Source organism: Leptospira mtsangambouensis (genome assembly GCF_004770475.1).
Taxonomy (GTDB): Bacteria; Spirochaetota; Leptospiria; order Leptospirales; family Leptospiraceae; genus Leptospira_A; species Leptospira_A mtsangambouensis.
Window position 1 is genome coordinate 115,344 of record NZ_RQHK01000006.1, and the last position, 53,402, is coordinate 168,745.

The 53,402-nt window shown below is 38.1% G+C and carries 52 protein-coding genes and 1 riboswitch (1 of these 53 only partly in view); of the genes, 26 read left to right on the plus strand and 26 right to left on the minus strand.

All coding sequences use genetic code 11. From position 1 onward, the window contains the following. Both EHR01_RS09865 and EHR01_RS09870 read left to right on the plus strand, forming a co-directional pair. Window positions 1–11, plus strand: partial view of an ArsR/SmtB family transcription factor gene (locus EHR01_RS09865; protein ID WP_135694669.1) — the 3' portion only. It extends 334 nt beyond the left edge of the window; the window shows 11 of its 345 coding nt (coding positions 335–345); the start codon falls outside the window, past its left edge; the stop codon is at window positions 9–11. Beyond that, on the plus strand, window positions 8–523 hold the full coding sequence (locus tag EHR01_RS09870) for an SRPBCC family protein (protein WP_135694625.1): 516 nt from the start codon (window positions 8–10) through the stop codon (window positions 521–523). The genes EHR01_RS09865 and EHR01_RS09870 overlap by 4 nt, the downstream gene beginning before the upstream one ends. A gap of 187 nt (window positions 524–710) precedes the next feature. Here the strand turns inward: EHR01_RS09870 and EHR01_RS09875 are convergent, their stop codons facing one another. From EHR01_RS09875 to EHR01_RS09885, 3 genes are all read right to left on the minus strand, one after another. After that, window positions 711–1,325, minus strand: a complete 615-nt coding sequence (locus EHR01_RS09875; RefSeq protein ID WP_135694670.1) for a YiiX family permuted papain-like enzyme — start codon at window positions 1,323–1,325, stop codon at window positions 711–713. An 81-nt stretch (window positions 1,326–1,406) separates the two neighbouring features. Then, entirely contained in the window at window positions 1,407–2,111 is a 705-nt protein-coding gene (locus tag EHR01_RS09880) for an SDR family NAD(P)-dependent oxidoreductase (protein WP_135694626.1), read from the minus strand. Window positions 2,112–2,165: 54 nt separating this feature from the next. After that, the gene (locus tag EHR01_RS09885; RefSeq protein WP_135694627.1) at window positions 2,166–3,239 is read right to left on the minus strand and encodes an alpha/beta hydrolase; all 1,074 of its coding nucleotides are present in this window, start codon (window positions 3,237–3,239) and stop codon (window positions 2,166–2,168) included. 59 nt (window positions 3,240–3,298) lie between these two features. Between EHR01_RS09885 and EHR01_RS09890 the strand changes: the two genes are divergently transcribed. The 9 genes from EHR01_RS09890 (at window position 3,299) to EHR01_RS09930 (ending at window position 12,428) form a co-directional block, all read left to right on the plus strand. Beyond that, window positions 3,299–4,465, plus strand: coding sequence for an acyl-CoA dehydrogenase family protein (locus tag EHR01_RS09890; protein ID WP_004785316.1), 1,167 nt, complete (start codon window positions 3,299–3,301; stop codon window positions 4,463–4,465). A 246-nt stretch (window positions 4,466–4,711) separates the two neighbouring features. Next, a complete protein-coding gene (locus tag EHR01_RS09895) occupies window positions 4,712–5,158 on the plus strand; it encodes a GNAT family N-acetyltransferase (RefSeq protein ID WP_244310052.1) in 447 nt (148 codons plus the stop codon). Between the two features lie 177 nt (window positions 5,159–5,335). Then, window positions 5,336–6,211: a YHYH protein gene (locus EHR01_RS09900; RefSeq protein ID WP_244310053.1), complete on the plus strand. Its 876-nt coding sequence runs from the start codon at window positions 5,336–5,338 to the stop codon at window positions 6,209–6,211. A 17-nt stretch (window positions 6,212–6,228) separates the two neighbouring features. Continuing rightward, window positions 6,229–6,804 carry a toxin-antitoxin system YwqK family antitoxin gene (locus EHR01_RS09905; RefSeq protein ID WP_244310054.1) on the plus strand — a complete coding sequence of 192 codons (576 nt, stop codon included), beginning with the start codon at window positions 6,229–6,231 and terminating at the stop codon, window positions 6,802–6,804. A gap of 35 nt (window positions 6,805–6,839) precedes the next feature. Further along, a complete protein-coding gene (locus EHR01_RS09910; protein WP_244310055.1) occupies window positions 6,840–7,511 on the plus strand; it encodes an SCO family protein in 672 nt (223 codons plus the stop codon). A gap of 100 nt (window positions 7,512–7,611) precedes the next feature. Then, complete coding sequence (locus EHR01_RS09915) at window positions 7,612–9,423, plus strand: PAS domain S-box protein (RefSeq protein WP_135694630.1); 1,812 nt, start codon at window positions 7,612–7,614, stop codon at window positions 9,421–9,423. Window positions 9,424–9,486: 63 nt separating this feature from the next. Then, window positions 9,487–10,074 (plus strand): DUF6962 family protein, encoded by a 588-nt coding sequence (locus EHR01_RS09920; RefSeq protein ID WP_135694631.1) that lies wholly within the window; start codon window positions 9,487–9,489, stop codon window positions 10,072–10,074. 42 nt (window positions 10,075–10,116) lie between these two features. Next, the gene (locus EHR01_RS09925; RefSeq protein WP_135694632.1) at window positions 10,117–11,136 is read left to right on the plus strand and encodes a sensor domain-containing diguanylate cyclase; all 1,020 of its coding nucleotides are present in this window, start codon (window positions 10,117–10,119) and stop codon (window positions 11,134–11,136) included. 47 nt (window positions 11,137–11,183) lie between these two features. Continuing rightward, the gene (locus EHR01_RS09930; RefSeq protein WP_135694633.1) at window positions 11,184–12,428 is read left to right on the plus strand and encodes an NADH:flavin oxidoreductase/NADH oxidase family protein; all 1,245 of its coding nucleotides are present in this window, start codon (window positions 11,184–11,186) and stop codon (window positions 12,426–12,428) included. Window positions 12,429–12,515: 87 nt separating this feature from the next. On the opposite strand, the gene arsB is transcribed toward EHR01_RS09930, so the two are convergent. From arsB to EHR01_RS09965, 7 genes are all read right to left on the minus strand, one after another. After that, window positions 12,516–13,562: an ACR3 family arsenite efflux transporter gene (arsB, locus tag EHR01_RS09935; RefSeq protein ID WP_135694634.1), complete on the minus strand. Its 1,047-nt coding sequence runs from the start codon at window positions 13,560–13,562 to the stop codon at window positions 12,516–12,518. After that, on the minus strand, window positions 13,563–14,099 hold the full coding sequence (locus EHR01_RS09940; RefSeq protein ID WP_135694635.1) for a DUF6428 family protein: 537 nt from the start codon (window positions 14,097–14,099) through the stop codon (window positions 13,563–13,565). 10 nt (window positions 14,100–14,109) lie between these two features. Continuing rightward, window positions 14,110–14,532 carry an arsenate reductase ArsC gene (locus EHR01_RS09945; protein ID WP_135694636.1) on the minus strand — a complete coding sequence of 141 codons (423 nt, stop codon included), beginning with the start codon at window positions 14,530–14,532 and terminating at the stop codon, window positions 14,110–14,112. Then, window positions 14,525–14,872: an ArsR/SmtB family transcription factor gene (locus EHR01_RS09950; RefSeq protein WP_135694637.1), complete on the minus strand. Its 348-nt coding sequence runs from the start codon at window positions 14,870–14,872 to the stop codon at window positions 14,525–14,527. Before EHR01_RS09950 ends, EHR01_RS09945 begins: the two co-directional genes overlap by 8 nt. Window positions 14,873–15,038: 166 nt before the next feature. Beyond that, the gene (locus tag EHR01_RS09955) at window positions 15,039–15,851 is read right to left on the minus strand and encodes a hypothetical protein (RefSeq protein ID WP_135694638.1); all 813 of its coding nucleotides are present in this window, start codon (window positions 15,849–15,851) and stop codon (window positions 15,039–15,041) included. 29 nt (window positions 15,852–15,880) lie between these two features. Next, entirely contained in the window at window positions 15,881–16,843 is a 963-nt protein-coding gene (locus EHR01_RS09960) for an NAD-dependent epimerase/dehydratase family protein (RefSeq protein WP_135694639.1), read from the minus strand. After that, entirely contained in the window at window positions 16,840–18,018 is a 1,179-nt protein-coding gene (locus EHR01_RS09965; protein WP_135694640.1) for a DUF445 domain-containing protein, read from the minus strand. The genes EHR01_RS09960 and EHR01_RS09965 overlap by 4 nt, the downstream gene beginning before the upstream one ends. 284 nt (window positions 18,019–18,302) lie before the next feature. On the opposite strand from EHR01_RS09965, the gene EHR01_RS09970 reads away from it, so the two are divergent. Next, a complete protein-coding gene (locus EHR01_RS09970; RefSeq protein WP_135694641.1) occupies window positions 18,303–22,034 on the plus strand; it encodes a Cna protein B-type domain protein in 3,732 nt (1,243 codons plus the stop codon). A 119-nt stretch (window positions 22,035–22,153) separates the two neighbouring features. Here the strand turns inward: EHR01_RS09970 and EHR01_RS09975 are convergent, their stop codons facing one another. Next, window positions 22,154–22,936 carry an ABC transporter ATP-binding protein gene (locus EHR01_RS09975; RefSeq protein ID WP_135694642.1) on the minus strand — a complete coding sequence of 261 codons (783 nt, stop codon included), beginning with the start codon at window positions 22,934–22,936 and terminating at the stop codon, window positions 22,154–22,156. Continuing rightward, window positions 22,929–24,401, minus strand: coding sequence for an HDOD domain-containing protein (locus EHR01_RS09980; protein WP_040917314.1), 1,473 nt, complete (start codon window positions 24,399–24,401; stop codon window positions 22,929–22,931). Before EHR01_RS09980 ends, EHR01_RS09975 begins: the two co-directional genes overlap by 8 nt. 101 nt (window positions 24,402–24,502) lie before the next feature. Here EHR01_RS09980 and EHR01_RS09985 point away from each other — a divergent pair, with 101 nt between their 5' ends. Continuing rightward, on the plus strand, window positions 24,503–24,715 hold the full coding sequence (locus EHR01_RS09985) for a hypothetical protein (protein WP_238837837.1): 213 nt from the start codon (window positions 24,503–24,505) through the stop codon (window positions 24,713–24,715). On the opposite strand, the gene EHR01_RS09990 is transcribed toward EHR01_RS09985, so the two are convergent. Beyond that, window positions 24,712–26,028, minus strand: coding sequence for a 6-hydroxymethylpterin diphosphokinase MptE-like protein (locus EHR01_RS09990; RefSeq protein ID WP_135694643.1), 1,317 nt, complete (start codon window positions 26,026–26,028; stop codon window positions 24,712–24,714). The two genes, EHR01_RS09985 and EHR01_RS09990, sit on opposite strands and share 4 nt — an antisense overlap. A 110-nt stretch (window positions 26,029–26,138) precedes the next feature. Continuing rightward, the gene (locus EHR01_RS09995; RefSeq protein WP_135694644.1) at window positions 26,139–26,612 is read right to left on the minus strand and encodes a DNA primase; all 474 of its coding nucleotides are present in this window, start codon (window positions 26,610–26,612) and stop codon (window positions 26,139–26,141) included. A 147-nt stretch (window positions 26,613–26,759) separates the two neighbouring features. Here EHR01_RS09995 and EHR01_RS10000 point away from each other — a divergent pair, with 147 nt between their 5' ends. The 3 genes from EHR01_RS10000 to secA are packed head-to-tail and all read left to right on the plus strand — an operon-like array spanning window position 26,760 to window position 30,794. Next, window positions 26,760–27,341, plus strand: coding sequence for a TlpA family protein disulfide reductase (locus EHR01_RS10000; RefSeq protein WP_244310057.1), 582 nt, complete (start codon window positions 26,760–26,762; stop codon window positions 27,339–27,341). Continuing rightward, complete coding sequence (locus EHR01_RS10005) at window positions 27,338–28,027, plus strand: type 1 glutamine amidotransferase (RefSeq protein WP_135694646.1); 690 nt, start codon at window positions 27,338–27,340, stop codon at window positions 28,025–28,027. Before EHR01_RS10000 ends, EHR01_RS10005 begins: the two co-directional genes overlap by 4 nt. 10 nt (window positions 28,028–28,037) lie before the next feature. Further along, the gene (gene secA / locus EHR01_RS10010) at window positions 28,038–30,794 is read left to right on the plus strand and encodes a preprotein translocase subunit SecA (protein WP_135694647.1); all 2,757 of its coding nucleotides are present in this window, start codon (window positions 28,038–28,040) and stop codon (window positions 30,792–30,794) included. A gap of 187 nt (window positions 30,795–30,981) precedes the next feature. Here the strand turns inward: secA and EHR01_RS10015 are convergent, their stop codons facing one another. The 4 genes from EHR01_RS10015 to EHR01_RS10030 all read right to left on the minus strand — a co-directional run bounded on the left by EHR01_RS10015 (window position 30,982) and on the right by EHR01_RS10030 (window position 36,078). After that, window positions 30,982–31,803 carry an LIC_13355 family lipoprotein gene (locus EHR01_RS10015; RefSeq protein ID WP_244310058.1) on the minus strand — a complete coding sequence of 274 codons (822 nt, stop codon included), beginning with the start codon at window positions 31,801–31,803 and terminating at the stop codon, window positions 30,982–30,984. Window positions 31,804–31,889: 86 nt separating this feature from the next. Continuing rightward, on the minus strand, window positions 31,890–32,471 hold the full coding sequence (locus tag EHR01_RS10020) for a hypothetical protein (protein ID WP_135694649.1): 582 nt from the start codon (window positions 32,469–32,471) through the stop codon (window positions 31,890–31,892). 205 nt (window positions 32,472–32,676) lie between these two features. Beyond that, window positions 32,677–32,823, minus strand: a riboswitch (cobalamin riboswitch). 8 nt (window positions 32,824–32,831) lie between these two features. Then, entirely contained in the window at window positions 32,832–33,758 is a 927-nt protein-coding gene (locus tag EHR01_RS10025; protein ID WP_244310059.1) for a cytochrome-c peroxidase, read from the minus strand. Window positions 33,759–34,035: 277 nt separating this feature from the next. Further along, window positions 34,036–36,078, minus strand: coding sequence for a methyl-accepting chemotaxis protein (locus EHR01_RS10030; RefSeq protein ID WP_135694651.1), 2,043 nt, complete (start codon window positions 36,076–36,078; stop codon window positions 34,036–34,038). A gap of 210 nt (window positions 36,079–36,288) precedes the next feature. Here EHR01_RS10030 and EHR01_RS10035 point away from each other — a divergent pair, with 210 nt between their 5' ends. After that, on the plus strand, window positions 36,289–36,639 hold the full coding sequence (locus EHR01_RS10035; protein WP_244310060.1) for a CIA30 family protein: 351 nt from the start codon (window positions 36,289–36,291) through the stop codon (window positions 36,637–36,639). Window positions 36,640–36,726: 87 nt separating this feature from the next. Here EHR01_RS10035 and EHR01_RS10040 read toward each other — a convergent pair whose 3' ends face one another. The 6 genes from EHR01_RS10040 to EHR01_RS10065 all read right to left on the minus strand — a co-directional run bounded on the left by EHR01_RS10040 (window position 36,727) and on the right by EHR01_RS10065 (window position 41,403). Beyond that, the gene (locus EHR01_RS10040) at window positions 36,727–37,191 is read right to left on the minus strand and encodes a hypothetical protein (RefSeq protein WP_135694674.1); all 465 of its coding nucleotides are present in this window, start codon (window positions 37,189–37,191) and stop codon (window positions 36,727–36,729) included. Window positions 37,192–37,201: 10 nt separating this feature from the next. Next, window positions 37,202–38,716 (minus strand): outer membrane beta-barrel protein, encoded by a 1,515-nt coding sequence (locus tag EHR01_RS10045; protein WP_135694653.1) that lies wholly within the window; start codon window positions 38,714–38,716, stop codon window positions 37,202–37,204. A 179-nt stretch (window positions 38,717–38,895) separates the two neighbouring features. Next, window positions 38,896–40,182, minus strand: a complete 1,287-nt coding sequence (locus EHR01_RS10050) for a CCA tRNA nucleotidyltransferase (RefSeq protein ID WP_135694654.1) — start codon at window positions 40,180–40,182, stop codon at window positions 38,896–38,898. Then, window positions 40,173–40,595: a Fur family transcriptional regulator gene (locus tag EHR01_RS10055; RefSeq protein ID WP_004786486.1), complete on the minus strand. Its 423-nt coding sequence runs from the start codon at window positions 40,593–40,595 to the stop codon at window positions 40,173–40,175. The genes EHR01_RS10050 and EHR01_RS10055 overlap by 10 nt, the downstream gene beginning before the upstream one ends. Window positions 40,596–40,627: 32 nt before the next feature. Beyond that, complete coding sequence (locus EHR01_RS10060; protein WP_135694655.1) at window positions 40,628–40,987, minus strand: hypothetical protein; 360 nt, start codon at window positions 40,985–40,987, stop codon at window positions 40,628–40,630. A gap of 2 nt (window positions 40,988–40,989) precedes the next feature. Beyond that, window positions 40,990–41,403: a ribonuclease HI family protein gene (locus tag EHR01_RS10065; RefSeq protein ID WP_135694656.1), complete on the minus strand. Its 414-nt coding sequence runs from the start codon at window positions 41,401–41,403 to the stop codon at window positions 40,990–40,992. Between the two features lie 209 nt (window positions 41,404–41,612). Between EHR01_RS10065 and EHR01_RS10070 the strand changes: the two genes are divergently transcribed. Further along, the gene (locus EHR01_RS10070) at window positions 41,613–42,602 is read left to right on the plus strand and encodes a class I SAM-dependent methyltransferase (protein WP_135694657.1); all 990 of its coding nucleotides are present in this window, start codon (window positions 41,613–41,615) and stop codon (window positions 42,600–42,602) included. A 3-nt stretch (window positions 42,603–42,605) separates the two neighbouring features. On the opposite strand, the gene EHR01_RS10075 is transcribed toward EHR01_RS10070, so the two are convergent. Together EHR01_RS10075 and EHR01_RS10080 are read right to left on the minus strand one after the other, a co-directional pair. Next, the gene (locus tag EHR01_RS10075; RefSeq protein ID WP_135694658.1) at window positions 42,606–43,346 is read right to left on the minus strand and encodes a motility protein A; all 741 of its coding nucleotides are present in this window, start codon (window positions 43,344–43,346) and stop codon (window positions 42,606–42,608) included. Further along, window positions 43,343–45,526 (minus strand): hypothetical protein, encoded by a 2,184-nt coding sequence (locus EHR01_RS10080; protein ID WP_135694675.1) that lies wholly within the window; start codon window positions 45,524–45,526, stop codon window positions 43,343–43,345. The genes EHR01_RS10075 and EHR01_RS10080 overlap by 4 nt, the downstream gene beginning before the upstream one ends. A gap of 121 nt (window positions 45,527–45,647) precedes the next feature. Here EHR01_RS10080 and EHR01_RS10085 point away from each other — a divergent pair, with 121 nt between their 5' ends. From EHR01_RS10085 to EHR01_RS10120, 8 genes are all read left to right on the plus strand, one after another. Beyond that, on the plus strand, window positions 45,648–47,189 hold the full coding sequence (locus EHR01_RS10085) for a cellulose synthase family protein (protein ID WP_167482943.1): 1,542 nt from the start codon (window positions 45,648–45,650) through the stop codon (window positions 47,187–47,189). A 79-nt stretch (window positions 47,190–47,268) separates the two neighbouring features. Next, window positions 47,269–47,547, plus strand: a complete 279-nt coding sequence (locus EHR01_RS10090; RefSeq protein ID WP_002973362.1) for a hypothetical protein — start codon at window positions 47,269–47,271, stop codon at window positions 47,545–47,547. A gap of 168 nt (window positions 47,548–47,715) precedes the next feature. After that, window positions 47,716–48,717 (plus strand): ATP-binding protein, encoded by a 1,002-nt coding sequence (locus EHR01_RS10095; RefSeq protein ID WP_135694659.1) that lies wholly within the window; start codon window positions 47,716–47,718, stop codon window positions 48,715–48,717. 13 nt (window positions 48,718–48,730) lie between these two features. After that, window positions 48,731–49,621, plus strand: coding sequence for a hypothetical protein (locus EHR01_RS10100; protein ID WP_135694660.1), 891 nt, complete (start codon window positions 48,731–48,733; stop codon window positions 49,619–49,621). A 35-nt stretch (window positions 49,622–49,656) separates the two neighbouring features. Then, window positions 49,657–50,118, plus strand: coding sequence for a PTS sugar transporter subunit IIA (locus EHR01_RS10105; RefSeq protein ID WP_100720544.1), 462 nt, complete (start codon window positions 49,657–49,659; stop codon window positions 50,116–50,118). Between the two features lie 4 nt (window positions 50,119–50,122). Next, window positions 50,123–51,007, plus strand: a complete 885-nt coding sequence (locus EHR01_RS10110) for an ABC transporter permease subunit (RefSeq protein WP_135694661.1) — start codon at window positions 50,123–50,125, stop codon at window positions 51,005–51,007. Then, window positions 51,004–51,780 carry an ABC transporter permease subunit gene (locus EHR01_RS10115; protein WP_135694662.1) on the plus strand — a complete coding sequence of 259 codons (777 nt, stop codon included), beginning with the start codon at window positions 51,004–51,006 and terminating at the stop codon, window positions 51,778–51,780. Before EHR01_RS10110 ends, EHR01_RS10115 begins: the two co-directional genes overlap by 4 nt. After that, window positions 51,770–53,402: PEGA domain-containing protein (locus tag EHR01_RS10120; RefSeq protein WP_135694663.1), on the plus strand; the 1,633-nt coding region annotated here is incomplete at its 3' end. The genes EHR01_RS10115 and EHR01_RS10120, both read left to right, overlap by 11 nt.

Below are 53,402 nucleotides of genomic sequence, written 5' to 3' on the forward strand. Positions count from 1 at the left end.
AGAAAAAATGAAATCAGAGAAAAATGTAGTAAAGATGGAACGTCGAGGTGAAACAGAAGTTGTGTTTAAAAGGTACTTCGACGCACCAAGGGAATTGGTTTTTGATTGTCACACCAAACCGGAATTAATGAAAAGATGGCTCATTGGTCCCGAAGGTATGGTTCTTGATACTTGTAAACAAGATCTGAAAGTTGGTGGCAAATACTTGTATCTTTATGCGGATAAAGACGGAAACAAATCAGGAGTATACGGAACATTTCGAGAGGTTGTGATTCCTGAGAAATTAGCCAATACAGAAAATTACATTTTTGACATGTCAACTTTTGATCAAAATGCTCCTGAAGATCCGAATGCTACTTTCGAATCGCGTACATTTACCGCCGAAGGGAATCGGACACTCATGACACACCTCTGCAGATATGCATCACCAGAAGTTTGTAAGATGATGGTGGAATCCGGTGCGGCTGATGGTATGGCAGAATGTTATTTGGAGCTAGATAAATTACTCGTAGAAATGGCTTAATATATAAACTTATATGATTAAAATAAACAAGGCGATTTGAAAGCCTTGTTTGGTTATAAAACTAGATCTATGATTGAAAACTTGCCTTTTATCCAAAAATACTAGAGATCAATCCAACGATTAGAAAAATTATTTTCGAATTCTTGTAAAACTGGTAACGCGATTCACCTGACGGCAACTATCTATTTCACTCTAGCACAGTAACCAATTCGTTTGATTGGAACATATCAGCGGGGGAGATGACCGGTTCACCATACGGAATGTTATTCCCATATCTTTTTTTCATGAGAGTTAGGACTTGTTTAGAAGATAAATCAAAGTCGCGTAAGGTTTTTAAATCTCCCAGTTGGATGCCTGTAAACTTGTCATAAAGTTTCCAAACAAGTTCCGTACAATAAATTCGATCATCCGACCACTCAAAGTAAAGATCATAATGTTTGCCAAGTAAGGAATTACCATATTCTTTCATTTTTTGAATGGTCTCTGGTGTCAGTTTTGTTTTTGCATTACTGATACGTTTGATCACATAATGGTTGTTTGTTCCTCTCCCGATGAATTTTGGGAGATCGGTGATTTTGACAGGTTCAATGGCCTCTAATACTTTGAATGTTTTTCCATATTTAAAGATAATTCCAACATGGGTGTACTTAGATTTTGTTGCTAATTTTATTGCCGTTGCTTGTTCTGATTTTGATTCATGAAAAATAATATCTCCCTCTTCTAACTTTGAAGTATCAATTAATTTCCCAAATATTGGATTTGTGGATAAAATTATGAGTAAAAATAAGAGTTTATATTTTATGTCATCCATTCTAGGCCTTAGCCAAATCCATCTTAATTTTAGTGGAAAGCGATTGGATCGAAAGCAGTGGCTTATACTCACCTACCAACTAATCTCTTTTTGATCCCGAAAGAATTTTCCTGTAGGCCCATTATCTGGCAAGGTTGCTGCCCAAACGATAGTCTCTGCCCCTTTTTCCACAGGCCTTGTGGCACTGGCACCACCCATATCGGTTTTTACCCAACCAGGACAAACTGAATTGATTTTAATATTTTTACCCACAGCTTCAAAACTTGCCACATTGGTGAGGGCATTGATGGCAGTTTTGGAAATCCGGTAAGCGGGATACCCACCTCCCATATCGGAGAGTTGTCCCATTCCTGAGCTAACATTCACAATACGACCAAAATTGTTTTGGATCATCATTGGTAGGAATACCTGAATCATACGTAACGGACCATAAAGATTCACAAGTAGGGTTCTATGTAAGTCTTCGCTTGAGGTATCAAAGAAAGAACCTGGGTCAGCAAAAATCCCTGCATTGTTCACAAGGATATCCAATTTACCGAAACTTCCTGTGATGGTGTCAAGGGCCTCACTGATACTTTGTTCTTTGGAAACATCAAGGGACAGAATTTCCCCTTTGCCGACTGCTTTGACTGCTGCGAGTGTGTCTTCTGCTTCCCCAGGATTTCTTGCACCGATGAGAACATAGATTCCTTGTTTTGCAAGATCGATGGAGACTTGTTTCCCTATCCCTCGGTTGGCCCCAGTGACCAGTGCGATGCGTTCCTTGGATGCTTTCATGGAATCAAATCTCCTTTCGTAGTTTTTGAACTAACTGTTATCTATAGACTGTTTTTACTTCGACTTAGAAAGTTCTGTGAGCCATTTTTCGGTTTGGGCCTCAATAAAAGCTTTGTCTGTGATCACCCATTTCGACATCAGAACATGCATTCCATTTTCCACGACCACCTTTCGGTTGAGTGGATTCGGAGTTTTATCTAATCCAAAATTGGTATAACCTTCTAACATTTTAGGAACACTGGCAGTTGGGTCTTGTTCTTTTTCATTTTTATAGTAGTACAAGAGTAATGCGGGAGATGTTACTTTGCGAAACACAGCAGGAACCGCAGCATAGTTTTTTAAATCATTCACACCTACAAGAGCCGAAAAGTATTGTTCTGGATACCAAAAGTTATTTCGTTCTGGTAACACCTTAGGATTGTTATTGTGGGAAGAGGATCTAACTTTTCCTTTGAGCAAATGAATGAAGGTAAGTCCACCGGGATAGTTGAGTATATTCAGACTTCCATCCACAGGTGCATAGAATGGATTTGCTAATACAAGTCCATCCACTTCTTCAGGGTATTCGGAAGCAAGCCAAGTGGCAAGGAGTCCTCCCATCGAACTTCCAAACACAACCACTCGATCTCCTTGTGACTGCATCATATATAAAGCTTCACGAGATGCATCTAAATAGTTATTAAAGTTTTGGTCTCTTTGGTCTTCTTTGTTGGTTCCGTGCCCCGGAAGACGAAGTAGGTAAGTATTGGCTTTAAATTTTTTGGCCAATTTTTCCATCACCTCTTCTCCTTCTGCACGAGAAGCACCAAACCCATGAATGTATAAAAATGCTAAGGGCGTTTTTTTACCAAAACTGATATAACGTTCTTCATTTCCTGGTCTATGGTTTTTACGTTTACTCTCGGCTAACTTCTCTTGGAAGTAAACTTCAAAGTTCGCATAACTCAAGTTTGCCTTCGGTTCGTATTTGGGACGACCCGCACAGGAAACTAGGACAAAAGAAACGGTGATGAGGAGAACAGCAGACAGCTGTCGGAGGTTGTGGAATAAAGAACACGATTTAGCCATACAAATGGAAAATTTTACAGTGTATTTGCTTTCTTGTAAAGAGAGAAAAACCCTTGGCACAGGAAGGGTCGTACGAAAAAAGGTAGTAAATACCCCATTCTCATAAGGAACATCCCGGAATGTATAGCCAATTCACAGAGCAACAACTTGAAATCAGAGATTTAGTTCGTAACTTCGTTAAAAAAGAAATCCCGCATGAAGTCGCATTGCACTGGGATGAGAAAAACCAACACCCAACAGAACTCATCAATAAAATGCGTTCGGAACTTGGAATTAACGGTCTTGTCATTCCAGAAGAATACGGTGGATGGGGACTTGGTGCGATCGAGCAGTGTTTAGCCATCGAGGAACTTTCTCGTGGATGCCTTGGAATCGCATTAGGATTTGCTTACACTGGTCTTGGAATCCTTCCAATTCTAAAAGGTGCGACTCACGAACAAAAATTAAAATGGCTTCCAGAAATTGCCGACGGAAAGTTCGGAGTTTCTTTCTGTTTGTCTGAGCCTGGTGCTGGTTCTGACGTTCCTGGTATGACCACTCGCGCTGAGAAAAAAGGCGACAAATGGATCATCAACGGTGCAAAACAATGGATCACTGGTGCATCTGATGCCCAAGCCTTTACTGTATTTGCTTATACTGATAAAAACCGCGGAACACGTGGTGTTTCTTGTTTCTACGTTCCACGTAATGCAAAAGGTTTAACTGTTGGTAAAAAAGAAGATAAACTCGGAATTAGAGCATCTTCCACTCACCAAGTGATCTTTGAAGATTGTGAAGTAGGTGAAGACGCACTCGTAGGAAAAGAAAACCTCGGTTTCGTTTACGCTCTTCAAACATTGAATGCTTCTCGTCCGTTCGTAGCGGTAATGGGTGTGGGTGTAGCGCAAGCAGCACTTGACCATGCAGCTCGTTACGCTCGTGAGAGAGAACAGTTCGGAGTTAAAATCGGAACTTTCCAAGCAGTGCAACACATGTTAGCTGATATGTCTATCAAAGTAGAAACTGCAAGAGAAATCACTTACAAAGCAGCTCGTCTTTCTGATGCAAACGATCCTAACCTTCCAAAATACTCTGCGATTGCAAAAGCATACGCTTCTGAATGTGCGGTTCAGTGTGCTACTGACGCAGTTCAAATTTTTGGTGGATACGGATACACGAAAGAGTATCCAGTTGAGAAGTTAATGAGAGATTCAAAAATCCTCACGATCTTCGAAGGAACGACTCAAATCCAAAAGAACGAAATTGCAGCTTACGTAATCAAAGAAGCAGCTTCGAAAAAAGACTAAGATTTTCAAAAAGAAAGTCGGTCGAAAGGAAAGCCTCCAGGAATGGGGGCTTTTTTTTGGGGTGTGGGTGGTACAGGTTGGATGTAGGTATCCCCGCCCTGATTGGGTGGGGTGTGACCACCCGCCACCCAATAACTTCCCTATACAACAACCTGCAATATCTCACCACCTTAAAATAGTATTTGCAAAATTTAATATAAGGAAGTTCATCTTTCTACATTGATGAATCAAAATTTCAAAATCCGGATGGTCGAAACTCTCGATCCAAACTCTAAGCTTAGTATGGACCAGCTATGGGAAGAAATTCAAATTCGATACGGATTCCAAGCACCGAATCCAATGGACTTCCAAGATTTTTTGCCTCCTCTAGGACGGTTTTTTCTCGCCGAACATTCCATAACGGGTGAAGTTATGGGATCTGCCGCATATACAAAGTTCAGCGATGCACAGTGTGAGTTGGACGCAGTGTTCGTATTTTCCCAGTTTCGAAAAAATAGGATCGCCAATTCATTGTTAGGTGAAGTAGAAAAACAAGCTAGAATGGACCATTATTCTTCCTTGATCTTACGAGCTGGTGCGCCACAACCAGAGGCATTAACTTTATATAAAAACTTTGGATTCAAAGAAATTCCAGCGTTTGGTAAATGGATAACAGATCCCACTGCTATCTGTTTTGAGAAAAAAATAATCTGAGCGATTTATACTTCGGGATTCTCAGATTTTCTATTAAAAACGTTCTTTGCCAAGCAGAAATGTTTGCGGATAATTCCCTGGTGTATCCCCTTGATTGTTATCAAGTTGTTTTATCGAAAAACCTAATCGCCTAAAAATAAACTTTACATACGAATTTTCGTTCCTATGTTTTTCCCTATGTTTAAAAAAACACTCTCACTTATCTTCGCTCTCTTCTTTGCAATTCAATGTGCTGGAGACAAAAAAGAAACAGATGTAACTTCCTTAGCTTTACTTGGTCTGCTTAGCAGTTCTTCCTCAGGATATACTGGAACTTGTACAACAACCTTCGGTGCCGGAGTTCCTTCTTGGATCCAAACAAGTTTTACTTGTGTGACTGTGTCTGTCAGTGGATCTAATTATGTTTTTAAATTTAACTCACTGCCAACTTACAAAAGTATTTATTGGGGTTCCTCTAGTGCAGGGTATGAATCTTCTATGTATGTGAATTCGGGTCAGGCAAATGCCGCTAACCCCAATTTGATTAAATCGCAAAACTATACTTTGACAGTTCCAGCTGATAATACAAATACTTCTGCTCCTTCCTCCGGATTTGGAATGATCGGAGTTTCAACTAATGGAATTGCTATTTATAATGACCAAGCCGCACCCGGTGATTCTTTATCAACTGAGTACTATACATTCGATTCTTCGCAAGGACACCCAACGAATACGGGATCTTATCATTACCACGTGGAACCTCCAAAAATTTCCAATAACGATAGCAAACTTGTGGGAATAGCACAAGACGGGTATTTGATTTTTGGAAAAAAACATGATGCTACAACGGCAGGTCTGACCACAGGGTTTACGTTAGGTGGACCAAATAGTAGCACAAAATGTACGGATGCCGGTTCCAGTACTGCTGTGCCAACCACTTGGGCTGGTGCAAACAATTACAATACTTTAAAAACAGGTGGGTCAGCTCGTCATTACCATGTGAATAGTGGTTCCGAAGTAAACGGAATTCTACTTTCTGGAAAACTCATTGGCTCCGGTGGATCAGCAAACTAAATTCCAAAATTAAAATCATGGAACTTGTAAAACGAAGGCAAATTTTCCTTTATTTGGTTCTTCTCACCTCTTTTGTACATTGCGGAGAGGTGGTGATGGATAATGATCCAGACTTGAGTCTTGGATTGGAAAGTACCTATTACTATAAGGGCCAAAAATTTTCTGGAAAAATGAAATCAATCCATCCAAACGGTACCATTCGTATGACATCTTTTGAGGACGGCCTGGAAGATGGACCAACCGTTGATATCTATGCAAACGGTCAATTGGGTGCAGAGTATTTTTACAAACAAGGGAAACGCATTGGCACTCATCGAGGTTGGTATGAAAACGGCAAAGCCAGATTCCAGTTTTCATATGAAAATGATTTAGCGGAAGGTGACCATTGGGAATGGCACGAAGACGGAACTGTTTATCGGTTTGCCAAATTTAAAAATGGAACCAACATTGGAACAAAAGTTTGGCGAAAAGACGGTAAAATATATTCCAATTATTCATATACTCCTGAGCGGTTGTATGGAGTGATTGGCTCCAAACTTTGTTTTAAACTCAAAGGTGATGAGACAAATAAAAAAACAGTTATCAATCCATGATTAAATTGATTCGATTTAATTTTCTATTTTTCATAATGAGCATACAGTTATTCTCCTGTGGTTGGTTCCAACGCGAAGATGGAGAAAAAGATTCTAAAATAACTTTTTTTGATACGCCTAAAAAAGATTCACTACCTTATTTTCGTGGTCGCGATTTAGAAGCATTTTGGGTGGATAAAGGCCAAACACCAAATTCTGCAAGAAAGGTTGATCCTTTTGTATTTCAAAACCAACTCAGCCAAAATATAGACGAATCACATTTTAAAGGTAAAATAACAATAGTGTCATTTTTCTTTGCTAGGTGCCATGGGATTTGCCCAAATATCATCCGAAATTTGAAATTTGTTCAATCGGAGATTACCAAAACACAAAACATTCAGATTGTTTCTTATTCTGTTACTCCTGATTTGGATACTCCGCCTGAATTAAAAAAATTTGCAGAGGAAAAAGGAATTTATTCAAAGTATTGGAATTTGTTAACTGGAGATAGAGAAAAAATCTTCGAAATTGCTCGTAATACATTCCAAGCGGATACAAATACAACTAACAAAAATCCAACAAGAGACTTCGTTCATTCTGAACAAATTTTTTTGATCGATCCCAATTTAAACTTTCGTGGTGTTTATAACGGAAACCGCGGTGAGTCCATCAAAACCATGCTAGACGATATCAAATTGTTAGTTGGGGAGTTTGGGGAAAATCATTAGAAATCACTGGGTCGATTTTTTAATTTTAATTAAAAAAAAGGCTGACTTCGTTTTCTCACTCTGACAAAATCATACTTCTGTTTTATGGGGGTAGCTCTTTGTGAAAAAGAAAAAAAATGACAATCTAATCCCTCCTTCTTCGGTAAAAGGGGAAGGTAAAAAACAAGAACTCATTCTAAGGCAAATGGAAACTCTTGGAAAACTTGGCCATTGGGAAGTGGATTTTATTCACCAAACCTTAAATTGGTCAGAAGGTGTGTTTCATATTTTAGAAATGGATCCTTCTTCTATGCCAGTTGATTTAGAAAAAGGTTATTTATTTGTTCATCCAGAGGACCGGGAACTTGCTACCCAACATATGAAAGAGGTGTTGGAAAAAGGAATCAGATATGATTTGGAATGCAGATTGGTCACAACAACTGGAAAGGTCAAATATGTGCATTCTCTTGCGGAAGTGGTTCGGAATGATAAAAATGAACCTGAACAAATTGTAGGAATTTTTCAAGACATCACCGAACAAAGAGAAGCTTATCAAAGTTTACTCGCACAAGAATTAAGACTCAGCACAATCCTCCAATCGGAACCAGAATGTGTGAAGGTTGTTTCCCCAGATGGAATTCTTGTCGAAATGAATCCTGCCGGTTTACAAATGATCGAAGCAAATTGTCCTGAAGATGCCATCGGACAAAAAGTTGAAAAATTAGTAAACCCTGCAGATTTAAAATTTTATCAAACAATTCATAACAATGCTCTGCAAGGCATTCAATCGAGTACAAGATTTAGAATGATTGGATTAAAAGGAAAAGAACGTTGGATGGAAAGTACGGCCGCACCTTTAGAAAACCAAACAGGTGAAATTATTTCTGTTTTAAGTGTTACAAGAGATATATCCGACAAAGTCAAAGCAGAGGAAAAACTCATTCGTATCAAAAGAAACCAGGAAGCTCTAATCAATGGTACTTCTGATTTGATTTGGTCACTTGACTCTAACTTCTGTTTGATTGCTGCGAATAAACCTTTTTTGGATGTGATGGGGTTCCTTCGTGGGACTATTGCAAAAGAAGGAGATTCCGTTCTCATCATGAGCCAAGGCGAAGCCTTTTATGAAAAGTGGAAGGGTTATTATGAAAAAGGGCTTTCTGGTGAATCCTTCAAAACATACGAAAGATTTATAAGTCCCATCACAGAAAAAGAAGAACACCGAGAGGTTTTTTTTAATCCCATTCGCAATGCAGAAAACAATATCACTGGCCTTGCTTGTTTTTCAAAAGACATCACTGATTTGATGGCCAAACGAATGGAACTAATGGCCAGTGAAAAAAGATACAGGGCCCTCGTAGAAAATGGAATCGATGTGATTGCTATCCTTAACGCAGAAGGTAGAGCAAAATATGTTTCTCCATCTATTACAAAAGTTTTGGGGTATTCGGAATCCGATGTGATGCACATGAACTTATTCGATTTTCTGCATCCAGATGATGTCACAAAAATTATCAAACGATTGGAAGATGTTCGTCACATTCCCATTGGAAGTTCTCTCCCTAGTCACAATTTTAGAATCAAACACCAAGATGGATCATGGAGGTGGGTGGAGTCGACCATTACCAACTTAATCGATGACGAATCCATTGGTGGCATTGTGGATAATTTTCACGATGTGACAGAACGGGTCTTTCAAATCACAGCCATCCAAACCCAAAATGAAAAATTAAAAGCCATCGCCTGGACCCAGTCCCATGTTGTACGAAACCCCTTGGCTCGGATCATGGGCCTTGTTGATTTGATAAAACTGGGCACTTTGTCCAGAGAAGAGGAACTTCGGAGTTTAGATCACTTGTTGGAATCGGCCAAGGAGTTGGATTACATCATTCAAGACATAGTTCTCAAATCTCAAAGAGTCATTGTTCCTTAAATTAATTCCTTTGGAGGTTTAATTTATCTTGTTTTTTGTACTCAATTAGTTCTAATTCCTGCCATGGTTTTCTCAACTTTCCTTTCAGACTTAATTCTTTCCTTAGTGTCATTGGCGATGGCTTACCGATTTGTAGGAAAGTCTTCCATTCCTTCTCGCTCCGCCCTTTATGGATTTGCAATCATTGGAATTTCTGCTGGTCTTGGTTCGATCCATTTTCTAGGGATCAATACACTGGATTCTATCTATCGTTTTTTTGTGGGTTTATCGGGTTGTGTGGGTGTTCCTCTTTTGGGACTCGCCTTTTTTCACTTCACTTTTCGTTCTTTATCGGAAAAAACTTTTTTCCTCTTCATCGCTGTCGCATTTCTTCTTTATTTAGCATTTTCTTATCTCTACCCACTTGGCATTTACTCGACAGTCGTTGGTGGAATTGCTATGTTCATCATTCTTATTAGTTCACTAGTTCGTTTCCCTAGAAAATCAAATGCAGCAATCATGGGAATCATTGGTTCTGTTTTATTTATTGTTGCTGGTCTTGTGATTGGTACGAAAGGATCAACAGGGTCAATCCTGAACGTTGATATTTTTCATATCTTACTTGCGATTGCCAATTATTGTATCGCAGAGGGAATTCGCAAATTAAGCTAGATTTAAAAAGTGGAGTTTGGAATCTCTTTCCATAGATAGTCTATGGAAAGCTCCTCTTCTGATTCAACATTAGAAAGAATACTCAAACTCCAAACAGAGTTAACAGCTGCTAAACCAGATGTTCCTTATTTATTAGATCGTATCACACTTCGTGCCAAGGAAATTACTGGTTCTGAAGGTGCTGTTTTCGAACTAGTGGAAGGTGATGATTTGGTTTACCGTGCGGCCAGTGGCAAAGCTGAAAAACAACTTGGACTAAGACTACCAGTAAAAGGTAGTTTTTCCGGTCTTAGCCTCCAATCAAGATCCACTTTGTATTGTGTTGATTCCGAAGAGGATGACCGTGTCAATCGTGAGGCATGCCGTGTTGTTGGGCTTCGTTCTATGATTGTTCTTCCTTTATACTTTGACACTGAAGTATTAGGTGTGCTAAAAGTTTATAGTTCTAAAGTTGGTTTTTATTCATCTAATGATACTTATGTGCTAAATATGTTATCTGGCACAATGGCAGCAGTTTTACACAACGCATATCGTTGGGCAGAAAAAGAAAAAAAACTTCAGTCAATGGCATATCTGGCAAGCCATGATACACTCACGGGTATTCACAACCGTTCCGCATTTTATGATAGTTTAAGAAAGGGCCTCTCTCAAATTACAAACGATGGATCCTCTTTAACGGTTGCTTTATTTGATTTGGATGGACTCAAAAAAATAAATGATGCCTACGGGCACGCAGCTGGAGATTTTTATATTGTTCAGTTTGCTCAAAAACTTTCACGTCTTATTCAAAACCAAGATATTTTGGCAAGGCTCGGCGGAGATGAATTCGGTTTGATCCTCATCCATAAGGAATCCAAAGAATCCATTTTATACCGGTTGGAACAGACCAGAAACATGGTGGAAGTAGAAATTCAATTTGAAATGACCAAACTCCAAATCAAATCCAGTATAGGCATTTCCTTTTCTTCCGATGACGGAAATGAACCTGAAACCTTGGTGGCGGTCGCGGATAGTCGTATGTACGAAAACAAACGGGCGCGAAAAAAAGGAGAAAATTCCTAAAGGATTCATCCGTCTTTGGGGATTAAGTTTTTGTCTAATCTAGACAAATGAATTCCAATTCTTTCCTATTTTCTCCTTTTCCTCTCCCCAATGGTATCTCTTTGCCCAACCGACTTGTGAAAGCAGCAATGGAAGAAAATCTTTCCAACCCCCAATTAGAACCAGACAAAGCACTTTGGAATTTATATGAAACTTGGGCACATGGTGGAGTTGGGACAATGATCACGGGAAACGTAATGGTAGACCATAGAGCCATGACTGGGCCAGGCGGTGTGGTTTTAGAAGAGGGGTCCCGATTAGAAGGATTTCGCCAATGGTCATCAAAAGCAAAAGCGGCAGGTGGAAAGATCATCATGCAGATCAACCATCCTGGTAGACAAGTATTGGCTAAGTTAGGTGGGGAAGTTTGGGCACCTTCTGCGATAGCAGTGGATATTGGAAAACTTTCTAAACTTTTGGGAAAACCAAGAGCGATGACAAAAACAGAAATCGAAGAAACCATTCAAAGGTTTGCCAAGACTTCTTTATTGGCCGAGGAATCTGGTTTCGATGGAGTGGAAATTCATGCGGCTCATGGATATTTGATCAGTCAATTTTTATCACCCATAGCCAACCAAAGAATAGACGAGTGGGGTGGTAGTTTAGAAAATCGATCGCGATTTTTGTTAGAGGTGATCCAAGCTGTTCGTAAAACAGTAAAACCAAATTTCATTGTTGCTGTTAAATTAAATTCTTCTGATTTTCAAAAAGGCGGGTTTCAGTTTCAGGATGCAAAAGAAGTAATATCCAAAATACAAACGTTAGGTGTCGATTTTATTGAATTGTCTGGCGGAAATTATGAAGCCCCGGCCATGCAAGGTGAATCCCGGGATGGATCTACCATTTCTAGAGAGGCATACTTTTTGGAATTTGCCAGTGAGGTAGCAAAAACAGCAACGGTTCCTATTTTAGTTACTGGTGGAATTCGCAGGAAACAAATTGCAGAATCGGTTTTGGATTCGGGTGTTCCACTTGTGGGAATTGCCACGGCACTAGCCCTCAACCCGAATCTTCCCAATGATTGGAAAACAAATTCTCATTCGGAGAGACATTTACCTGATCCAAAATGGAAATCTAAAACTTTAAAAGGTTTGGCCAATATGGCAATGGTTCGTTACCAACTGAATCGATTGTCAGAAAATAAAAAACCAACTGTCCAAGTATCACCTTTCATACGACTTTTGATGGATCAAATTCGTTTGGCACGATTGACAAAAAGATACCAAAAATGGATTCATAATATCTCCAAGTAAAAATGCAAATACTGGAAAGTTCTGTAGATTAAAGTTTTTAACTTTAGTATTAAATATACACTCACACTAAAGATTAAAATCTCTTTTTTAAATAACTTTGTTATTTTCTTTATAGAAGTTATTTCGAAATCCAATCGCAAACTTAACAAGTAAAATAAGTGCAGGAACTTCAATCAGTGGGCCAATCACGCCAACAAAGGCGGCACCACTTTGAATTCCAAAAACACCAATGGCCACAGCAATCGCCAATTCAAAGTTATTCCCTGTTGCAGTAAAACTCACCGCTGCGTTTTTAGAATAATCCACTCCTAATTTGTATCCGATCCAAAAGCTTAGAAAAAACATAATTCCAAAATACAAAAGTAGGGGAATTGCCACTCGAACCACGTCGTCACTTAGTTCAAAGATCATTTCGCCTTTTAAACTAAACATTACAATAATCGTAAACAATAGTGCTAACAGTGTTAAAGGTGAAACTTTTGGGAGAAATTTTGTTTCATAGAATTCTTTTTTTCCAATCTTTTCGAATCCATATCTAGATAGAAATCCGAGTAAAAATGGAATTCCTAAATAAATTCCCACTGTTTCTGCAATATCTGAAATCTGAATTGAGACTTCCGATCCAGCCAAACCAAAATAAGGTGGAAAAATGGTGATGAACAAATAGGCATAAAAACTATAAAAGAAAACTTGGAAGATACTATTCAGAGCAACTAATGCCGCTCCATATTCACGGTCACCTTCTGCTAAATCATTCCAAACAATCACCATCGCTATACAACGAGCAAGGCCAATGAGAATCAACCCAGTTCTATATTCTGGTTCATCCCCAAGAAAGGTAATCGCCAGAAAAAACATAAGGATGGGACCGATGATCCAGTTGAGTAATAGTGAAAGTGTTAATAATTTTCCATCCTGAAACACTTTTCCCATCTCTTTATATTTTACTTTCGCAAGAGGAGGATACATCATAAGGATGAGTCCAATGGCCAATGGGATATTAGTAGTTCCAATGGAAAGAGTGGAAAATCCGGAAACAACGGATGGTAAAAATTTTCCAATCAGTAAACCAACCACCATTGCTCCAAAGATCCAAAGTGTAAGAAATCTATCTAAAAAAGATAAAGCTTTCACCTAACAACATCCTGCTGGTTCATTCGATTCGTTTTTTTGTTTTGGAGAACAACAACTTCCGTTTGATTTTTCTAATTTAGGAAAGCTAACAACATCTTTGGGGAGACCACAACTTGCAGATGCTTTGCATTCTGTTTTCCCATCTTTTAGTTGGATGAGAAGTGCATTTTCCATTGGAATCAATTCCGATACAAAGTATTGACGCATTGCCGATTGATCGTTCCCAAATTCAATACGTAAAATTGAATTTGATGGTATCTCCATTACATTCGTTACTTTTTTGATAATGGAATTCACTTTTGAGAGTTTCATCGATTCCGTATCTTTTTCAATTTTTGGCTCTAATACTTGCAAAATAATTTCTGTCCAAGAATCAGAATTCCCACCACAATCGACTGATTGAATTTTTGCCAATTTGAATTCGGTAATATGGTAGTTCGGGAATATGGTTTGGTTTTTATCGTATTCAAAGTTTAGATGAAGTTCAGGATACAAATCCAAATTTGTGATCAAATCATTCCAAGTAAGTGTTTTCATTTTTTTTCTCCTATAGTTCCTTGTTTACAAAAGATTGACAGTAATTTCGAATCTCTTCTCTTGTTTTCGCAAATGCGACCTTTACTTCTTCTTCTGTTCCTACTAATTTTGAAGGATCGGAAAAGTTATGATGTAGCCTTTTGGCATCACTTGGAAAGTAGGGACAATTTTCTTTTGCATGGTCACAAACAGTGATGATAAAATCAAAAGGAACGTCTTTGTATTCATTTATATGGTTGGAAGTATGTTTAGAAATATCTATTCCCGCCTCTTTCATTGTGGTTATGGCTTTGGGATTGACTCCATGGGTTTCTATCCCTGCGCTATAAACATTGGCTTTGTCCTTTGCATAAAACCGCATCCAACCTTCTGCAATTTGGCTTCTGCAACTATTTCCAGTGCAAAGGATTAAAATATTTTTAGTTTTATTCACAACAGTTTCCTTTTTGTTTTGTTTGGTATTGTTTGATGAGTGCAATATGTTCTGAAAATTCCTCATAGGCCTTTGATAGATTTTCCCAATCAATGCAGTAACAAGAGGAGGTTCCTTCCACCTCCCCTTTCACAAGCCCACCTTCTTTTAATTCTTTTAAATGTTGGGAAACTGTTGATTGGGCAAGTGGTAGGATTTCAACGATTTCTCCACAAACACATGTTTGTCGTTTCGCCAAAACTTCCAAAATAGCAAGCCTTGCCGGATGACTCAGAAGTTTGGTAAAAGACGCCATCCTTTGGATGCTCTCGGGAAATTCTGTTTTTTTGTTTAAGGCCATAGTATATCGTAAATATACGATAAAAGGAATCCTCTTATTTCCGTCAAGGGGAAATTGGATTTTGGAGACGTGAATTGGATTTGGAGGGAGTAGGCTCCCCTAGATTTCCAGGGGGCTCCGATTGGTTCTCAAATTGATTTTCTGGGAAGAAAATGAGAAATAGGGACTATAGTCCTGAACTATCTGGAATGACAACGGGTTCGTCGGAACTAGGGGTATCAGGTTTGACATCCGCTGGGGTGTATCCGCTGTCATTTTGAGATGGTTTGGTTCGATTGTCCCATTCTGTTGGATTTGGTTTTTTATTTCCTTCGACTGAAAACAACCAACCATCTTCTTGTTTGTTCACAGCCCCTTGTTCATGTGGGTATGAGTCAATTGGTCTGATGGTAATGGATACATATTGAATGATACGTTCATCTTTGATTGGATCTAGGTGCGCCAAACTATCGTTACGCCATCTATTTTTGCTTCGAGATTCTCTACGAAAACTCTTCATCACTAAATCTAGATCTTTAGAGTATTTTGCAAAAAGTGTTCTAGGTGTTTTTGCTTGAATTACATAATACAATCCACCTTTTCTGTGAAACAAAAATCGATTGGAAACCAATTGTTTTTGTTCTGTGTAATGTAACACTACAAAGACGGATTCATCAAAACCAGCAACTTCGTTTTCCAAAACTTTTTCGCGAACTAACTTCAAGTCGGGGTATTTTGTTAAAAATGTATCAACAGTTTCTTCGATAAAACGATCGATATCATAATCCTTTGTCCTTCGAGCCACATCAATTTGTAGGATCGCTTCTCGATTGGTTTTGGAAAACTGGATTCGGACTGTATCGGGATAACGCAAAACTGACTTTGCCCAGCCCCTTGGATATTCAAATGCAAAACTCAAAGAATCTTCAATCCAAGTTGCTGCATCCAAATGAGAAAGAGTAAGACATAATAAAACTAATACGCAAAGTCGCTTTTTCATATTTAGAATATCGGCCCCTAGTACCTTGATTATTGATAGTCGGCGAGACCTTTTCGTAAATCTCGTTCTGGAAAAAAACCTAAATTTTCAAAAGACTCCGCATCATAAATGGCCACTGATTCTAATAGGGGTTGTAGGGGAGAACCGTGAAATGGTTTTTTCCTTAGAAAGGTGAGGGAGCGAAAAATGAATTCTACAAATCTTGCCCAGATCCCACCTACGGGAACGGGAAAAAGAAAACCTTTTACAATTCCTAATTCCTGAAAGGTTTTGATGACTTGGTTTACTGTCACAAATTCGGGATGTGAAAACACATAAACAGGCTTTGGAGGTTCTCCATTTAATGTTTGTTTGGTCCATATGAGAAGCGCTTTTGTTGCATCTTCAATATGGAGGAGAGATTTTTTGCGATTTAAAGAAATATAAGGATAAATTCTTAGTTTGGTTAATGAACGAAGTTTGGAGATAAAACTTTTTGTTCCTTTGCCATAAATACTTGCCAGTCGAAATATGGAATATGGTTTCCCCGAGTTGATTACGTAATTTTCAGCCAAAGCTTTTGTTTTTGCATAAATGGTTTTGCCCAAACGTTCGCTGTCGATAGTTAGATTTATTTCTTTTGATCCGTAGACAGAAACAGAACTCACAAATCCGAAGTGGGGGACATTTTTTGATTTTGCAAATTCTATAAGTAACTTTGTGGAGTTAACGTTGATTTGGTGGTAAATTTCTTCTGTGACTTTTGCCCCAGATACAACGGCAGCCAAATGAAGGATTAAGTCTAAAGATTCTGGAATTAAAAATTCTTCTTGGTTACCTATTTTAGAAAGATCCCTTTCATAAAATTTAAAATTTTTATGAAAACGAATGGAGTCTGGGAAACTTGCATAGTTTTTTCCGATGGCGATGATTTTATACTCATCAATCAAACCATTCAATAGTTCTTTTCCAAGAACACCACTTCCTCCTGTAACAAGAATTGTTTTTGTCATACGATAAACACCATTTGAAACCATCCAACCAATGCACCGAGTGCGGCACCTACTAAAATTAACAATAATTCATCTTCTTGGAATGCAGACCTAAGTATAGACTCAAATTCCTTCGGAGGAAGGGCTGACATTCGGTCTCCCATCATTTTCTCTATCTCTAAAGCTTCGCCTAAGTAAGTCTCGAGATGAAAAGATTTTTCTACTGCATTGTCCGCCATTGCAACGGCAATTCTTTCTTTGGCAGCATCAAACTCTTCAATTTTTCCTGCTGCAAAAAGGGCTGGTTTTGCAAGGAAAGTAATTGTGTCTACATGAGATATCACTTCCTTCCGAATGATGTTGATGATATCTGCAGAAGCTTTTCCAAATATAAGTTCAGATAAAATATTTTTTGGAGTGAGAATTTTTTCACTTACCAGTTTTGCATAGAGTCTGGAAACTTCGGATTGTCTTTTTAAAAACAAACCTTGGTAAGTAAAAATTCCTAAAAACTTTTTAGGAAAAAGGGGACGAAAGATCATCTCTAATGCAAGATAGTTGGTTAGATATCCAACGATCACTCCTTGGATGGGAAGGGTCCATACCAATGGAAAATAAATCATAAATATCATTTGTACGAGGCCTAGTAGAAAACCAAAGTAAAACCCTGATCTCTCGATAAACTGAAACTCGGGAGCCCCCACTTCTTTAAAAAGTTCTACCACAAGGCCAACATTATTACCGGAAAGTTTTTTTAAAACTAGGGCCTTTACATCAAATAAAGAATCAATGTCCTTTTGAAGTTTTCGAATCACCTTTCGGATGGTGACTCCACTTTCTCTTCTCACCTTGTGGTAAATTTCTTCCCGAACCACTTCCGGAATCATATCCCAAAGTTTTGGATCCAAACTATCTGAAAATTCCTTCATCGTATAACGAATGCTAGAATCAAGTGCTGGTAAAAAAACTAACTCTGCTTTTTTGGGATCTACTTTTAAAAATACTTCTTTGATGTTGAGAAGGCGTTCCGTGATGACATCAACGGACTTACTTGCCATTTTATGTGCCTTTCTCGGAATGATGCCCTGCCATCCCAAATAGGGAGGGATCCCCACAAATTGGATCGGATAGAAGGTCATTTTGAGAGCAAGCCAGTTCGTCACCCAACCCACAAACCCATAAGTGAAGGGAATCATGAGGAGCTTCCATTGTTCTGGTGTTAACCAATTCTCCCACATATTCCGCTATGAGTAGGCTAAAAAACGGGGGCCGAGGGCAATCGAAATTCCGTTCCCGGGTTATTTTTCCCTAAGATTCGTTAATTTTGTTCATTTTTTGCCGATACCCCTAAAAAAGATTTGCATTCTGTACGGAAACAGACTACAAATGGTACACTTCGGCGGGGTTTAGGTATTTCCCGAAGTGCATTTGAAAGACTGTGGTTCTTGCCACAAAGCGAATTTGATTAGAGGGTAAGTCTATGCGCGTTCGAGGAATTTTCACTGTTCTCGTTCTCATTTCTTTGGTATTTGTTGGGTGTTCCCGAAAAAAGAAATCGATGCCATTTTGGTTCCTATTAGGAGCTGGTGGTGCAGTGGCTGATTCTAGTGGGGGCCTTGACACTCCTGCTGACTCTAACGGCGTTCCTCTTCCCACACCCGGCGATTCTACCGGCGTCACAGACCCTGACGAAGTTCCCGGCAACAATTCCGAACAAGAAGTTCCAAACCACGGACCAGCACGTGTGATCGGAACGATCGTTCCTGTCGTTTCCGGTGTCCCTGCAAATGTTGTTTGTGGAAACCCTGGGGCTCCCCAAGCTCCTGGATGTGTCGACCTTACTTTAATCTCTGTTAGGATTGAAGTTGCCAATGGAGATAACAATACCCTCGTTGCCTCCACATATGCAGAATCAAATGGAAAGTTCCAATTTGATCTTAGTGACCTTCCAAACAATAATTACCGAGTTCTGATCAATACAGGTTTTGGACTCAATTATACTTACCAAGATTTTTCTTATGTATTTGATCCTACACAAAATCCTTATACTTTAGTCAATGTCGGAAATCTACTCGCAGAACGTCTGTACTATGGTCAAGGTCCTGCACAGTTTGTAGGAGTGGTCACAAGCCCTGGGTTTTCTGGTGGCGGTGTCACTGTACCGGCAGGACCCATTGCGGGGATCACAGTTTCTATTGTTGATGCCAACGGCAACACAGTGGGAACTGGTGTAACCGATGCAAACGGATCGTATGTCATTAACATCAATCCTTTACCTAATGGTAATTACACGATTGTTTATTCTGGCGATTCTGTAGAAGTATCGGGACAACCTTTTGCGAATACAACAGAATTCATTCATTTTACCTTTCCGGGAACCAATCCAAATACTGTGGCGGTTGTGGATTTGGGAGAAACAAGTCTTCCTTGGATGGCAGCAACAGAAAGTGATCTTCACCTAACTGGAAATATTCTGAACGGTGCAATTGCTTCTGATTCCACTACCGTTTTTACTATTAAATTGAAGAACGAACAAGGTGCTATTTTACAAACAGTTCAAATTACAGGAAATGGAAGTTTTGCCATCGAAGGAAGTTACCTTACCAATGGTGTTTATTATTTAGAAGTATCCAATCCTGTTTTTTATACCGTATCGCAGTCCTTTTTGTTTACGGCCTCTCCGAATGGAGGAACCAAAAATGTAGCTCTAGTTGATCCAATCTACATTGTTGCCAAACCTTCACTTGTAACGGGATTTGTAAAAGATACAAGTGGAAACCATGTAGCAGGAACAGTCATCAACGTAAGACCTTCCACAAACCAAGCTCCTTCTCGTTTGTTGTATTTGAAAGACGATCCAATTCTTGGAAACGCTATCAAAGTTTGGATTATTGAAGCTTTGAGTGCTGTGGCAGGAACCAATTGTTCTGTAAATCCAACTGGGTCGATTTGTTCATGTGCGGTGAATCCAACTGCTTCTTGTTTGGTGGCATACCAAGGTTCAGGTCCATGGGCATACCAAACCTATGGAAACAAACTCTACGAAGTCAACCCAACAACAAAAGAAGTATCTTTCCTTGCTGCCAGTGGACTTTGGGCATATTACATTTCGGCTCCTGGGTTTGAAAATTATTGTGGTTCCAACAATTCCCCTTGTTCATCAAATCCATTACAAATTAGTTTAAACGGTAACAACTATAATGCGGGAACAATTTCTATGACATCCATAGCAGCTCGTTCTCAAATTGCCGGTTCCATTTCGGTTCGTGATGCGGCTCCAAGTGCCAACTCAGTTCATTCCTCTCAATCAGGACTTTATCTTGTATTGTTAGGGAATACTTCTTCTGATGGTTCTGCTTTGGCACATATCACGACAACTTCAGGTGGCCAATTTAGTTTTGGTGGAAGTTCTTATGTAGTGGCTTTGCCTGCTATTCTTCCTCCTCCGTTTACAAACGATGAAGTTGGTCGAGTGAGTTATGCCTTATACCAATTAGGTTCAGGCCTTGCGACTACCTTAGCGCAAACGCCAAGTGTTGCTAGAGCGAATGACAATACGGCTTCCATTGATATCATTTCTGGGACAGAGTATAATTTCCGTCAAAGTTCCTACCAACTCATTGTTGTGGATCGTGTGGCTCCGTCCTACCAATCAAGTTATTTATCATCCAGTAGTTTACGAGTGGATACATCTTCTGTGGCAACCAACCAATATGCATCTTCACCTGTTTTACATAACGTAAACGGAACTGTGATGCATAGCCCAAGGGCTACTGTTACTGGTGTGGTGACGGATGCTGTTTCCACTCAAAATGTAAGTGGTGCCACTGTGACTCTCGGACGTCTTGTGGGTGGGAATTTTGCAGCAGATGTTCATCGTGACTGTTCTGGTGGGTTTGATTCTCCGAATTGTTCCGTTTCTGCTACAAGAACTTCTGGTTCAGACCAAGTGGTCGGATCTGTCACTTCACAATCAAATGGAAGTTATAGTTTCCCATTTCTTTCTCCTGGTTCTTACCAACTCCGTGTAGAAAAAAATGGAATCACTACTTACTTCCCTGTTGAAGTAGGAACTGGTGGGGGAACGGTTGTCGTCAATACACCTGTGATTACCAATAATGGTCGTGGCCATTTAACAGGATCAGTGCGAACTCCTGGGGGATTTTCTTTCCTTGGAACTTACTCTTTAGAAATTGTAGATCCAAATGGTGGCACATTACGTCCATCAGCAGGTGTGCAACCGGCATCCATTGCAACTGGAGCGACGATTTTTTCTAATGCAAGTCAGTATACGATATTTAATATCAACGCAGGTCGTTGGAAAATTCGATTTGTCTCGGCAGGTTATGCATCAGTAGAAGGGATTGTGGATATCCAAGCAGATGTCACCACAAACTTTGATATCATTACCTTTGTTCCAGGAAGCCAAACCAGTGGATCCATTTCTGGAAGAGCACTTTCAGCACTATATAATACCGGTGTTTGTAACCTAACGGCACGAATTCGACCTGGTGTAAATGTAAAGTCTGGATCTTATGCCATTGATGCCAATGGAGTCACAATCCCAAGTGTCAAAACATCAACTGACGGATCTTATGTGATTCCTTCTGTTCCACCTGGAAACTATACCTTAGAGGTATCTGGTTCTGGAAAAAGAGGGGATTGTACTTCTGTTTCCGAAAATTACGCAACGACTTATCGAACAGTGGTTTCTGCAGGTTCGGAAACACCAGCAAACCAAAACATTCTTGTCACACCAATCCTTGCTGATAATGAAATGCGAGTGGTTCTTTCTTGGGGTGCCAAACCGCGAGACTTGGATTCGCATTTACAATATGGAAATTCAGGTAATAGCCGCATTGTTTGGAATAATAAAACTCCACTCGGATCCGGGAATGGTAGTTTAGATTATGATATCACAACAGGATATGGCCCGGAAACCATTACCCTCCAAGGATCCGTTTGGAACCAACCAAACCGTTATTACAGTATCTACAATTGGTCTGGTGAGGCACTGATGGGAGTTTCAGGAGCCAATGTTCGGATCTTCAAGGGAAGTGTCGGAGAAGTAAGAAACTATTCCATTGCTCCAAACCATTCGAATCGTTGGTGGAAAATCTTCTGTATCGCACAAGATAAAACCATCTCAGATGTGGGAACGACAGGTTGTAGTGCATCTAACTTTATTGAAAAGTCTATGTATTCGAATTAATCGGTAGTTGAACCCAACTGCATCCAAAGTCTGGATTCAGTTGGGCATCAAAGACCTAGAGCCGTAATCAAAACGTAGGCCAAATCTTTGAATGGCATTCGATGAGAAATTTGATTTCTTTAAGAAAGGACAGTAACGGAATACTGTCCTTTTTTTACGTTCACTTGTAAGTCTAGATCATACAGATTAGATAAGTTTTGATCTGTTAAAACTTCAGCTTTTTCTCCAAAACTAATGACCTTTCCTTCTTTTAACAAAAGTATTTTGGAAAAATCTTCTGGGATTTCTTCGATTCTATGGGTGATGAGAATTCTTGTGAGATGGGGATTTCCGTTTTTTAATTGGGCCAATGACTTTCCAAAATCGGTTCTTGCTGTAATGTCTAAGGTCGCAGTCGGTTCATCTAAAACCAAAATTTCTTTTCCCACGCCGAAAGCTCTTAACAATAGAACCTTCATTTTTTCCCCGGAAGAGAGTGTAGAATATATTTGATTTTTTTTATGAATTAAACCAATGGAAGCTAACAAAGATTCTGCGGTTTTTTCTTGTTCTTTTGTTGGATCTTTATAAAGTCCAAGAGTTCCGATGACCCCAGTTAAAACCATTTCAAAGGTGGTAAGCCGTTGTAGTAAGGTTTCTTGGTGGCCTGGTTGCACCATACCAATTCGATTTTGTAAAGGTGCCATCGGAGTTTCACCATAGGTCTCGCCAAAAGCAGAAATGGAGCCAGTCGTGGGCCAGGAATAACCAAACAGTAAATTGATGAGTGTTGTTTTTCCCGCACCGTTTCTTCCGATGATAGCAAGAGAATCACCTTGGTTTAAGGAAAAATGAACTTGGTCTAAAATTTTTTTGTCAGTTCTTACAAACGAAACAGAATCAAAACGAATCACTTCACTCATTCGATTTTTTAAATAGAAGTTCGATTTTATTCACTGCAGCAGAGAACACATCGATATTATCTAAATTAAATTTTGCGAGTAGGATTTTGTCAATGGCATAAAAACCTTTTTTCTGCTCATGATAATCTGCCATCATATTGGCCATATAAATGACTTCGACAAGATCACGTAGTTCGGCAGGCGCCAAAAATGGTTTGTGATGGTATTCGATGGCAACACGAAGGTCGAGAGGGAATTCCCATTTTTCAGCAAGAAGGGCCCCGAGTTGCGGGTGGCTAAGTCCAATGGCCATCTCTTCTAAAAGAGTTGAGTTTCCAGAATCGACTCCTCTTTGGTAGGTTTCGATTTTTTTGAAAAAACCTCGGTCCACAGAAAGTAAAAGGAACTTTCCTATATCGTGTAACAAGGCACTGACGGCAATGATATCTGCAATTTTATTTGTATGATTGTTTTCTGTCGCCAAATAACGCGCGTAATAACTGCATCGGCTGGAATGGTCCCAAACATCCATCATCTTTCCATATTGACCATCCATAATTTTACGGACTCCAGAAACATAGAGTAGGTTTCGTAAATTCTTTAGGCCAACAACTTTGACAGCTTGTAAGATGGAACTGACTTGGCTTCGATTTGCAAAAAAGGCAGAGTTGGATAGTTTTAATAGATCAGCAGAAAGCGCCGGATTTCTTTCGATTTCTTGAGAAATCATATGTAAGTCAGAATCAGGATTGTTACAAAGTTGAATGATTTTTGTAAGTGAATGCGGTAGTGGAGGCAATCCATCTATTTCATTTAGAAGTTTTGTTTTTAGATCTGTTTGGATTTCGACAGGGGTTGTAACTTCGGGAACAGATAGAGTAGCGCGTGTTATTTTGTCATTTGTAAAGATTTTGAATTTTTCAGAACCAATTCCTGAATTTTTTAAAAGGAGTTGAATCAGTACTAATCCTAAACCTGCCGATTCTGTACTGTCCGATACATCAGTGAAAGCATCTGACAGATCGTTGTAGTTCTTTGCCACTTCGATCCTTCGATTAATCCGTGCTAGTTCTTCTTTGGTGATTGGTGCATTGTTTTCTACAGCAAAGTGGATGGACTTTCCTTCTACTTTCATCAGTAAACTGATGTAGTAATTTCCGCCTTCCAAACGATCCAATTGTTCATTCCATTTCATGATGATGTTTTCTTGGAATCGGGACATTCCTTTCGCATAATCACCAGCATTTTGGATGTCTAAATTTTCACGGGAAAAGTAATCGCGTTTTGCATTTGCCTTATTGGCATTCATGAGGAGTTCTTTTAGGACGGTAAAGATAACTTCTACTAAATAGAGTTTGTCCATATACCCCATTACATGGACAAGCAATGCGTATATCTCCTGATTTTGTTCTTCTGTAACAAAGTAAAAGTTAATTCTGGATTCTTTTGCAGTCTCTAATTGAGAAATAATATCTTGAAAATTCACAAACGTCTTTTCCCGTAACACTCTTATATTTTAATTTCTTTTGGACGCAATAGATATTTTTTTCCCATCTAATTTCTATTTTGTCCCAGGGAAATTGTATAGTGAGAACATCAGTGGAGGAAATCACTATGGAAATGTTAGACCAAATGAATTTGCATTTGCTTATGCAAGAGAGGTTAGAAAAAATTTTAGAGGATATGGAAAGAAGACCTAAGGGGAAATCCAAAAAAACAAAAGGTTTTGACCAAATTCCCGCAAACAAAGAACGAGCAGAGTGGAATCTACAAGAAATACCAGTTCTATTCGGAGCTTAACTTAGTGAAAACCGCAACCAAGTGGTAAGAGTTTTTCTATGAATGATTCCGGATTGGTCTTGGTTAGCCCACTTTGCCAGATCCGAAATAGATGGGGGAAAACCCTGAAACGATTCGAGGAAATGTTCTGCTTTTGGCTTGGATGGTAGATTTGATCCATTTGCTTCTTTGAGATTTTGAATCTTTAAAGTAGATTCCTTTTGATTCATTTGTTCCCAGGCAATTTGATTTTTGCCTTTTCGTTCACCAGAATACAAACGTTTGGTGGTTAATTCTAAACTTTTTTTTCGATTCGTGGTTGGAAGATAAAACCGTTCGTATCCAGTTCCTGTGCAATGGGATTTTCCACGCTCTGCAATATAACTGACCCCACTTACAAAAAATTCTCTATTTTTTATCTGGTCTGTAATCGACAAAACTATCCCCATTAAATTCAAACTAGAGTTGGAATAATGTGGCCATTTTTTTCCCAATCCAGTTTGAAATAGATGTTCCTGGATTTGATCGAGTGGGTGACCCGTATTGACCAAAATTTTTGGATTTTTTAGTTCAAAAATAAAGGGTGCTCCACCTAACCAAGTAATGATGGGGATATTTGATGGAATTTCTGTTAAAAAATGGTAGGTTGTTCCTCGGCCAGAATCAAAAGAAACAATATAATCAGGAACAATACCGTTTGGCAAAAGATAACCGATAGAAGTATCACTGGCAAAAATGAGAAAGGATGACCTGTATTTTTGGATGGTGGGAAGATCGATTTCTAATCCAGGACTCGCACCCAAAAATAAAATAGATGTTTTTTCACCTGAGAAGGATTGAAACCATCGGATGCTAGTATCGTTATAAAACAGACCGGTTCTATTTTTTAAATAATTATGAGTCCATAACTTACTGAAATGTTGGATGGTGTTTTGATTGATTTCATTAGAAACAAACTGCGATTGAAAATTGTTTTTGCAAATCGATACCAAGTCTGAAAAAAAACGTTCATAACTTGGCGATATGTACAACCTCCATTTGGATTGGGATGAATTTGCTGCCGTTTGGGTGTTTTTGACTATGGTTTTGAGGTCCGCCCAATTTGGAGTTGTTCCTGTGAGACAAAATAAATAACAACCCTGGGCCTTGGCTTGGTTTTTTAGATCTTCAAGTTCCGATTGGAATTCATTCAATTCATAAACTTCTTTTTCTGGTTCCCAAAAGATAATGATGGGATGGTTCGGATTGGCAATGAAAGATCTTACGGCATGTAAGGCACCGAGACCAAGGACAACGGGAATGGAATCAAAACTGAATGTCGAAAGAAATCGCAAAGCCTCCTTTTCAGGGGAGACTTTTGAATGTAGATAAAAATGATCGGAAGTTTGAAAGTTATAGAGAAGGTTGTTTTGAAAGTGAGGGATTAGAGGAATGGGAGTAACCTCTAGTCCTCATCATCCTCGTCTGAATCATCATCGTCATCAGAGTCGTCGTCGAAATCGTCATCATCCTCTTCTTCTTCTTCGTCCTCAGAATCATCACCAAATTCGTCTTCGAAACCATCTTCAAGTTCTGGTTTACGAGCTTCTTCTTCAGGGATAAAATCTTCTTCGATATCTTCTTCTGCATGAGGAGCAAAAGAAGTTCCTGCTGTGGATGTAACACCTGCCAGTTTATCTTTTTCTGCTTGGAGAAGAGCTTTTTCTTCAGAGGAAAGGTATTTCCACTGCACCATATCATTTGTCAGCGCATATAAAGCCTGCACTGTCAGTTTACGGTTTTTTAATTTTTTAGGGAGAGTGATCTTATCAATTTTGTCGATCGTGCTGAAACCGGCCACGCAAGTTTCGTATTTTTTTTCCCGGCAAAGTTCTATTAAGGATACGATATCGAAGTCTTCTTTGTGCGATTGGCTCATTTTCTTTGATTCCCTGGAGGAAGTGAGTGGAATGTTAGACCAGACTGAGGGGTGGGGGTCAGATGTCAAGGGAAAGTTCGAAAACTGGCTTTACAGACCTTCTCCTAGTCCAAACCATGGGGAAGGACCGTCCAACATATGGGATTTATGAAAGCCTCCCTCATCTTAACTGTTAGTTTATGTCTCATTAGCTGTGCCCCGGCGAAATCTTCTTATTTTGGAGAGGAGTCTTGGGCCGGACTTACCGCCTCTGGTGCTGAAATTTCTTTTTCCCAATTGGAAAAAGAGGAAATTGCCATCAATGTATACTCACCCGATTGTGTTCCTTGTTGGAAAGAGATACCGGCACTCAATCTTCTGCATGCAGAAATCGAAAGCCGCTTTCCTTCGAAAGCTTTATACATGGTTGTCGACCCTTACCAAATTGTTTCCGATATAACCGATGAACGTCCGTTTGGCGAAGTATATCAGTTGGCAAAAACAAGAATGGAAACAGAAATCAAAAATAGAAATATCCGAGTTCCCATTGTGTTTATGAAACCACCTTTCCGTGTCAAAGAAGGGAGTTTGATCACAGGAACACCGGAGACTATGTTGTTCGCTACCAAACCCATGCGGTTGTATTATAATTTTTTGGGATCCATTTCGGAACAAACATCTCCCGAAGTCATTCGAAAGGATGCAAAGTTTAATTTCTTTCGTTATCAATTTGGAATGGAATCATTATGAGAGCAGTATTCATAAGATTTATCGATTGTGAGGGGCCAGGAATTCTAGAGCCACTACTTCGTGAAGCCGGGTATCGGATCAGTTATCAAAATGCATATGACAAACGTATTCATTTGATGCCAGAAATTCATTTGAATTTTGATTTAATTGTGATGTTAGGTGGCCCTCAGTCGGTTGCCGATCCTGAAGAACAAGAATTTTTTAAACCTTATTATGACATTGTGAACAATGTGGTTGCCTTACCTAATAAAAAATTAATTGGAATTTGTTTGGGTTCTCAAATCATTGCGAAGGCGTTAGGTGCCAATGTTCGGCCAGGGACAAAGGGTCCTGAAACGGGATTCTCTGATTTACATTTATTAAAACCAGAACATACAATTTTTAATGGAATTCAAAAAGAATCGATCCTTGCTTTTCATCTTCATGAAGATATATTTGATATTCCAGTAGGAGCAGAACATTTGCTTGCGAGTGATTTTTATGCAAACCAAATGTTTTCATATAAAAACAAAGTTTTTGCTTTCCAAACTCATTTAGAACCAACTTTAGAGATGCTTCGTGTATGGCAGTCTGTCCATAAAGATTTTATAGCAAAAGGTAATGGTGATTTTTCTGAGATTGAAAGTAAACAAAAGGTAATGGCAGAAACTGCTAATACTATATTTCGAAATATTATAAAATTATAACGGACTCGGTATGTTTCAAAAAATATTAACAATTTTATTCGGCAGTAAGTATGAAAGGGATTTAAAAAGATTAAATCCAATCGTGGATGCTATCAATTCTTTTGAGCCGACAATCAAAGCTATGGACGATGAAATGTTGTCCGCACAAACCAAAAAGTTTAAAGAAAGACTTTCCTCTGGTGAAACTCTCGATGATATTTTGCCAGAAGCATTTGCAACTGTTCGCGAAGTTGCTTATCGAACTTTAGGTATGCGTCATTTTGATGTACAGATGATGGGTGGTATTTCTTTACATTGGGGAAATATTTCTGAGATGAAAACGGGTGAAGGTAAAACCTTAACTTCAACCTTACCCATTTATTTAAATGCACTTTCTGACGATGGGGTTCATGTTGTTACGGTAAACGATTATTTAGCAAAACGGGATGCCAATTGGATGCGTCCTGTATTTGAGTTTTTAAAAGTTTCTGTAGGTATCATCCAACATGATATGGATCATGAAGAAAGAAAAATTGCTTATAATTCAGATATTACTTATGGAACTAATAATGAGTTTGGATTTGATTATTTGCGCGATAATATGGTGAGTTACAAAGAACACCGTGTTCAAAGACAACATAACTTTGCAATTGTGGATGAGGTGGATTCCATTTTAGTGGATGAAGCAAGAACCCCTCTGATCATTTCTGGCCCAGCCGAAGAGTCCACAGACAAATATCTTAAAGTGAATAAAATTATCCCTAAACTCATCGAAGGGGAAGACTATGAGATCGATGAAAAAGCAAAAAATGTAATTTTATCCGAGGCCGGTGTCCACCATGTGGAAGAGTTGTTGGGTGTTGAAAACTTGTACCAAGCTGAAAACATCGAACTTGTTCACCACGTTCAACAAGCACTCAAAGCGCATAAGATATTTTATAGAGATAAAGATTATGTAGTACAAGACGGAGAAGTCATCATTGTGGATGAGTTCACTGGTCGATTGATGAAAGGTCGTCGTTATTCTGACGGATTACATCAGTCCTTAGAAGCAAAAGAAGGTGTGCCAATTGCTCGTGAGTCCCAGACTTTAGCATCCATTACTTTCCAAAATTATTTCCGCATTTATAAGAAGTTAGCTGGTATGACAGGAACTGCGGACACGGAAGCAGAAGAATTTAAAAAAATCTATAATTTAGATGTCATTGTCATTCCTTCTAATTTGAAAATCCAACGATTGGATATGGCAGACAGAGTTTACAAAACGGAACGTGAAAAATTTGATGCAGTGGTCAAAGACATCCAAGAAAAAGTCTCAAAAAAACAACCAGTGCTTGTGGGAACTATCTCTATTGAAAAATCAGAAGTTCTCTCAAAACTTCTCATATCTCATGGAATTCCGCATAACGTATTAAATGCAAAGCAACATGAACGAGAATCCGAAATTGTAGCCAATGCAGGTCGTCCAGGAGCCATTACCATTGCAACAAACATGGCTGGTCGAGGAACGGATATTGTTCTTGGTGGTGCACCAAAGTACAAAGAAGATTTAGAAAAACTAGATGATCTAAGCGATTCATTAGGAATTAAAACAAAATCAGAATTAGAAGTGATTTACAGCTTTCGTGAGCATTTAATCAAACAAAAGTTTGAAGAGGCTGAAGCTAAAACTTCTGAAATCAAAAATGAAAACATCAAAAAAGAATGTAATAAAATTCTAACAGAAGCCAAAAAATGGAAAGTGGATCATGACTTTGTCATTGCCGCTGGTGGATTGCATATTATTGGTTCCGAACGACATGAATCGCGCCGGATTGATAACCAGCTTCGTGGGCGATCTGGTAGACAGGGAGACCCGGGTTCTTCAAGATTTTATTTATCCTTACAAGATGATTTGATGCGAATTTTTGGATCAGATCGTATTGCCCGTATTATGGATACTCTCAAGATGCCGGAAGGCCAAGAGTTGGAGCATAGTATGGTCTCTAATGCGATCGCGCGTGCCCAGAAACGAGTGGAAGGTCATAACTTTGATATCAGAAAACATTTGTTAGAGTATGATGATGTTATGAATCGCCAAAGGATTTATATCTACGGAATTCGTAATGAACTTTTGGACAAAGGAAACATGTCACGAACCATTGTTGATTTCTTTGACGAAGTTGTTGAAAACCAAGTGATCCTTTATTGTGAAGGCAACAATGTAGACGCTTGGGAAACAGATTCACTGAACGAATGGTTACAAAGTTTGGGAATTTCTGATTCGATTGACTCAAAACAATTTAAAAAAGAATCAAATCCCCAACTAAAAGTATTTGAGATAGTATCCAAATTAGTAAAAAACCTGTATGAATTTAAAGTTTCTTCTATTGGTGAAGAAGTTTGGAGATCAATTGAAAGGAATGTATTTTTGGACATTCTGGATCATAGATGGAAAGAACACCTTTATGCAATGGATCATTTAAAAGAAGGGATTTGGACAGTTGGTTATGGTGAAAAAAATCCATTGATCGAATACAAACTCCAAGGTTTTAAGATGTTTGATCAATTGGTTGAAAATCTTAAAAATGAAGTAGTATCCTTCTTGTTAAGAATTGAAGTAACGGATTCCGATCGCAATCAAGATGTATCTTCACCGAAAGAATACAAAAAGATTGGTGAGGAACAAAGAGCAGAAGTTGATATGTTTGGGAATGAAGTTAAAACTAGCAAAACCAAACCTCAAGTATCTTCCACTACTAGTTCCGGTGGTGGATCCGAAAGAAAATCGAGTCGAAGAAAGAAGTAAAAGGTATTACTTCTTTCTAGAAACAAAAAATAATAATCCAATTCTTACTGACTAATTAGTCTGAATAACTAATCAGGAATGAGTTGGATTTTTTAAATTATGATCTTAATTTGATTCAGTATCGAAAATAAATTGTCGTTTAACTTTAAGATTGAATTGATTTGTTTCATTGAATGATTGATTTTAATCATTCAACAGATTTAGCAACCACTCCATCGATATCCGGTCCATTGTTATATGAATGTGGATATACATAACCTAATCCTGTATTTGGATTTGTAACCGCTGAAGCAGAAATCATTTTAATAAATTTAAATCCATTGGTTTGGATATTTGTACGAGCTGTCGTATCACAATTGGCACCGGGTCCACCAACGATTAAATCATCAAGATTGAATCCATCACCACCGCCGACTAAAAAACCATTTGTAGTTGTAAACAATTCATCCAAACTGAATGGTTTTGTGGCCATATTGTAAAGAACAGGTCGAAGGCCACCGAATCCCGGCCAAGAAGAAATTTTATTGCTATCTGCTGTTGATGGGTTGAATCCACTCAAATCAAATCCACAATAGTTTGTTCCATCAAAAGAAACTTGAACCACCATTGGATCAAACGCATAACGATCGCTAGTTTCAGAAACTCTGAATGGATTTTCATATACTATAAAATCAATTCCAGTAACGTTTTTAACCGTCTTTCCTGCCCATGATAGAACAATTGTCGCACCGGCTCCTGTTAAATTTAATGCGTAAACATCCAATGATCCGGAAAATTCGCCGCCACCGCAAATTCCGTTGATTGCCTTAGATGAAACGTTAAATCCGCTGACTGTGGAATTAGCTGAGACAACAGTATTGGCAATGGGAATTGTTGTTGGGAGAGTTGTTGGTGGGCACGGACCCACAGAAGAAGAGTTTGTTAGTGGTAGCGCTAATAATGGTAATAAGAGGTCATTATTATTTTCTTTCTCAGAGCATTGCCATAATGTTGAAGTGATAAAGAACATGAATAATATAGATTTTGTTTGAAACGGACCCACGAATAGTCTCCTATTTGCCTTTATCCGAATGAATAAAGGCAAAATTTTTAAATTTAAAAAGTTCTAGTTAAGAAATTAAATGCAAATGAACCATTGCAGCCTGCTGCTTTGGGATTTGTAGTATGAACTGTTCCAGATGCTTTTCTGGAAGTCAGATCTGTTTTAGTTTCAGCTAATGATGGTTTGCCGTTAAATACATCGCAAATTAAAATTTCATTTTCAGCAGTGATTGTCCATATGAGAGCCGAAATGTTTGCACTGTTTTTTGGTTTGTAATAAAGCACTCGTTCTGTGTTGCTAAATTCTACGATTTCAGCGTTGACTCGATATGTTGAAGTGCCTGTACCATTTACATAATCAACGTATAAATATCCTGTAGTGGTTCCGAAATTGGATTGGATTGAAACAGTGTTGGAACCTGGAGTGGTACATGTTCCAGCATTACAGCTTCCTTGAAAATATGTTCCTCTAATTTCAATTTGGCCAGCTTCTTTTGCCGATGACTCTGCTGTTTTCAATAATCCTAATACTAAATTATTATCAGCTACCGATTTGTCTACTTTGCCACTATCCGCACATGCTGTGATAAAAAGCGCAAACAACATTACGATTGTTAGTTTGAATGAAGTTTTCATTTAGATTCTCCTAAATCTTGGTTTGAATTTAGGGGAACACGGACAGGAAATAGGTTTATCCAAGTCAGAAGACGTGAAATCTTAAAATCTATAGATAGATATGTAAGTAGTGTTTTTTCCATACGGGTGCCCCGAGTTTACCTTCGGGGCCCCTTTACAATATCTGTTGATACAGAAAGTTGTAAGTGTGCAAAGTTCCCAATCCACGAGAAAACATTGCGGGGAAGATCTGGCTTATCACCTAATATAGTTTAAACTATAATTGGTGCATCACAGTTGCGGGTCAGCACAGGACTTTCACCTGTTTCCTCCCTGAAGGTAATGCCAGAGTTCCAAGCACGATATTATTTGTCAAATCATTTAGTTTGTCTTTGTTTTATCTGATAAAGATTTTAGGAATGAAACAATCAAATCAATTTCTGAATCAGTAATGTTACGGTTCAGATTGTACTGGTTCATTCTCTTCACTGCTTCTTTCAATGTAGGAACACTGCCATCGTGAAAATAAGGTGGAGTCAATGCTACGTTACGTAACGGAGGAACTTTAAAGAAAAAATTGTCAGCAGGGTTTCCGGTAAATTCTGATCGGCCAAAATCATTCGGATTGTAAGTATATTTTGAATCTAACTTTGAAAATTGTGATCCACCGAGTAGATTTTTGGTATGACAGTTGTTACATCCTACGTCTAAAAATATTCGGAGTCCTTCTATTTCATTGTTTTCAAGTGCTTGTACATTTGATTCAACAAAATCATCGAATCGAGATTTTGAAACAAGTGATCTTTCAAATGCAACTAGGGCAAGACGAATGGAATGAAGGCTTGGGCTTGGAGAATCCGGAAATGCATTCGCAAAAAAAGAAGTATAACTTGAGTCGTTTTGGACTCGCGTTAATAATTCTGTATCAGATGGTAACGACATTTCTAATGGATTGATAAATGGATCAATCGCTTGGTTGTACAATGTGTCTCGTCTTCCATCCCAAAAAAGGAACGGTAAAAAACCAACATTAAGAATGGTTGGAGTGTTTCTTTTCCCTATTTGGCCAAATGTTCCTCTTGAGGTCGATTGTCGATCCATTCCTGCTGCATTCCCATCTAACGGATGACAAGTGAGGCAGGATTGAACATGATTGGAAGAAAGTTTGTTATCCCTAAATAGTTTGTTCCCCAAAGCGATTTTTTCAATTGAATCTGATTCCGAACCTGGGATGTAATTAGGAAGGATACCAATTTTTTTTCTCGCAACTGTTTGTAGTTCGGTGGCATTTACGAGATTTGAGGTCAAGTAAACTAGAAGTATATTTAAACTAGAGTTTTGTTGTTCGTTAGTTTGTGGTTGGGAATTACAGCTAATCGAAGTTATGTGTATTGTAAAAAAAATGAAAAAAATAAGTTTTTCTTTCATTAGTTTTTTATTCTTTTGAGATGGGGATGAGGACATAGGAACCAAACAGGGAACCCCGGCCCAATCTATCAATTCTATTTTTTGATTCGGTTTTTTTGAATTTCTGAAAACTTCAACTTTTAGTCTGATAGTTTTTAGGCATAAAGTCTAGCGTTTGTTAGTGAGTATGAAAGGAATTTGTGACAGTCGCAATGGTTCCCGCAATTTCTCCAATTTTTTGGCTCACTTGGTTCAAGTCTTCCGAATTGTTTGCCAATTCTTGAGCACTACCGGATAGAGTGTTGATTGTATTTACCATATCTTCGGAAGCTTTTTTCTGTTCCCTGCTTGAGAATTCAATTGTCTCTGCCATTTCTTGTAAGCCGTTTAATTCTGTTGTCACATTAATTAAACTTTTTGTTTGCGTAGTCATTTCTTCTTTTAAACCATCTACACTATCTTGCATTCTTTTTGATTGTTCTACAATTTCACTTAATGCATTTACGGTTTCATGAACATGATTTGCGCCAATGTTGACGACAGAATTACTTTTATCAATGAGACGTTTGATATTTTTGACTGAAGATTGAGTTTTGTCAGCTAATTTTGATATTTCTTCTGCCACAACAGCAAACCCCATACCTGCATCTCCAGCGCGAGCCGCTTCAATACTAGCATTTAATGCTAGTAAGTTGGTTCTTTCTGAGATTTCAGTAATAAGATCTACAATTCCAGTGATTTCTTTGGTTACAGAGTGAATTTCTGACATTGCGTTGTCTGTATTTTGAACCGATGTATTTCCTAAGTTTGCCAAGTTTGTGGAAGTGATGGACTGGTCAGTTAATTGTAGAAGTGCTTTTTCTATATTGGAAATAGATCCTTCAATATTTTTCATTTCTTCCGTAATTTTTACTATGTTTTTAGTTTCATTAGTAATGAATTCAAACATAATTTCAAAAGAGGTTGTGAGTTCTTCCAATGAAGCTGCTGATTCTTCTGAGATAGATGCCAGTGATGAAGCATTATCGGAAACTGAGATTGCATCTTGTTTTAATTTATAAGCAGCTTTTTCTGCTTCACTTACCGAAATTTTCAATTGATTCATGATATGATTGAGATTTGTTAAAAAAAGATTGATGGACTCGGTAATTTTTCCAATTTCATTCTGGCCAAAGTTGGGAAGGGTTTTGGTTAAGTCTGCTTCTCCGCTTGAAAGTTCATTTACCTTAGAAAGAACTGTTATAAGAGGATTGTTAATACTTCTGAAAATAAAGATAACAAAGATAATGGAAATAAGTAGCGAAAACAAAACCAAAAGGATGTTAGTATTTCTCTGGAAGGTCAACATCTGAATACGTTCATTCACTAATTTTTCAAGTATTACAATGGAACGATCCTGAATATTCCCTGCGATCAAAGTTCCTTTGTGAATCGTCGTAAACAATTTTTCTGAGGAAGAGGGTTTTGCTGTGTTGATGATAAAGGTTTCTTTTAGTTCATGTGTGTAGCTTTCACAAGATGTTTTTGCGGTTGTTTTTGCATCAATTAGTTCTTTTTCATAAGGAGAAGTGTCTTCAACAGATTTTGTATAAGATTTTTGAATCTCGTTGCAAGTGGCCTCGATAATATTAATTGCTATCAATGCTTTTGTATAGCTAACACTGGAGTATTGTTTATTTTGGTTAGATGTATTTGTGTATTCGTCACGAGCAATTCCTTTTAAAACTGCAATATTCTTTAGGATTTCTGGTACTCTAAAGAATATAATCTCCATTTGGTAGTAAGAGTTTACTTCTGGATCAAGAATTAGGTTTGAAAGGTCACCAACTTTCAAAGCCAGCTCTTGTGTATCCCCAAGAAATCGAATGCCTGTGGACTGATCAAAAAAGTTAACTTTCGTATATTTATCCCAAATAATTAGTTCTTTCGTTTCTTGAGTCAGTAACTCCGTTTCATTGATTTTTGTTTTTGCTACTTTTATCAGTGGGATTAAATCAGTCGTGTTTTCTTGTCCGATTTTTAGTCTTTCTAATCCTTCTCTATAAGCTAAATAAATTGGTTTTAAAGTATGGATTCCCAATTGTTCTTTTTCGGCAAATTGAATCGTTCCATTCAGTGATCGTACTAAAATAAGCAGAATGATGAATAGTGATACAATGAGTGGGAATGGCAAAAGTAGGAGTCTAGTTTGAATGGAAAACCGGGAGAGAAATTTTGACATAAAACAGTATATCTTCCTAGAGTGGACGAAATAAAATTCCACTTAACTTCTAACGATAATTGATTTTCAATAAATCAATCATTTAATTTTATAGGCGTAATAATGGGAGGGTTTGTGAACAGATCATTAGTGTTAATTGTATTGTTCGTTACTGCTTCATGTGCACGCACGTTAGAAGTTAAAAACCAAGAAAGTCTTTTTGAAAATTGTATGAAGACATTTCAAGACGAAACCAAATGTCGAGAATTTATGTCCAAATCGGCAAAAGACATCCAATCAGAAGATGAAAAACGGGAAGAAGCTCTGGCCCAACTAACAGCAGAACAACTTGCAGGTATGAAACTTCGAAAAGAAATCAAGGACACATTACCAGGTAAAAATGGAAATTTTGTTCGCGAATATATTGGTGATCCAGATGAAGTCAAACATGGTGGAGATCGTGAGTATTGGGTTTATAAAAGACCAATCAGTAAGTTTTCAGGAGATTCTCTTCCGGATAAAGAGATTACTGTGATCTTTAGAAGATCATTTGTCGAAAGAGTGGAATATAAAAAGCCGTAACACTGTGTTTCTTTTTGTTTGTTGAATTGATTTGAATTCAAAATTCGAAAAATAGTCAGGAGAGATTGTCTCCTGACTTAATATTGGTTAGTATACTAAGTATCCAGTCAAATCTACCGTTGTTCCGGCAGTTGTTGTATACGAAGTGTTACAAGCTGCAAAAGCACCCGCAAGAGCTTGTTGAGCAAGGCCATAAGTAAACTGAGGTAAGTTACATGGTTGAATCGGGTCATTAACTTTTTTAAGGACACATTCTCTCAATGCAAGCAAATCATCTTTTGTTTTGCCATCCAATTTAGTTAAAGCACAACCTGTTCCTGGGTTGAAGTATTCTTTTCCTCCAACACAAGAGTTCGCCGCTATATAAGCTGTGAGGCAAACTTGTTGAACATCATTGAAACTTCCACCAGCGTTGACTAGGTAAAGTAGAGCAGATGGGTTATCTTCTTTTTTCGCACCAGAATCTGTGCAGCCAACAAAGCCAGCTACCAAAAGGAGTGCCAAAGAGATTCCTACTAAACCTGATTTAAAGGATTTCATATTCTTTTTCATCATTTTCTCCTTAGAATTTTGCTACCATACCGACGATAATACCATTTTGGTGGGAAGCCGGTCTTCCAGAAGTATCTACGAATTGTTGACCAGGACCCCAGTCTCTTCTTAAGTCTACTTTCACTTGAAGGTTTTCCGTTAAGTCAAAAGTAGGTGTAAAAGTAAGGGTTTTGATTTGTCCGTAGTTACTAACCGCTCTTGCACCAATTGTATCTTGAAACTTGAGGTCATATCTGTCTGCAGGTGTTACTGCAAATAGAGGAGGGTTTACAGCAAGTGAACCACCGTAACGTTTGTCATCGAGATACTCAAAACGGAAACCAAGTGCAAAGAAGTTTGTGAATTGATACTTCGCTTGTAATTGGTATGTTTGATAAACTCGTTTAACTCTGTTTTCACGAGTAAAACTTGTATCTTTGTTGAAACCCAAAGCAACTAAGCTTGGAGCTAAATCAGGAACAAGACCCGGCATCGCAGTATCTAACTTTGCTTTGGTAATCCCAGTAGATTCATAACCATAAGCAGCTGTATTTGTTTGACCAGCTCTTTCACCGTAAGTATAGTCAAAGATAGTAGTCAATTTATCAGTTGGTTTGTAGATCAAAATCAAGTTTTGGATCATCCAATGGTCAGTTTTGAAAGACGATTGTTTTGGGAATGAAGTTCCAGTTGCTTGCTCTAGATAGTAAAGGGAGTTGTCTTGTCTACCTTTGATATTATCATTCGCTTGCAATGTGTTCCAAACCACTTGGAATTTGTCAGGTACCACATCATACTTTACTTGTGTTCCAATCGCTCTTGTTGGGTTTGGACCATCCGCATAAGCATGTTGTTGTGTACTAGTTAGACTAGATCCTCCAGCTGGATCACCATAAGCCGCTAAACCGTTATATCCAAATTGTTGGCCGTTTCCTGTATAGCCAGTTCCTTGGGCACTGTTGTAGAGGTAAAGACCAGTGGATAGCCTGTCGTTAATTTGGAGGTTTGCTCTTGCACCGGTATGGATAAATGGGATAGTGTTAAAGAACACATAACCAATCGTGTAAGCGATGTTATCCTTTGAGTCAAGAAGTTCCAATCCGATATGTGTTGCCATCTTACCTACGTCAACTGTCAACCCTTTGAGTACTGGGAAGTATGCTGAAACATAAGCTTGTTGTAACAACTGCATGTTATGAAGAGAGTTCGTTGTTTGATACGGACGTTCTTGGTACATGTTGTTTTGTCCGTTTTGCATATCCAAACGGAAACCCCATGGACTTTCCTTATCCGCCAACTTCTCCATAGAGAGTTTAACTGCGTTCACAGCAAACTGCTTGTTGTAAGTGTGGAAAGTTCCCGCTGTATCTTGTGTAGCACCTTGCCGGTTGTTTGTAGTATAGTTATAGTATACATCCACATATCCGGAAAAATTTACCAACTCATACCAAGACTTATCCTTTTCCTTTTTATCCTGAGCAAAAAGGGAAGCTTGGGAAAATAAGGTAGCAACGATCGTCGCCAACAGAGTGTATTTATTTCTCATTTGCCATTTCTCCTATGTGAACTTGTTGTGCAAGTTGTGTACCAGGTTGGCGGAAATTCGACCTGGCCTCAGGATAAAAAAAGAGAAACACTGTATTTGAATGGGTTCTTTCGAAAAAAAAATAAATTTTTGATTAATAAAAGAACAAAAAAGAAAGCAAATGGGAGGGGATTTCGGATTTATTTAATCAGATTGCTTATAAATTGAGCAGAGTGACGCAATAGTCTAGAATATTCATTTTCTTTAGGCGAGTGTAGGACAAGGTCCAAGAGGAGATTTAAAACCGTCCCATAATGCGTTTTTGCCAGGTCAGGGAAGGATTCGGTGAGGTGATTGCCGTTCAGTTTCATATCCGTCAGAAGCAATGGGGGTTCTTCTTCCCAAATTTGAACTAGTTGCATTGTGGTTTCTCCAAAAATTGGAGTCAGTTTGAGAATGAATTCTCTATCGATTTTAAATCTGTTTTGAAAATGTCGTTTAACTGGCGCTAAATATTCTTTCTTTAATAAAAATTCATCTATATTGGTTTTTTTGAGATTTGATTCCCATTTAGAAATAAAATCAAAGAACAATAAGCAGTCTTTGGTGTTTTGGCCAGAAAACTTCAAGGTCCGTAAAATTGTTTCTACTTCTTTTGAAGTAGTATCTGCAAGGAAAGAATAAAATGCCAATGCCAATTGGAGTCCGATGATCTCTTTGGATGTTTGGTCTAGTCTTTCTAAAAAATATTTTTGAGGATTTAATTCAGTTGGAAGACTTGGAAGAAAAATTTGAAAGATACCTTCCTCGACAAGAAGTTGGATCATTCGAGATGGGTTTTGGCCTATAAAAGATTTTAGAATTTCATCTTGAAAACGTTCTAAAGATATTTTTTTGGTGATTTGTTTTGTTTCATGAATTGCTTTTTTGGTTTCGGGTTCAATTTCAAAACCCAATGTACTAGCAAATCGTAAGGCGCGAATGGGTCGTAATCCATCTTCAGAGAATCGTTTGATTGGGTCTCCAATCGTACGAATTTTCCGTTCTTGGATATCTTTCTGACCGGAGTGTTCATCAACAAGAAGGCCAGTTGTCAAATCATATGCCAACGCATTCATTGTAAAATCTCGACGTTTTAGGTCTTCTGATAATGTCGTTCCAAATTCTACATGGTCAGGCCTTCTACCATCTGTATAATCTTTGTCAATGCGATAGGTTGTAACTTCGTAATGAACTTTATCTAAAACAACTGTTACAGTTCCATGTTCGATTCCCGTGTCGATCACAGTCCGAAAGAGACGTTTGACTTGTTTCGGTTCGGCATTTGTTGTAAGATCGTATTCTTTCGGAATTTTACCCATGACCAAATCCCGCACTGAACCTCCGACAAGAAAACATTCAAATCCCGCTCCTTTCAGAGCAGAATCAATTTGTAATAGGTGGTTTAAGTTGTTTTTGGGGATTAAGATTTGCGGATCTATTGGCAATTTCTACACTTGCCTCTAAAAACGATTTCAACCGATTCGGTAGAAAAACCTTTTAACTGTTTGGCGGAAGGAATTCCATTCCAAGGATCATCAATACATTCAATTTTACCACAAACATTACAAATCAAATGTCCATGTGCTGCGGAAACAATATGGTTTCCATCAGACTTTAACTCGAAATAGGTGACACGATCTGTGGAATGAAGAGAATTGAGTAGGTTTTTTTCTTCTAAATCAGATAAAGCTCTGTAGATGGTCACTCTGTCCCAAGACTCCTCTTTGGGGAGTTTTTCCATGATTTCTTGGTGGTTCAGGGGCCTTGGGGATCCTTGTAGAATGGATAGAACTTGTTCACGATTTTTCGTTACTTTTAGTCCAATTTTTTTTAGTATTTGAGAAGGATCTCCAGCCATGATTTGTTTATCCTGTGATGGCCGAAGATTGTCTATTCTAAAATCACGTTTGCTTTCCAGATTTCCCAATAACGGATTCCCATCCGAGTGTGGACTTGTAAGAACTCCTCAATTTCCTTTCCCTTGTTTTTTTCTACAATGACTGGAGCAATACCTAAATCCAATTTTCGGTTGAGAATAGAATCGATTTCTTCTTTGGCCAGATGTGTCACTTTTTCACAATCATCTTTTCTTTCTGTAAGTAATGTTTTGTTTTTCTCACAAAAGGTTGCTGATTGGAAGTGTGAACCGGTTTCTAAAATCTCATCCAACTGTTTTGTGACCGACTTTTTGCATTGGGCAAAGGAAGTGATCAAAAAAAAACAGAAAAGAAGATAAAAACAAAACTTCACAATCAATCCTTTTTGTCTTGGGCTAGGTTTGCTAATTGGTCAGCTCGAGAGTTTTGTTCTCGAGGGATGTATTGAATTTCAAAGTTTTGGAAAGATGATTTTAAAGAATCGCATTTGTTTTTAAAAACAAGTAAGTCTTTGTTTTTTACTTTGTATTCGCCTTTCATCTGTTTGACGACAAGTTCTGAATCCAAACGGAATCGAATTTTTTGAAGATTTTGGTTGATGGCTTCTTCCATCCCTCGATGTAAAGCTTGCCATTCTGCTACATTGTTTGTTGCGTTTCCGATTTTTTCAGAAAGAAAAAAAAATTCGACTCCATCATTGTTTTGAAACGAAACACCGATCGCTGCAGGTCCTGGATTTCCACGGGAACTACCGTCACAGTAAATGAAGGTGGTATCTTTTGTCGACATAGCCGACAGTCTTTTCTGCGTATCAATCCTCACCAATCAAAAACATGAACTGATCATAAAAAAATCTTTTGGATTCTGATTTATGAAGGACTTTTTTGCCGTGTCGTGGTAAACGGAGCGTATTGGGTGGCGGGTGGATAACCCCACCCAGTCTCAATAGGGCGGGGAGATCTACCCAAAAATCCCAACCTGCCCAAAAAGGATAATACATGACCGAACGGGGATTTGGTGCCCTTACCATGTTTGAAAATCGCCTTCGCAAATTAAAGAAGGAACGCGAAAAATGGGCAAAAAGAGAATCAATTGAATGTTATCGTATTTATTCTGAAGACATTCCACAAATACCATGCATTTTGGATCGGTATCCCAGCGGATTGGTATTGTATGACAAAAGTTCATTGCGATTTCAAGCCGAAGAAGGTCATGATGATCGTTTCGACAGAATTGCAACAATTGTAAGAGATGTATTCCAAATCACCGAAGGACAACTGTTTCTAAAACGACGTAAAAAACAAAAAGGCTCAGACCAATACGACAAATTAGCCATCGAAGGAAATTTTGAATGGGTAAAGGAATCAAATTTAGAATTTCGTATCAATCTATCTGATTATTTAGATACAGGCCTTTTTTTGGATCATCGTATTACAAGAGATTGGATTAGAAAAACCTCACAGGGAAAATCAGTATTAAATTTATTTTCTTATACTGGTGCATTCTCCGTTTACGCCGCGTCAGGTGGTGCAAAAAAAACAAAAAGTGTGGATCTCTCCAAAACTTATTGTGATTGGGCTTTAAAAAATCTCGAACATAATGGTTTTAAGTCGACAAATCATCAAATAGTCAATGCTGATATTTTGCAATGGATCGAAGAAGAAACCAAAAATCCAAACAGGGAACGTTATGATTTAATTTTCTTGGATCCTCCAACCTTTTCTAATAGTAAAAAAATGCGAGAAGAGTGGGACGTCCAAACAAAACATAGAAATCTTCTGTTGTTACTATTAACAAAATTTCTTTCTGATAATGGTGAGATTTGGTTTTCTACCAATTTTAGAAAATTTAAAATGGAAGTTGTGGATGAAGAGTGGAACGAACGGGGTTTTCTTTGTATCAATCGAACCAAGGAATCGATTCCTGCAGACTTTCGTGATGAAAAAATTCATCAGTTGTTCTGCATCAAACCCGATTCCAAAAATTAACAGTTAATATTTAACAAAAGGATCAATTCGTTCTGCGAGGATCCTACGATTTTCGCCAGATTGTAACGATAAAATTCCTCTCATGATGGCTTGTCGTTCGTTACTCTCGCGTTTGGCGACAACTTTGAGTTGGTTCGAAATAGGGAGTAAAATTAAGTTTGCAAATGAGATCCCATAAAAAGTGGCAATGAAGGCCGTTGCTATCCCTTGTCCCAGAACCTTTGTTCCACCATCTAAATTTTCGAGAACCGTGACAAGTCCTAACACAGTACCAATGATTCCGACTGTGGGAGAAAAACCTGCTGCTGTTTCAAAAACTTTCGCAGATTTCATATCATTCTTTTCTTCTTCTTCGTGTGCTTCCCATAAAATTTCTTCAATGGTTCTTGGATCTGAGCCATCTACAATCAGTTGAATCCCTTTCTGTAAAAATGGATTATCTAATTTTTTTGCTTCGTCTTCTAACGACAATAGGCCATCTTTTCTAGCTTTTTCCCAAAATCGAAAAAATATAAGTTTGAGATCTCTTTCTTTTTTTCTCGAAAGAGCAAACCTTGTATCTCTTACGGCCTTCGTTACTTGGGAAATGGAATAAGATGCGAATGTTGCACCTAACGTTCCACCTACGATGAGTAACATCGCGGGAAGATGGAAAAAGGATCTTAGCGATGCGCCTTCGATTAATATTGCAACAAACACCGATAAAACGGCTGCGAGGATTCCGAGTAGTGTAGAATGGATCATTGAATTCTTGCCTCTCTCACATCAGGTCGAACACTCAACCTTCTAAGTGAATCTTTTTTTTCTATAACTTCGTTTTTAAGTCTTTCCCAAATCACTGAATCAGGGTTTTCTCTGATCCTTGAGCTGATGATAGGTTCTACTTCTTTCCAATTTTCTTGGTTTATAAACAACCGAACGCGTGCTAACTCAAGTTCATTGGCTTGGTCAATGTGGTTGTTTACGCGATAAAATCGTTCCAATGAACTCATCGTACGGAGTGCATTGTTCCAATCCCCTAACGATTCAAACATCGGAATCAGCGAATTCCAAGCGAATTCCTGAAATTCAACATCCGAACTTAGGTCTTCTAAAATAGGAATGTATTCAGCTTCTGGAGTCGTAAATTTTAAACTATTAAAAGCAATTCTGAGTATATCTGGTTTTGGAGGTTCAAATTTTCTTGCGATTGCAATTGCATCTAATGCTAGTTTGTTTTGTCCTATTGTGTGGTAAAATCTTGCATATTCTGCAAAGGATTCATAATAAAGATGTTTGATCTCAAGTGCATCTTTTCTTAAATCTCCAGACGAATATTTCAAAACGGAATCAATGACTGCTACCACTTCCTGGGTTGTTGCATTATCTAATTTTTCAGCAAAATATTTTAACTTCCAATCTACTGGCAAACTATTAGCAAAACCAATTTTTGATTCTAAATAACTAGGATAATAAATATCAAAATTCCAATACGATTTTCGACTCAAAAGAGATAACGCATTGATATGATGGAACTGGTTGGATTTGTTTCTCGTTGTGAGGATTAAAAATGGATGTTGTTCCTGGCTTAATCTTTCAATATAGGAGATAATTTGTGATTGGTTGGAGCTAAGGCCTAACACCACAGTTTTATCTTTGATTTCCGAATGTTTTGGCAAAAATGGATTCGATTCAAACGGTAATACAGATTTATAATAAATATAATCCTTTTTATTAAAAGTAATGTTGGTGATCGCAAAAGGAATCGGATCAAATATTTCTTTTTTGGAAAAAGGAGAACTGGTTCTAATCGTTGGTGGTGAAAAGAAAAGTAAAACGATTAAAGTTGCAGCAGCCAACATCAAAATCCTGGGCAAACGTACAATATGTTTCTGCATTAAATAAGGATAAACTAAAACAGGAACGAATAACAAAGCTGAGACGGTTCGGATTCCCATTGGTAAATTCCAGAAATATAACAAAAAGGAAAGACCAAGGTAAATACTTGTTTCAAAACCTATCAATAGATATTCTTTATATGGAGTTTTGTTCGGTTTGAAAAAACCAACAATTGATCCTGTGATGATACAAAGTGCGATAAAAAAAGAACTCCAATACGTCTGGTAAATAAAAAAGAAAAAAGCAAATAGAAGGGCAACTCTTCCAATGAGAAACACTGCCTTGGTTTCTTTTTTTAATCCACCTAGTAAAGATAAAACTCTTCCAAAGATCACTGAAAAGGAAACAGAAAGGATGAGTGGTATTTTGGGCCCTGGTTGAAAATATAAGTGTAAGATACAATATGATATTAATAATGAAAGTGCAGATCGATAAAATGGTGCAAATAACGGATGTTTGCCGATTTTTGATCGAATTTTGTAAAACTTGCTAGAATAAGGACTTCTTTGTACAAATGTACTCAGTAGGTATAAGGATAACAAAATATATAAAACAGCAAGCAATACTTTCATTGAGTAGTTTTGGTTGGGTTCAAAGAGAGAATAGAATGTAAACACAGTGACACCAAGTGCAAAACTTAAAAAACGAAAATCACGTAAAGAACCTCCGTAAATCCCAACAGCAAATGCTGACAAAACTCCACTAAGCAAAACCAATTCAAAGGAAAAGATATAATCGATTAGGAACTCTGCTGAGTTGGCTCGTAAAAACCAAAAGATCTGTAGGATGGCAACCACAAGAAGGGCCAAGGCCAAACTGAAAGGTAACGTTTGTTTGTATTTCCTATAAATAAATCCAATTGCAAAGGAAATAATTAGAAGGATTTGTAGCACTGGGTACGCAGTGTCCGTACGATCGATGAGAGCAAGTTCAGACCCGGCTACATAAAAAAATAGAGAAAGTACATAACCAATGGATAGGCTAAGACTAAACTCAAGTGAGGGGAATAGGCCGGTTTCCCAGAAACGTTTCCATTGAGAATCCATAGAATTTGCTACCAAAGATGTTGGATGGGCCACATTCGCAAACTAAAGAAAATCTTATTTTATTTGGCGGTGCACAAAATGTTTGACCAAAACGCCCTATGTGCCGAATTTGACTATAACTATGCTCACGTTTTTATCTATATCGTTTTTGGTTCTCTACGGCTTTGATATTTTGGTTCTGTTCTACTTCGGGTTACACACCTACCTCATGGTGTTTTTGTATAGCAGATACAAACAAAACTGTGCGGAGGATGAAACCAAAGTCCTTTCCTTAAAGGACAAAAACCTTCCTACTGTTACGGTCCAACTTCCTATTTTTAACGAGTTTTATGTTGTGGATCGATTGATCGAATCTGCATGTAACCTTGAATACCCAGCCAAAAAACTCCAAATCCAAGTTTTGGATGATTCCACAGATGAAACCATCGAAAAGGTAGCAACTCTTGTAGCTCAGTACAAGAAAAAAGGGATTTGGATCGAACACGTTCATAGAACCAATCGCAAAGGCCACAAAGCGGGTGCTTTGGATGAAGGAATGGCAAAAGCAAAAGGTGATTTCATTGCTATCTTTGATGCTGATTTCACTCCAGATTCTGATTTTTTACTTCGCACGATGGGATATTTTGAAGATAAATCCATTGGAATGGTCCAAACTCGTTGGGGTCATATCAACGAAACATATAATATCTTAACCAAAGCACAAAGTTTCGGAATCGACGGTCACTTTATGATCGAACAAGTCGCAAGAAACGGTGCAAGCCTTTGGATGAACTTCAATGGAACCGCCGGAATCTGGAGACGTTCTTGTATTGAAGACGCTGGTGGATGGGAACATGACACTCTCACTGAGGACTTTGATCTTTCTTACCGCGCGGAACTCAAAGGTTGGAAATTCCGTTACATCAAAGATGTAGTTTGTAAGGCAGAAATTCCTGCGACCATGAACGCCTACAAAGCTCAACAATTCCGCTGGTGCAAAGGCTCCATCCAAACTGCGGTCAAACTCATTCCTCGGATTTGGAAGTCCAAAGAATCTTGGAAAATCAAAGGTGAGGCAATCACTCACCTAATCAATTATTCTGTTCACCCACTGATGATCATCAACATCCTTCTCACAGCTCCACTTCTCCTTATGGAATACTGGGCTGGGTTTAAAATGGATGACCTCCCAATGGAAATTCTTTTTGGTTCGGCGGCAGTTCTATCCATCGGATCGATGGGTCCTGTGATTTTTTACGCCTATTCCCAAAGAGAAATCCACAAAGATTGGAAATCCAAATTGGTTTACCTTCCCATCCTTGTGATGATTGGAACCGGAATTGCCGTGATGAACACTTATGCTTGGGTAGAAGCAGTTTTCGGAGTTCAATCCGGTTTCAAACGCACACCGAAACTCAGAATTGAGAAAGAAGGGGATAGTTTGCAGGACAAAATCAAATATGTGGTTCCTGTCGATTACCGAGCTTTCCTCGAATTTTTTATGGGCGTTTATTGTGTGTTTTGTATTTATTTATCCTTCATGGTCGGAAAACCATACATGATCGGTTTTATGGTTCTCTATTCCATTGGATTTTTCTATGTCGCTTACCTTTCTGTGGCAGAGTCGTTCTGGAAGTTCAAACCAGCGACCAAAGCAGAAAAGGAACTTCGTGCCATCGCTTAAGGAAAGAGCGGTGGTACTTACTTGACGAAACCTTTCCTTCCAAAAAGCTGTAAATTCAACCTAGGTTCAGGGGTCATCCATGAGTGAAAAAGTCTACTGCGCGAACTGTTTGCATTGTGTCGTCGTTCGCCAATACGAATCGGAGCAAGATAAATACATTCTTCGAGTCAAATGTAACAAGAAGAAATGGTCAAAACGTTCCGGTGAAGAAAAACTTTATAAATACTTTACTGTAGCTCGTCGTATGCAAACAAACTGCGAGTATTATGAAGAAATGGGAGAGATTCTACCTTATATCAAGAACTTGAAAAAAGAACTCCCAATCAAAGACGAAATCTACATGGTGAAAGCCGTCTAAATCATTACCGGCGTGTTGTTCCCCAGGTTACCTCGCGCCTTCGCTCGCAAATTTCATAAAACTGAAAACAAAAAAGAACGGACGATTCAGGGTCAATTCCTGATCCCCGTTCCTGCGGGCAGCGTTCTCTCTGATTCCTATCCGACTCGAGTGACTCATGGTCAGGTTATGCTCGCGCATAACGGTAAGAAGGTGCTTGCTCCAGTCAATGGGGTTGCTAGTCTCACTCCAGACCAAAAACACTTTCAAATCAAACAAGATGGTTCTTGGTCTACCACTTCGCCTTATCATTTTCGCCAGTACGATTTTCCAACTCTATTGGAATCTTTTGATTTGGGTGCTTTGTATTCTTTGGATTTGATTGAAACTCCTCTGAAGGATTATTTTCAAAAATTTAAGAAAGACTCTACTTTCAAAATTGTATTATCACCATTTTGTAGATACCAACATCTAAACTTTGAAGAAATGATTCTTCGAGACATGAAGGAGTCTTATCTTGCCTTCAATGAACTGCTAAAACAAATTTTCCCGAAAGCAGAAGTCTCTAATTTTTTTGAACAACCTACTTTGGATTTTGAACATCCTAATGGGATTCCTGAGTTTTTTCTTCACAAACAATTTCACGAGACAGTAGATAAAACCAGAAAATCTTTATTCAATCATGATATCCTATTTTTAGGTGCTGAAACGATATTCCATATCTTGCGAATGTTATACTATAACGAACCTTTTACAAAAAGACATTTGGCAGTTTTTTTGGTAGATCGCAAAGGAAGAATGGATTTGGAGCCGCGCCAGTTTTTTTTAACAAACGGACAATCACTGACCTTCATTCCAGCAAACTTAGACAAACGATATAAAATTGCTTCGTTTCAAACAGTGTTTGAAGAAGTAAAACCAATGGATGTCGTTTCCTTGGGTTATTTTAATATTTATGAACAATATTCGATCACTCTTTACGAAAAACTTCCTGCATCCAGAAAAGAATTCAGTTGTATAGATTGTTTGGAATGTAACAACTATTGTCCAACCCATGCAAATCCTGTGCAACTCATCAAAGGGAGAGTAGAAGAATTCGAAAAGAGTCAGTGTATATCCTGCGGGATTTGTACTGTTTACTGCCCATCTGGAATTGACATTCGGAAACGAATTGAAGGAGTTATGGTTTAGCAACCGTTACTATATGTTAAAGAACCTTTATATTCTATCTGAAAATAGTTGGGGAGTTAAGTCTTCAGAAGTATTTGCAGATTTCTTTTATTTTTTAACCTTAATTGGGTTTCTTGGATATTCATTGGCTCATGTTTTACCAATACCAATTTTACCGATTGCGATAGTATCAATTCTGACTTTGGTTTATTTTGGATTTTGTATTCGAGCAAACCAATCACCTTATTGGCTGGGTTTACTTTCTCAGTTGCTGATTGTTTTTTTGGTTTTACCCACAACTTGGTTGCATCCAATTTTATTGCCAGTTGCTTTTCTTTTTGCAATCGTGGTTCATTATTTTTTCATCCAACAATATTCATACAGAGTTCCTCTCTTTAGTTTGGTTTTTCTTTTTGTTTTGATTTGGGATACAGTATTTTCTTTGTTAGGATATTCCTTTCGTACACCAGTGGAGTTTATTCCTTGGACAGGTATTTCTTTGGAAAATTCTATTTTACCTTTCTCAATGCCTTGGTTTTCAAATGTTCCGACTCGACAGATTGATTTTTTATCTTTTGCTGATTGCCTTGGGGTTTATGTTCTAGTGGGGATCGCTTGGGTTTCTTTTCGTAGGACAATTTTGCTTAGTTTCTTTTTGGGTTGGCTCCTCTTATTTTCAATTTGGGGGATTGGTTCTGGTCAGTTGGGATTGAACTGGATTCTTTCTTATTCGGCCCTTGCCTTCTTTTTGCACGTAGGCCCAGGGCGGAATTTTTACGGTTCCTATTATGTTTCTTTGCTGGGATTTGTCATTTTACTTCCCATTGCGTTTTTTGTAGGTAAAATGGGTTTGAGCGCAGCTTCAGCATTGGTTGTTTTTTTTCTTTTAGAAGGTCTCTTAGTTAGGGTTTTTCTTGGAAAATAAGTCGATCTTGAAAAGGTGGGAGTAAGTTATACCATATGAATCAACTTCTGGAGATTCTGGACCCTAAAAATATCATTTTCGATTTCAAAGCAACCACGAAAGAGGATGCCATTCGAAAGATGATCTCACATATGGTCGCCACACAATCGTTAGATCCTGCTTATGAAGAGGAAACTGTTTCTTCTTTAATGAACCGTGAAAAATCAATGTCTACGGGGATTGGGAGTGGTGTAGCCATTCCTCATTGTTCCGTGCACTATGTAAATGAATTGAAATGTGCAATGGCGATTGCGCCACAAGGAATTGATTTTGATGCACTTGATCATGGTTTAGTACAAATTTTTATCATGCTCATTGTTCCGAAAAATAAGTTTCAGGATCATATCAAAACATTAGCGTTGATTGCCAAAACCCTCAATATTCCTGAAGAAAGAGAAAAACTCATCAAAGCCAAAAATTTCGAAGAAATCCAAAAGGCATTCCTTTCGAAAAGTTAATCCAGTGAAGTCGGAAGTATTCCGTTTTCTGTATTTTTTGCTACTGTTGTCTTGCATCAGTAGTTTTGTATCTGAGTTTCATACTAAAGATAAATCTTTTCTTTATGCAGATGCTGGGATTACCGAAATCCAGAATCAGGAAACAAACTTTTTTTCTTCCTATTTGAAATTTTGGAAATCATTAATATTGGAATCGGGTGGGAAAACAGATAATGGTGAATCTGTATATTCGCATATCCTAACTCGTTTCTTTCCTACATTTCATTTAGCACTCTTTAGTATTTTAGTTGGTTCTATTTTTGCATTTGGTCTTTCGCTTGGGGCAACTTATTTTCGATCAAAAGTTTTGTATGATATTGTTTCCTTTACTTCCAATTTAATTTTATCCACTCCAATCTTTATTGTCGCCATTCTTCTTTTGATTTTATTTTTTTATAGATTGGAGTGGTTTCCTCCTGGCGGTTATGAATTAGGAAATACATATTATGTTGTTTTGCCAGGGATTACTTTGGGTTCCAGGGTATATGCTCGTATGTCTTTGTATCTATTACCTGAAATTAATAAAGAAGCTAATTCTAAGTATGTTCAATTATTAAAAACTAGGTCATATCCTTGGAGTCATATAGTTGGAAAAGAAATCTTTTTAAAAGTACTACCGATGGCTCTGATCCTTTTAGTATTGGATTTTGGATCCTTGTTGTCAGGCGCTATGGTTGTAGAAGAAATCTTCTTTTTTCCAGGAATAGGAAAGTCTCTATATTATTCTATTAAGTCAATGGATACTCGATTACTTGCAACATTGCTAATGTATTCAGGTGTATTGTTTTATACTTTGAATCGCATTGGGTTTTATCTCCAAAGATTTTTTTCGGGAGGTGTTCCATCATGATTCATATACATACCTTTGTCCGGTTTTTATTTTTTGGATTAGTTTTTGTGGGTGTTTTGTTTTTACCGAAACCAACAAATGTAGATTTGGCGAATAATAACTTACCTATTTTTTCTCCTGGTTTTTTTGCTGGAACCGATCGATTGGGGCGAGATAATTTTGCTTTATTTTGTTATGGGTCTTTTTCGACCATAGTTCTAGTGATTCCAGCTCGTATTTTTACGATTTTTGTTTCCTTTTTTCTCTCGACCTTCACTCTCTTTTTTCCTAAAAAATCTGATTTTTTACTTTCTGGAATCGTTTCTATATCTCTGGCAATCCCATCTTTGTTATCTGCTCTCATCGTCATGAGTTTGTTGCCGGATAGTCCTTTTGCCATTTTTATTGCAATTTTAGTTTCCGATTGGGCGTTGTCGTATGAAACACTGACTGCCAAAATTCGCGAGATCAAAGAAAGCCCCTATCTTGCTGCTTCTCTTTGTATGGGAGCCAAATCATATCATTTAGTTGTTTTGCATTATTTACCTGCGCTCCGAGATATTTTTAGGTTTTTATTTTTCTCTGGATTGCCGGCAGTAGTCATGACAACGGCATTGTTTTCCTATCTGGGAATTCAAACGGCGCTGGGTGATACTGGTCCCGGTCTTGGAGAACAAATCTCATTTTCTAAAGATTATTTTGACAAGTCCCCTGTTTCCGTTTTGCTTCCGATCGTTGCCATTTTAACTTTGGTGTATTCTTTGGGATCTAACCTAAAAAAGAATGAAACATAAAATTTCAGCATTACTCATCATCCTTTGCCTTGTAACCAATACATTGCCATTGTTTTCTATAGATGATTATTACAATTTTCCCAAACAAAGTTATAAGGGAAGTGTGACCTATGAGTCTTCTCGTAATTTGTGTTTATTTTCCTTTGTTGCCACTACACAAGATCCAACTAAAGAATATTTAATTAAAGGAATTCCATCGGTATTACTTTCTGAATTAAGAAATTTAGAATATACTTATGTAGAATATCCGAAACCAAACATAGTTTACCATTCTTTTGGTGAATCACCAGACAAAACGTTACAAGAAAAAATTGATGTGGAATCTTTAAACGTAAAACGGAAAAAAAAAGAAATCAATGATGAAAAAGATTTAGAAGATCTTAGGTCTGGTAAAAAACAGCTGGCCCCAGAAAAAGATCCTCGTTATATTAAGATAACAATCAAACAATTATTGGATAGGAAAGCTCCAACACCGGATGAATCATTTGGTCTTGCCTCAAAATTAAACTGCGACTATATTATCACTGGTTCTTTTGAAGTTCGCGAGAATGAACTTTTTACTAAGGTGTTTCTTTTCGATGATTTTGAGGGGAAAATTATTCCATTTGAGCACAAAACATCTGTAATTCGTGCATATCAAGAAATGGGGCCATTAGGTGAATCCATTCGTGAAAAATTGCAAGGAAAGGATACAACGACTGTTGCGGTTTCTGCAGATGGAGAAGAGGGTGCTCTTGTTTATTTAGATGGAATTTATTTGGGGAAAACTCCGTTAAGTGGTAAAAAGTTTCCTGTTGGTAAAAGGTCTTTATTTATCTTTAAGGAAGGGTTTCATCCGCACAAACAAGAGATCCAATTGGAAAAAGGGAAACCATTTCAGTTAGATGCGAAACTTTCACTCAAACTAAGTAATTCATTTATATCCGTACGTTCGAATGTGGAAGCGGATGTTTATTTGGGAATTCAGTATTTGGGGAAAACTCCGTTAGAACGAATTGCTATCCCTTCTGGTATGAATCGATTGAGGGTATCTAAAGAAGGTCATATCGATTATTTTCGTGGAATTGATGCACAAGACAATGAGGAAGTTGTTGTTGATGCTGTGATGAGAGAAGGTAAAACAGATGTTTATTATAAAAATAAACAAAATGTTTTTTTGGATCACACCTATAAAGATTTTGCCACCTATTCTTTGTATGGTTCTCTTTTGTTTTATGCAAGTTATGTATATTTAAATTACGCATCTAGACAGGCATATTCGGCAGCAAGATCAGATGTAACTCTCGTCAATGGACTTGCTATCCGGTCTTTTTATCAAAACAATCCTAATGAGTTTTTCTTTTGGTATGGGGTACAAAACCAAGTAATCGATGACGCAGAATCAAAAGCTAGGAATTTGAAACGTGTTGCGGGGACATTGCCAATGGAAAACCGTAAAGATCGACAATTGGTAGCAGGTCCCATGGTGATTTTGATGGGACTCATGCTCGTATCTGCAGCCACGTTTTATATCCTTGGGCTTGATGAAGAAACTGTGGAGTTTGGTTATTTACCAATAAACCCTAGTTCAGTCAGTTACGGCCAGACATCACGTGAAGGTTTTGGTTATCTTCAGTTTAACG

What these genes read in the sequence shown, in the direction of transcription:
- EHR01_RS09870 (WP_135694625.1), top strand. Translation starts at nt 8, where the DNA reads ATGAAATCAGAGAAAAATGTAGTAAAGATGGAACGTCGAGGTGAAACA.
- EHR01_RS09880 (WP_135694626.1), bottom strand. Translation starts at nt 2,111, where the DNA reads ATGAAAGCATCCAAGGAACGCATCGCACTGGTCACTGGGGCCAACCGA.
- EHR01_RS09890 (WP_004785316.1), top strand. Translation starts at nt 3,299, where the DNA reads ATGTATAGCCAATTCACAGAGCAACAACTTGAAATCAGAGATTTAGTT.
- EHR01_RS09895 (WP_244310052.1), top strand. Translation starts at nt 4,712, where the DNA reads ATGGTCGAAACTCTCGATCCAAACTCTAAGCTTAGTATGGACCAGCTA.
- EHR01_RS09900 (WP_244310053.1), top strand. Translation starts at nt 5,336, where the DNA reads ATGTTTAAAAAAACACTCTCACTTATCTTCGCTCTCTTCTTTGCAATT.
- EHR01_RS09905 (WP_244310054.1), top strand. Translation starts at nt 6,229, where the DNA reads ATGGAACTTGTAAAACGAAGGCAAATTTTCCTTTATTTGGTTCTTCTC.
- EHR01_RS09910 (WP_244310055.1), top strand. Translation starts at nt 6,840, where the DNA reads ATGAGCATACAGTTATTCTCCTGTGGTTGGTTCCAACGCGAAGATGGA.
- EHR01_RS09920 (WP_135694631.1), top strand. Translation starts at nt 9,487, where the DNA reads ATGGTTTTCTCAACTTTCCTTTCAGACTTAATTCTTTCCTTAGTGTCA.
- EHR01_RS09925 (WP_135694632.1), top strand. Translation starts at nt 10,117, where the DNA reads ATGGAAAGCTCCTCTTCTGATTCAACATTAGAAAGAATACTCAAACTC.
- EHR01_RS09930 (WP_135694633.1), top strand. Translation starts at nt 11,184, where the DNA reads ATGAATTCCAATTCTTTCCTATTTTCTCCTTTTCCTCTCCCCAATGGT.
- EHR01_RS09940 (WP_135694635.1), bottom strand. Translation starts at nt 14,099, where the DNA reads ATGAAAACACTTACTTGGAATGATTTGATCACAAATTTGGATTTGTAT.
- EHR01_RS09950 (WP_135694637.1), bottom strand. Translation starts at nt 14,872, where the DNA reads ATGGCCTTAAACAAAAAAACAGAATTTCCCGAGAGCATCCAAAGGATG.
- EHR01_RS09955 (WP_135694638.1), bottom strand. Translation starts at nt 15,851, where the DNA reads ATGAAAAAGCGACTTTGCGTATTAGTTTTATTATGTCTTACTCTTTCT.
- EHR01_RS09960 (WP_135694639.1), bottom strand. Translation starts at nt 16,843, where the DNA reads ATGACAAAAACAATTCTTGTTACAGGAGGAAGTGGTGTTCTTGGAAAA.
- EHR01_RS09965 (WP_135694640.1), bottom strand. Translation starts at nt 18,018, where the DNA reads ATGATTCCCTTCACTTATGGGTTTGTGGGTTGGGTGACGAACTGGCTT.
- EHR01_RS09970 (WP_135694641.1), top strand. Translation starts at nt 18,303, where the DNA reads ATGCGCGTTCGAGGAATTTTCACTGTTCTCGTTCTCATTTCTTTGGTA.
- EHR01_RS09975 (WP_135694642.1), bottom strand. Translation starts at nt 22,936, where the DNA reads ATGAGTGAAGTGATTCGTTTTGATTCTGTTTCGTTTGTAAGAACTGAC.
- EHR01_RS09995 (WP_135694644.1), bottom strand. Translation starts at nt 26,612, where the DNA reads ATGAGCCAATCGCACAAAGAAGACTTCGATATCGTATCCTTAATAGAA.
- EHR01_RS10000 (WP_244310057.1), top strand. Translation starts at nt 26,760, where the DNA reads ATGAAAGCCTCCCTCATCTTAACTGTTAGTTTATGTCTCATTAGCTGT.
- EHR01_RS10005 (WP_135694646.1), top strand. Translation starts at nt 27,338, where the DNA reads ATGAGAGCAGTATTCATAAGATTTATCGATTGTGAGGGGCCAGGAATT.
- secA (WP_135694647.1), top strand. Translation starts at nt 28,038, where the DNA reads ATGTTTCAAAAAATATTAACAATTTTATTCGGCAGTAAGTATGAAAGG.
- EHR01_RS10015 (WP_244310058.1), bottom strand. Translation starts at nt 31,803, where the DNA reads ATGTTCTTTATCACTTCAACATTATGGCAATGCTCTGAGAAAGAAAAT.
- EHR01_RS10020 (WP_135694649.1), bottom strand. Translation starts at nt 32,471, where the DNA reads ATGAAAACTTCATTCAAACTAACAATCGTAATGTTGTTTGCGCTTTTT.
- EHR01_RS10030 (WP_135694651.1), bottom strand. Translation starts at nt 36,078, where the DNA reads ATGTCAAAATTTCTCTCCCGGTTTTCCATTCAAACTAGACTCCTACTT.
- EHR01_RS10035 (WP_244310060.1), top strand. Translation starts at nt 36,289, where the DNA reads ATGAAGACATTTCAAGACGAAACCAAATGTCGAGAATTTATGTCCAAA.
- EHR01_RS10040 (WP_135694674.1), bottom strand. Translation starts at nt 37,191, where the DNA reads ATGAAAAAGAATATGAAATCCTTTAAATCAGGTTTAGTAGGAATCTCT.
- EHR01_RS10045 (WP_135694653.1), bottom strand. Translation starts at nt 38,716, where the DNA reads ATGAGAAATAAATACACTCTGTTGGCGACGATCGTTGCTACCTTATTT.
- EHR01_RS10055 (WP_004786486.1), bottom strand. Translation starts at nt 40,595, where the DNA reads ATGGCTGGAGATCCTTCTCAAATACTAAAAAAAATTGGACTAAAAGTA.
- EHR01_RS10065 (WP_135694656.1), bottom strand. Translation starts at nt 41,403, where the DNA reads ATGTCGACAAAAGATACCACCTTCATTTACTGTGACGGTAGTTCCCGT.
- EHR01_RS10070 (WP_135694657.1), top strand. Translation starts at nt 41,613, where the DNA reads ATGACCGAACGGGGATTTGGTGCCCTTACCATGTTTGAAAATCGCCTT.
- EHR01_RS10075 (WP_135694658.1), bottom strand. Translation starts at nt 43,346, where the DNA reads ATGATCCATTCTACACTACTCGGAATCCTCGCAGCCGTTTTATCGGTG.
- EHR01_RS10080 (WP_135694675.1), bottom strand. Translation starts at nt 45,526, where the DNA reads ATGGATTCTCAATGGAAACGTTTCTGGGAAACCGGCCTATTCCCCTCA.
- EHR01_RS10085 (WP_167482943.1), top strand. Translation starts at nt 45,648, where the DNA reads ATGCTCACGTTTTTATCTATATCGTTTTTGGTTCTCTACGGCTTTGAT.
- EHR01_RS10090 (WP_002973362.1), top strand. Translation starts at nt 47,269, where the DNA reads ATGAGTGAAAAAGTCTACTGCGCGAACTGTTTGCATTGTGTCGTCGTT.
- EHR01_RS10095 (WP_135694659.1), top strand. Translation starts at nt 47,716, where the DNA reads ATGCTCGCGCATAACGGTAAGAAGGTGCTTGCTCCAGTCAATGGGGTT.
- EHR01_RS10100 (WP_135694660.1), top strand. Translation starts at nt 48,731, where the DNA reads ATGTTAAAGAACCTTTATATTCTATCTGAAAATAGTTGGGGAGTTAAG.
- EHR01_RS10105 (WP_100720544.1), top strand. Translation starts at nt 49,657, where the DNA reads ATGAATCAACTTCTGGAGATTCTGGACCCTAAAAATATCATTTTCGAT.
- EHR01_RS10115 (WP_135694662.1), top strand. Translation starts at nt 51,004, where the DNA reads ATGATTCATATACATACCTTTGTCCGGTTTTTATTTTTTGGATTAGTT.